The 57,123-nt window shown below is 66.5% G+C and carries 52 protein-coding genes (2 of these 52 only partly in view); 37 read left to right on the top strand and 15 right to left on the bottom strand.

What is annotated here, in order from left to right; translation table 11 throughout:
• The 7 genes from C7I36_RS09740 to C7I36_RS09710 form a co-directional block, all read left to right on the top strand.
• Positions 1-397, top strand: partial view of a hypothetical protein gene (locus C7I36_RS09740; protein WP_106453525.1) — the 3' portion only. It extends 458 nt beyond the left edge of the window; the window shows 397 of its 855 coding nt (coding positions 459-855); its start codon lies beyond the left edge, outside the window; its stop codon occupies positions 395-397.
• 59 nt (positions 398-456) lie between these two features.
• On the top strand, positions 457-1,446 hold the full coding sequence (locus C7I36_RS09735) for a 2-hydroxyacid dehydrogenase (RefSeq protein ID WP_106453524.1): 990 nt from the start codon (positions 457-459) through the stop codon (positions 1,444-1,446).
• Positions 1,447-1,456: 10 nt separating this feature from the next.
• Positions 1,457-1,864, top strand: a complete 408-nt coding sequence (locus C7I36_RS09730) for an META domain-containing protein (protein WP_106453523.1) — start codon at positions 1,457-1,459, stop codon at positions 1,862-1,864.
• 4 nt (positions 1,865-1,868) lie between these two features.
• The gene (trxC, locus tag C7I36_RS09725; RefSeq protein WP_106453522.1) at positions 1,869-2,300 is read left to right on the top strand and encodes a thioredoxin TrxC; all 432 of its coding nucleotides are present in this window, start codon (positions 1,869-1,871) and stop codon (positions 2,298-2,300) included.
• Between the two features lie 136 nt (positions 2,301-2,436).
• A complete protein-coding gene (locus C7I36_RS09720) occupies positions 2,437-3,435 on the top strand; it encodes a glutathione S-transferase family protein (protein ID WP_106453521.1) in 999 nt (332 codons plus the stop codon).
• The gene (locus C7I36_RS09715) at positions 3,432-4,277 is read left to right on the top strand and encodes a pirin family protein (RefSeq protein WP_106453520.1); all 846 of its coding nucleotides are present in this window, start codon (positions 3,432-3,434) and stop codon (positions 4,275-4,277) included. Before C7I36_RS09720 ends, C7I36_RS09715 begins: the two co-directional genes overlap by 4 nt.
• A gap of 54 nt (positions 4,278-4,331) precedes the next feature.
• Complete coding sequence (locus C7I36_RS09710; protein WP_245880087.1) at positions 4,332-4,742, top strand: CoA-binding protein; 411 nt, start codon at positions 4,332-4,334, stop codon at positions 4,740-4,742.
• Between the two features lie 138 nt (positions 4,743-4,880).
• On the opposite strand, the gene C7I36_RS09705 is transcribed toward C7I36_RS09710, so the two are convergent.
• From C7I36_RS09705 to C7I36_RS09685, 5 genes are all read right to left on the bottom strand, one after another.
• Positions 4,881-5,885 (bottom strand): ArsA family ATPase, encoded by a 1,005-nt coding sequence (locus C7I36_RS09705; RefSeq protein ID WP_106453518.1) that lies wholly within the window; start codon positions 5,883-5,885, stop codon positions 4,881-4,883.
• Positions 5,886-6,180: 295 nt separating this feature from the next.
• A complete protein-coding gene (locus C7I36_RS09700) occupies positions 6,181-6,453 on the bottom strand; it encodes a cory-CC-star protein (protein ID WP_106453517.1) in 273 nt (90 codons plus the stop codon).
• The gene (locus tag C7I36_RS09695; RefSeq protein WP_106453516.1) at positions 6,450-8,123 is read right to left on the bottom strand and encodes a carbon starvation CstA family protein; all 1,674 of its coding nucleotides are present in this window, start codon (positions 8,121-8,123) and stop codon (positions 6,450-6,452) included. The genes C7I36_RS09700 and C7I36_RS09695 overlap by 4 nt, the downstream gene beginning before the upstream one ends.
• A 281-nt stretch (positions 8,124-8,404) precedes the next feature.
• Positions 8,405-10,246 (bottom strand): putative bifunctional diguanylate cyclase/phosphodiesterase, encoded by a 1,842-nt coding sequence (locus C7I36_RS09690; RefSeq protein WP_106453515.1) that lies wholly within the window; start codon positions 10,244-10,246, stop codon positions 8,405-8,407.
• Between the two features lie 156 nt (positions 10,247-10,402).
• A complete protein-coding gene (locus tag C7I36_RS09685; RefSeq protein ID WP_106453514.1) occupies positions 10,403-10,648 on the bottom strand; it encodes a DUF2960 family protein in 246 nt (81 codons plus the stop codon).
• A 107-nt stretch (positions 10,649-10,755) separates the two neighbouring features.
• Here C7I36_RS09685 and C7I36_RS09680 point away from each other — a divergent pair, with 107 nt between their 5' ends.
• The 20 genes from C7I36_RS09680 (at position 10,756) to C7I36_RS09585 (ending at position 35,815) form a co-directional block, all read left to right on the top strand.
• Entirely contained in the window at positions 10,756-12,711 is a 1,956-nt protein-coding gene (locus C7I36_RS09680) for a sensor histidine kinase (RefSeq protein WP_106453513.1), read from the top strand.
• Complete coding sequence (locus C7I36_RS09675) at positions 12,708-14,063, top strand: sigma-54-dependent transcriptional regulator (RefSeq protein ID WP_106453512.1); 1,356 nt, start codon at positions 12,708-12,710, stop codon at positions 14,061-14,063. The genes C7I36_RS09680 and C7I36_RS09675 overlap by 4 nt, the downstream gene beginning before the upstream one ends.
• Before the next feature lie 89 nt (positions 14,064-14,152).
• Positions 14,153-14,578 carry an OsmC family protein gene (locus C7I36_RS09670; protein ID WP_106453511.1) on the top strand — a complete coding sequence of 142 codons (426 nt, stop codon included), beginning with the start codon at positions 14,153-14,155 and terminating at the stop codon, positions 14,576-14,578.
• A 402-nt stretch (positions 14,579-14,980) separates the two neighbouring features.
• The gene (locus tag C7I36_RS09665; RefSeq protein ID WP_106453510.1) at positions 14,981-17,188 is read left to right on the top strand and encodes a TRAP transporter permease; all 2,208 of its coding nucleotides are present in this window, start codon (positions 14,981-14,983) and stop codon (positions 17,186-17,188) included.
• A gap of 10 nt (positions 17,189-17,198) precedes the next feature.
• Complete coding sequence (locus tag C7I36_RS09660; RefSeq protein ID WP_106453509.1) at positions 17,199-17,648, top strand: universal stress protein; 450 nt, start codon at positions 17,199-17,201, stop codon at positions 17,646-17,648.
• Positions 17,649-17,710: 62 nt separating this feature from the next.
• Entirely contained in the window at positions 17,711-18,712 is a 1,002-nt protein-coding gene (locus C7I36_RS09655; protein ID WP_245880086.1) for a TAXI family TRAP transporter solute-binding subunit, read from the top strand.
• A gap of 158 nt (positions 18,713-18,870) precedes the next feature.
• Positions 18,871-20,730: an ATP-binding protein gene (locus C7I36_RS09650; RefSeq protein ID WP_106453508.1), complete on the top strand. Its 1,860-nt coding sequence runs from the start codon at positions 18,871-18,873 to the stop codon at positions 20,728-20,730.
• 1 nt (position 20,731) lies between these two features.
• Positions 20,732-22,069 carry a sigma-54-dependent transcriptional regulator gene (locus C7I36_RS09645; protein WP_106453507.1) on the top strand — a complete coding sequence of 446 codons (1,338 nt, stop codon included), beginning with the start codon at positions 20,732-20,734 and terminating at the stop codon, positions 22,067-22,069.
• 171 nt (positions 22,070-22,240) lie between these two features.
• The gene (glpQ, locus tag C7I36_RS09640; protein WP_106453506.1) at positions 22,241-23,311 is read left to right on the top strand and encodes a glycerophosphodiester phosphodiesterase; all 1,071 of its coding nucleotides are present in this window, start codon (positions 22,241-22,243) and stop codon (positions 23,309-23,311) included.
• A 479-nt stretch (positions 23,312-23,790) separates the two neighbouring features.
• Positions 23,791-24,828 carry a phosphate/phosphite/phosphonate ABC transporter substrate-binding protein gene (gene phnD, locus C7I36_RS09635; protein ID WP_106453505.1) on the top strand — a complete coding sequence of 346 codons (1,038 nt, stop codon included), beginning with the start codon at positions 23,791-23,793 and terminating at the stop codon, positions 24,826-24,828.
• Between the two features lie 307 nt (positions 24,829-25,135).
• A complete protein-coding gene (phnC, locus tag C7I36_RS09630; protein WP_106453504.1) occupies positions 25,136-25,897 on the top strand; it encodes a phosphonate ABC transporter ATP-binding protein in 762 nt (253 codons plus the stop codon).
• Complete coding sequence (phnE, locus tag C7I36_RS09625) at positions 25,885-26,667, top strand: phosphonate ABC transporter, permease protein PhnE (RefSeq protein ID WP_106453503.1); 783 nt, start codon at positions 25,885-25,887, stop codon at positions 26,665-26,667. The genes phnC and phnE (C7I36_RS09625) overlap by 13 nt, the downstream gene beginning before the upstream one ends.
• Before the next feature lie 32 nt (positions 26,668-26,699).
• Positions 26,700-27,497, top strand: a complete 798-nt coding sequence (phnE, locus tag C7I36_RS09620; RefSeq protein WP_106453502.1) for a phosphonate ABC transporter, permease protein PhnE — start codon at positions 26,700-26,702, stop codon at positions 27,495-27,497.
• The gene (locus C7I36_RS09615) at positions 27,497-28,087 is read left to right on the top strand and encodes a histidine phosphatase family protein (RefSeq protein WP_106453501.1); all 591 of its coding nucleotides are present in this window, start codon (positions 27,497-27,499) and stop codon (positions 28,085-28,087) included. Before phnE (C7I36_RS09620) ends, C7I36_RS09615 begins: the two co-directional genes overlap by 1 nt.
• Before the next feature lie 59 nt (positions 28,088-28,146).
• Entirely contained in the window at positions 28,147-28,710 is a 564-nt protein-coding gene (locus C7I36_RS09610; RefSeq protein WP_106453500.1) for a TetR/AcrR family transcriptional regulator, read from the top strand.
• A 102-nt stretch (positions 28,711-28,812) separates the two neighbouring features.
• Positions 28,813-29,505, top strand: coding sequence for an MliC family protein (locus tag C7I36_RS09605; RefSeq protein ID WP_106453499.1), 693 nt, complete (start codon positions 28,813-28,815; stop codon positions 29,503-29,505).
• Positions 29,506-29,615: 110 nt separating this feature from the next.
• Entirely contained in the window at positions 29,616-30,974 is a 1,359-nt protein-coding gene (locus C7I36_RS09600; protein ID WP_106453498.1) for a hypothetical protein, read from the top strand.
• 60 nt (positions 30,975-31,034) lie between these two features.
• Positions 31,035-32,726 (top strand): transporter substrate-binding domain-containing protein, encoded by a 1,692-nt coding sequence (locus C7I36_RS09595; protein ID WP_106453497.1) that lies wholly within the window; start codon positions 31,035-31,037, stop codon positions 32,724-32,726.
• On the top strand, positions 32,713-34,122 hold the full coding sequence (locus tag C7I36_RS09590) for a sigma-54-dependent transcriptional regulator (protein WP_219899633.1): 1,410 nt from the start codon (positions 32,713-32,715) through the stop codon (positions 34,120-34,122). Before C7I36_RS09595 ends, C7I36_RS09590 begins: the two co-directional genes overlap by 14 nt.
• A 346-nt stretch (positions 34,123-34,468) precedes the next feature.
• Entirely contained in the window at positions 34,469-35,815 is a 1,347-nt protein-coding gene (locus C7I36_RS09585) for a dicarboxylate/amino acid:cation symporter (RefSeq protein ID WP_106453496.1), read from the top strand.
• A gap of 163 nt (positions 35,816-35,978) precedes the next feature.
• Here the strand turns inward: C7I36_RS09585 and C7I36_RS09580 are convergent, their stop codons facing one another.
• The 5 genes from C7I36_RS09580 to C7I36_RS09560 form a co-directional block, all read right to left on the bottom strand.
• Positions 35,979-37,628 carry an electron transfer flavoprotein-ubiquinone oxidoreductase gene (locus tag C7I36_RS09580; protein WP_106453495.1) on the bottom strand — a complete coding sequence of 550 codons (1,650 nt, stop codon included), beginning with the start codon at positions 37,626-37,628 and terminating at the stop codon, positions 35,979-35,981.
• 235 nt (positions 37,629-37,863) lie between these two features.
• Positions 37,864-38,793 (bottom strand): electron transfer flavoprotein subunit alpha/FixB family protein, encoded by a 930-nt coding sequence (locus C7I36_RS09575; protein ID WP_106453494.1) that lies wholly within the window; start codon positions 38,791-38,793, stop codon positions 37,864-37,866.
• The gene (locus C7I36_RS09570; protein ID WP_106453493.1) at positions 38,793-39,542 is read right to left on the bottom strand and encodes an electron transfer flavoprotein subunit beta/FixA family protein; all 750 of its coding nucleotides are present in this window, start codon (positions 39,540-39,542) and stop codon (positions 38,793-38,795) included. The genes C7I36_RS09575 and C7I36_RS09570 overlap by 1 nt, the downstream gene beginning before the upstream one ends.
• A gap of 60 nt (positions 39,543-39,602) precedes the next feature.
• Positions 39,603-40,811, bottom strand: coding sequence for a CaiB/BaiF CoA transferase family protein (locus C7I36_RS09565; protein ID WP_106453492.1), 1,209 nt, complete (start codon positions 40,809-40,811; stop codon positions 39,603-39,605).
• 21 nt (positions 40,812-40,832) lie between these two features.
• On the bottom strand, positions 40,833-42,008 hold the full coding sequence (locus C7I36_RS09560) for an acyl-CoA dehydrogenase (protein ID WP_106453491.1): 1,176 nt from the start codon (positions 42,006-42,008) through the stop codon (positions 40,833-40,835).
• A gap of 106 nt (positions 42,009-42,114) precedes the next feature.
• Here C7I36_RS09560 and C7I36_RS09555 point away from each other — a divergent pair, with 106 nt between their 5' ends.
• The 4 genes from C7I36_RS09555 (at position 42,115) to C7I36_RS09540 (ending at position 46,810) form a co-directional block, all read left to right on the top strand.
• Positions 42,115-43,020, top strand: a complete 906-nt coding sequence (locus C7I36_RS09555; RefSeq protein ID WP_106453552.1) for a LysR family transcriptional regulator — start codon at positions 42,115-42,117, stop codon at positions 43,018-43,020.
• 111 nt (positions 43,021-43,131) lie between these two features.
• Entirely contained in the window at positions 43,132-44,064 is a 933-nt protein-coding gene (locus C7I36_RS09550; protein ID WP_106453490.1) for a pirin family protein, read from the top strand.
• Between the two features lie 63 nt (positions 44,065-44,127).
• Positions 44,128-44,385, top strand: coding sequence for a hypothetical protein (locus C7I36_RS09545; protein WP_106453489.1), 258 nt, complete (start codon positions 44,128-44,130; stop codon positions 44,383-44,385).
• Between the two features lie 193 nt (positions 44,386-44,578).
• Positions 44,579-46,810 (top strand): NADP-dependent isocitrate dehydrogenase, encoded by a 2,232-nt coding sequence (locus tag C7I36_RS09540; protein ID WP_106453488.1) that lies wholly within the window; start codon positions 44,579-44,581, stop codon positions 46,808-46,810.
• 66 nt (positions 46,811-46,876) lie between these two features.
• Here C7I36_RS09540 and C7I36_RS09535 read toward each other — a convergent pair whose 3' ends face one another.
• From C7I36_RS09535 to C7I36_RS09520, 4 genes are read right to left on the bottom strand one after another with little or no spacing between them, the layout of a single operon-like run.
• Entirely contained in the window at positions 46,877-47,713 is an 837-nt protein-coding gene (locus C7I36_RS09535; RefSeq protein WP_106453487.1) for an ABC transporter ATP-binding protein, read from the bottom strand.
• A complete protein-coding gene (locus tag C7I36_RS09530) occupies positions 47,710-48,774 on the bottom strand; it encodes a FecCD family ABC transporter permease (protein ID WP_106453486.1) in 1,065 nt (354 codons plus the stop codon). The genes C7I36_RS09535 and C7I36_RS09530 overlap by 4 nt, the downstream gene beginning before the upstream one ends.
• Before the next feature lie 8 nt (positions 48,775-48,782).
• Positions 48,783-49,787, bottom strand: a complete 1,005-nt coding sequence (locus C7I36_RS09525) for a FecCD family ABC transporter permease (RefSeq protein WP_106453485.1) — start codon at positions 49,785-49,787, stop codon at positions 48,783-48,785.
• A complete protein-coding gene (locus tag C7I36_RS09520) occupies positions 49,787-50,728 on the bottom strand; it encodes an ABC transporter substrate-binding protein (protein ID WP_106453484.1) in 942 nt (313 codons plus the stop codon). The genes C7I36_RS09525 and C7I36_RS09520 overlap by 1 nt, the downstream gene beginning before the upstream one ends.
• A gap of 309 nt (positions 50,729-51,037) precedes the next feature.
• Here C7I36_RS09520 and C7I36_RS09515 point away from each other — a divergent pair, with 309 nt between their 5' ends.
• The 4 genes from C7I36_RS09515 to C7I36_RS09500 all read left to right on the top strand — a co-directional run bounded on the left by C7I36_RS09515 (position 51,038) and on the right by C7I36_RS09500 (position 54,074).
• Positions 51,038-51,892: an ABC transporter substrate-binding protein gene (locus C7I36_RS09515; RefSeq protein ID WP_106453483.1), complete on the top strand. Its 855-nt coding sequence runs from the start codon at positions 51,038-51,040 to the stop codon at positions 51,890-51,892.
• 140 nt (positions 51,893-52,032) lie between these two features.
• Entirely contained in the window at positions 52,033-52,395 is a 363-nt protein-coding gene (locus C7I36_RS09510; RefSeq protein ID WP_106453482.1) for a cupin domain-containing protein, read from the top strand.
• A 27-nt stretch (positions 52,396-52,422) separates the two neighbouring features.
• A complete protein-coding gene (locus tag C7I36_RS09505) occupies positions 52,423-53,688 on the top strand; it encodes a diguanylate cyclase domain-containing protein (protein WP_106453481.1) in 1,266 nt (421 codons plus the stop codon).
• A 122-nt stretch (positions 53,689-53,810) separates the two neighbouring features.
• Positions 53,811-54,074, top strand: coding sequence for a hypothetical protein (locus C7I36_RS09500; RefSeq protein ID WP_106453480.1), 264 nt, complete (start codon positions 53,811-53,813; stop codon positions 54,072-54,074).
• An 11-nt stretch (positions 54,075-54,085) separates the two neighbouring features.
• Here C7I36_RS09500 and C7I36_RS09495 read toward each other — a convergent pair whose 3' ends face one another.
• Positions 54,086-55,030: a LysR substrate-binding domain-containing protein gene (locus C7I36_RS09495; RefSeq protein WP_106453479.1), complete on the bottom strand. Its 945-nt coding sequence runs from the start codon at positions 55,028-55,030 to the stop codon at positions 54,086-54,088.
• Between the two features lie 109 nt (positions 55,031-55,139).
• On the opposite strand from C7I36_RS09495, the gene C7I36_RS09490 reads away from it, so the two are divergent.
• Complete coding sequence (locus C7I36_RS09490) at positions 55,140-56,669, top strand: UxaA family hydrolase (protein WP_106453478.1); 1,530 nt, start codon at positions 55,140-55,142, stop codon at positions 56,667-56,669.
• Between the two features lie 20 nt (positions 56,670-56,689).
• Positions 56,690-57,123 carry the 5' portion of an NAD-dependent succinate-semialdehyde dehydrogenase gene (locus C7I36_RS09485; protein WP_106453477.1) on the top strand. 1,042 nt of this gene lie beyond the right edge of the window, so only the first 434 of its 1,476 coding nucleotides appear in the window; the start codon lies at positions 56,690-56,692; its stop codon lies beyond the right edge, outside the window.

Genomic DNA, 57,123 nt, shown 5'->3' with positions numbered 1-57,123 from the left:
CCGCCGCGCCTCCATCCTTGACATGCTCAACCGCAACCAGCACGTGGACTACTATCCGCGCAGCCCGGTGGAAGCCTTTGGCGAGCTGGCCGCCCGGAGCCGGGACTACCCGCAACTGATGGTGGAGCCCCGGCTGTTGCTGCACTACCCCTTCGCCGTCTATTTCTTCGTCAGCCCCGAGGCCCCCAGGCTGGCCGAGGCGCTCACGCGGGGGCTGGAGCAGGCCTATGCCGATGGCAGCTTCCTGGCCCTGTTCGAAGGCCACCCGCTGATCCGCGACAGCCTGCGGCAATTACAGGCGGAGCGGCGCTTGCGCCTGGAGCTGGCCAACCCGGATCTGACCGAGGCGAGCCGCCGCTTGCCGGACCATTACTGGCACCCGGGGACCCGCCCTTGAAAAAACGGCGGCGACCGCACAGTATCCCTGTATCAACCCGCAGCGAGGAGTACGATCCGGTGAAGATCGCCTTTTTCAGCAGCCAACCCTATATGCGGCAGCCCTTCGCCGAGCAGAACGCCGGCTATGGTTTCGACATCACCTGGTTCGATGTCCGGCTCGAGGCCCAGACCGCCGCCCTGGGCCGGGGCTTTGACGCCGTCTGCGTGTTCGTCAACGACAAGGTCGACGCCGAGGTCATCCGGGTGCTGGCCGCCGGCGGGGTGCGCTTTATCGCCCTGCGCTGCGCCGGTTACAACAACGTGGATCTGGATGCCGCCCGGGCGGCGGGCATGACGGTAGTGCGGGTGCCCGCCTACTCCCCCGAGGCAGTGGCCGAGCATACGGTGGGGCTGATGCTCACCCTCAACCGCCATATCCACAAGGCCTATCAGCGCACCCGGGATGCCAACTTCTCCCTCAACGGCCTGGTCGGCTTCAACATGCACGGCAAAACCGCCGGCGTGATCGGCACCGGCAAGATAGGGGTGGCGACCCTGCGCATCCTCAGGGGGCTGGGCATGGAGCTGCTGGCCCACGATCCGCACGAAAACCCGGAGGCCCTGGCCCTGGGCACCCGCTATGTGCCCCTGGCCGAGCTGTTCGCCCGGGCCGACGTGATCAGCCTGCATTGCCCCCTGTTCCGGGAAAACCACCACCTGCTCAACCGCGACAGCTTCGCCCGCATGAAGGACGGGGTGATGATCATCAACACCAGCCGGGGAGGTCTGCTCAACGCCGACGACGCCATCGAGGCCATCAACAGCGGCCGGATTGGCGCCCTCGGCCTGGACGTCTATGAAGAAGAGGAAAACCTGTTCTTCACCGACAAGTCCAGCGAGATCATCCGCGACAACACCTTCCACCTGCTGTCCGCCTACCCCAACGTCATCATGACCGGGCACCAGGCCTTCCTCACCCGGGAAGCCCTGGCCGCCATCGCCCACACCACTCTCGACAACCTGCTGCGGCTGTCACGCCGGCAGCCCTGCGACAACCAAATCAACTAAGGAGCACCCCATGAAATCCGCGATTGCCGCCACCACCGCCCTGTTGCTGACCGCCTGCGCCGGCGGCCTGGCCACCACCGAATCCGAACTGCAGCACCAGCGCTGGGCCCTGGCCAGCATCAACGGCGAGCCGGTCGATGCCGGCATCGGCTCAGAACTGATCATCGGCGAGCACATGGCGGTCAGCGGCCTGGCCGGCTGCAACCGCTTCTTCGGCAGCGCCCGACTCGAACGGGAGCGGCTCAGGGCCGATCCCCTGGCCAGCACCAAGATGGCCTGCCCTCCCGACATCCAGCAGATAGAAGCCGCCGTGCTGGCCACCCTCGGCGGCGGCGCCGCCGTCGAACATCAGCAGGGCAGGCTCACCCTGACCGGCAGCGACTACGTCCTGGACTACCGGCTGGCCGACGAGGACTGATGCCATGAGCGAGTACTACCTGATCTGTCCGGCCTGCGGGGCCAAGAACCGGGTGCCGGCAACCCGGCTGCAACAGGAGCCCCAGTGCGGCAAATGCAAGACCGCCCTGCTGCCGGCCGGCCCGCTTACCCTCGATGGCCCCCGGCTCGAGCGCCTGCTGGCCCACGAGACCCTGCCCCTGGTGGTGGACTTCTGGGCGCCCTGGTGCGGCCCCTGCAAAATGATGGCGCCGGTGTTCGAGGCCGCCGCCGGCGAGCTGCAGGGCCGGCTGCGCCTGGCCAAGCTGGACACCGAAGCCCATCCCCAGGCGGCGGCCCGCTTCGGCATCCGCTCCATCCCCACCCTGATCGTCTTCTCCGGCGGCCAGGAACTGGCCCGCCAGTCCGGCGCCCTGCCCGCCGGACAGTTGCGCCAGTGGCTTGGCCGGTTTTACTGAGCGCGCCGGCGCGGCCTGCCAGAGGCGGCAGGCCGCATATTCAAATTTCCTGAACAACTGGCTCTAATATCCCCGCTGGCGATACCCGCCCAGTGCGCCACAATGGCCCTGTTATCCCCATTACAGGAGTCAGCACATGGGCAAGCTGGTAGAAGGCGTCTGGCACGACGTCTGGTACGACACCAAGGCCACCCGCGGCCGTTTCGAGCGCAGCGAGAGTCAGTTTCGCCACTGGATTACCCCGACCGGCGAAGCCGGCCCCAGTGGCCAGGCGGGCTTTCGCGCCGAGGCGGGCCGTTATCACCTCTATGTATCCCTGGCCTGTCCCTGGGCCCACCGCACCCTGATCCTGCGCCGCCTGAAGGGGCTGGAGGAGAGGATCTCGGTGTCGGTGGTGCACCCGGTAATGCGGGAACACGGCTGGACCTTCGCCACCGATTTCGAGGGCGCCACCGGCGACGATCTTTATGGCCTCGACTTCCTGTATCAGCTCTATCTCAAGGCAGACGCCCGTTACTCCGGCCGGGTCACGGTGCCGGTGCTGTGGGACAAGCAGCGGCAGACCATCGTCAGCAACGAATCCGCCGACATCATCCGCATGCTGAACGGCGCCTTCGACGGCCTCGGCGCCAAACCCGGCGACTACTACCCGCCAGCGCTGCGCCAGGATATCGACGAGCTCAATACCTGGGTCTACGACCAGATTAACAACGGCGTCTACAAGGCCGGTTTCGCCACCGGCCAGGATGCCTACGACGAGGCGGTCACAACCCTGTTCGAGGGGCTGGAACGGCTTGAGCGGCGGCTGTCCGACCGGCGTTACCTGCTGGGCGATCGGCTGACCGAGGCGGACATCCGGCTGTGGACCACCCTGGTCCGCTTCGACGCCGTCTATCACACCCATTTCAAGTGCGATCGGCGTAAAATTGCCGAATATCCGACGCTCTACGGCTACCTGCGCGACCTGTACCAGACCGACGGCATCGCCGCCACCACCGATCTGCAACACATCCGCCACCACTATTTCCGCAGCCATCCGACCATCAACCCCCACGGCGTAGTATCGACAGGGCCGCAACAGGACTGGACCCGGCCCCACGACCGCGCCTCACTGAGCCAGGAGAACCAGGTATGAGCAGCAGAACACCGATCCAACACTATCCGGCCCAGGAAACCCGCGATGGTGCCGGCGTGCGCCTCAAGCGCGCCCTGGGCCAGGGACCCGACCAGCGGATGGATCCCTACCTGATGATGGACAACTTCTCCTCGATGGATGCCGCCGACTACATCGCCGGCTTTCCCGACCACCCGCACCGGGGTTTCGAGACCATCACCTACATGCTCGACGGCCACATGCTGCACCGGGATCATATGGGCAACGAGGGACACCTGGGCCCGGGCGACGTGCAGTGGATGACCGCCGGTCGGGGCGTTATCCACTCGGAGATGCCCAGGCAGGAAGCGGGCCGGATGCGCGGCTTCCAGATTTGGCTCAACCTGCCCGCCGCCCTCAAGATGCAGCCGGCCCGCTATCGGGACATCCCCGCGGCCAGTCTGCCCAGGGCGGCCCTGGACGCCGGCGGCGAACTCATCCTGCTGGCGGGCGAGCTGGAGCTGGCCGGACAACCGCTGTCGGGTCCCATCCACAGCCCCCATACCCAGCCGCTGATTGCCGATATCCGCCTGGCTCCCAACACCCAGCTGGCACTGCCCCTGGCCGCCGAACTCAGCGCCCTGGTGTACCCCTTCGAGGGGGAGGTGCGGCTAGCCGGCCAGACAATGGCGGCGGAGCACACCGTACTGCTGGGCGAAGGCGACGAGCTGATGCTGGAGGCGGGCGAACAGGGCGCCCGTGTACTGCTGCTGGCGGGCCGGCCGCTGGCGGAGCCGGTGGTGCAGTACGGTCCCTTCGTGATGAATTCGGTGGCCGAAATTGAGCAGGCGATAATGGATTATCGGGCGGGCAAGCTGGTATAAAGGGGCTTTTATTCCACTAGGTATGTACCCATGGACGCGCTTGAGCAAGATCGCTTGAAACGTATTCTATCCAACACCCGCAGCATCGCCCTGGTCGGCGCCTCCAACCGCCCGGATCGCGCCAGCTACCAGGTGATGGAGTACCTGCTGCAACAGGGCTACCGGGTGTTCCCGGTCAATCCCCAGCTGGCGGGCGCCATCATCCTCGGCCAGACCTGCGTGGCCGACCTGGAGGACCTGGACCAGCCGGTGCAACTGGTCAACGTGTTCCGCCGGGGCGAGTTCGCCGCCGATATCGCCCTCGACGCCATCGAACACGAAGCCCTGTGCCTTTGGCTACAGGAGGGGATCCGCAGCGGCCAGGCCGCTGAATCCGCCGCCGAGGCCGAGCTGGAATACGTGGAAGATCGTTGTATCAAGACAGTACACCAGCAATTGCTGGGCCAGGCCCGCCTCGATAACTGATCCCGATAATGCCGCCGCGACGGGATTGCGCACGCCCCATCGCCACGCCCCCATCTCCGGGGGCTGTGCCGCGCCATCCTTGCCGTGGAGGGCCTGATTGGCGGAACTCTGTCGCCGCCGGTAGGAGTCAACGGTGAGTTAAAGCCCGGCCCGCTCCAGGCGGGCCGCCATCTCGCCCAGCCCCGCCAGCCCCTGAATATCGGTGGGCTGCAGGAACAGCGGATAACGGGGCAAATCGGCGAACAGGCGCGCGATCTCCGCCAGGTGGGTCTGTTCCAACTCGCGCCGCCGGGCCAGGAAGTCGCCGTCCGCATCGTCCGGCAATATGCGGTTGACCACCAGCCCGGCCAGGGGCAGCTTTTCCGCCTTGAGCGCCGCCACCGCCCGCCCGGTTTCCAGTATCGGCAGCTTCTCCGGAGTCAGCACGAACAGCAGCGCGCTCTGCTCCACATCCGTCAGCACCCGGCGGGTACGCTGGAACAGCCGCTGGCGGGCCAGCAGGGTCTCGGTGATGGCCTTGCTCCTGTCGTCCAGGCCGGCGGTTTCGTGCTCGCGCGGATCGTCAAACGGGCTGTCGATATCCCGCCCCGCCTTCGGCGTCAGGTGCCCCAGCACCTCCCCCAGCTTTTCCGAGCGCTGGTTGCTGCGCAGCAAGCCCTGGGTCCAGGCGGCCATGGCCTCGGGCAGGCTGAGCAGGCGCAGGGTATGGCCGGTGGGGGCGGTATCGAACACGATGAGATCGTGGCTCTGCATGCCCTCTTCGATGACCCGGGCGATGCGCTCCAGCAGCGCCGCCTCCTGGGCGCCGGGGGACTGGCGGGTCAGCCGGATCTGGCGCTCCACCTCGCCGTACATCTCGGGCCGGGTAAAGCGCTTGAGCTGGGTCAGCACCTTGTGCAGGTGCTGCTCTACCTCCCGGTCCGGATCCAGCTCCAGGCCGTCCAGGTTGGGCGCCAGCCGGGTGATATTGTCGCCTATCTCCCGGCCGAAGGCGTCGGCCAGGCTGTGGGCCGGATCGGTGGATACCAGCAGGCAGCGCTTGCCCCTGCCGGCGGCCAGCAGCGCCAGGGCGGACGACACCGTGGTCTTGCCCACGCCGCCCTTGCCGCCCACCAGCAGCACTCTTTTATCGGTTAATGGCATAGTGTTCTCCGGGAAATCCAGGCTGTGTTGCACGCGACTTGGCTGTTATGTCCAAGCAGGCAACACCCATGGTATAGGGAGGACAATGGGAGCCGCTCCGCCGACCGTGACATGCCAGGGATGGCATGTCCGAGCCCCCAGGGGGCGAGCTTGCTCGCCGTGACGAGCTGTTTCGGTCTGACCGAGCATCCAGTGAATGCTCGCAGCAGGCCGAAACGGCGAGTATCACGTCCTATGGCGTGTCGGCGGAACGGCTCCCCTTGGCCGAAGACCTCGACGTCGGCAGCTTGCTCCCTCAGCAACAGCGAAAATGATCGAGCGGGGAATGTTCCATCCCCATCCGCTTATGCCAGTCGTGAAAACGCTCCAGCAGCAGGGGCTGGAGCTCCAGGGTGTAATAGGAGGCCGGGTTCGGCACTCCCATCATTTCCGAAAACACCAGCAGCATAAAGAGGTCGTCCTCCTCCCGCTTGGCCCGGGCGATGGCCGCCCGGTAGGGCGCATTGTAAACCTCTTCCGCGAACTGGCTGGCCCGGGCAACCCAGGCCAGCATCCGTTTTATCTTCACGCCTGGCCCCCGGCCTTGGCCGTGCGCAGCTTGCCCAGGGTGGAGGCGCACTCCAGCGCCACCAGAATGGCCGCCACCAGCACCACCAGATCCAGCCCGAACAGGAACCAGTTGCCCTGATCGTAAAAGCCCTTGAGCTGGATCAGCAGCGCCAGCACCGTCATCACCAGCACGAACACCAGCGGCAGCAGGGTGTAGTACACCGGCCGCCCGAGCCGGGCCAGCATCACGGTGATCACCAGCAGGGTCAGGCCGGCCAGCAGCTGGTTGGTGGTGCCGAACAGGGGCCAGATCAACAGGCCGCCGGAGCCGTCGCCACCGGCGCCGAACGCCAGGACCAGGCAGGATCCCACCGCCAGCAGGGTGGCGGGCGCCGCCTTCTGCATCCAGCCGATGTTATAAATGCTGCCCCATTCCTGGAAGATATAGCGCTGCAGGCGCAGGCCGGTGTCCATGGTGGTGCCGGCAAACAGCACCGCCATCACCGTGAGGATGGTCTGGGACAGCTCGATGTTGAAGCCCAGGCCATTGCTCAGGATATTGGCCCCGCCCTGCACGAAGGCGCCGACCCCGCCCTTGCCGAAGCCGTCGTACACCGCCTGCCAGTCGGCCAGGGTGGCGAAACCGGCGGTGGCGGCAATGATGGCGGCCAGTGCCAGGGAGCCCTCGCCGATGGCACCGAAGTAGCCCACAAAGCGCAGATCGGTTTCCTTGTCGAGCTGCTTGGAGGTGGTGCCGGACGACACCAGTCCATGGAAGCCGGAGATGGCGCCGCAGGCGATGGTCACGAACAGCAGCGGCAGCAGCGAGGGCGTGCCTTCCGGTACATCGCTGTTGAAGGCCGGGGCCACCACGTCCGGGGCGGAAATCAGCACGGCGCCGTACAGCAGGCCCAGGCCCACGAACAGCTGCAGGCCGTTGATGTAGTCCCGGGGCTGCAGCAGCATCCATACCGGCAGCAGCGAGGCGATGGCAGCATAGACAAACAGCAGGATGATCCACTGGGCCTTGTCGGTCAGGCCGAGGAAGACCTCGGGCAGCGCCAGGGGCATGGAAGGCCCGACCCAGATCAGGGCGTAAAGGGCGATTACCCCGACCACAGAGACGGTCAGCAGCCCCATCATCTTGCGGTAGATCAGCTGGCCGATGATCAGCGCCACCAGGATGGCGCCCCACACCGGTATCACCGAGGTCTGGAACTGGGTCAGCAGGCCGGCGATCACCACAGCAAACACGGCGTTGACCATCAGCAGCACCAGGAAGATGACGATCATGAAGATACTGCGGGCCCGGGCGCCGACCACGTCGCCGGTGAGCGCGCCCACCGACTTGGCCTTGTTGCGGTTACTAGCCCAAATGGCACCGGCATCGTGCACCCCGGCGAAGAAAATGGTGCCGAGCGTCACCCACAAAAAGGCCGGCACCCAGCCCCAGATCACCGCGATGGCGGGGCCGACGATGGGCGCCGCCCCGGCCACCGAGGTGAAGTGGTGGCCCCAGAGCACAAACTTGTTGGTGGGGACATAGTCCACCCCGTCCTCGAACTCATGGGCCGGTGTGCGAAAGTTGGGATCGAGCCGGAAAATCTTTTCGGCGATGAATTTCGAATACAAAAAGTAGCCGAGTGCCATCGCACCCAGCCCTACCACCATTAAAAATATGGCATTCATTGCACCACTCCCCTGTGAACGAAAGGGGCGCCCGGTCACCCCGGCACCCGGCTTCCGGTGGCGACCGGAATTCAGTTGGAACCTATAGCAAAGGAAAAATATCCATTAAAATCAAGAGATAATGGATTTAGCAGACAAAAATGAGAGCGCACTCGCAAAGCGGAACTCGTCATTTCATGGCTAGAAATGACAGCTTTTCATCACAAAAAGATGAATAAAAATAAAAAGGCCGTATGAAATTTCAATGACGAGCCAAAGCTACCGACGATTGCACTGCCGGCTCAGGCGGGCCGGGTATCCAGCCAGTTGCGCAGTTCGTCCAGCGCCATGGGCCTGGCGTAGCGAAAGCCCTGCAGGTAATCGCAGCCCTGCTGCTGCAGCCAGGCTTCCTGCTCCCGCTGTTCCACCCCCTCGGCGATCACCTGCAGGCCCAACCCCCGGGCCAGGCCGAGGATGGACAGGGTGATGGCACAGTCGTCGGCATCGTTGGGCAGCTCACGGGTGAAGGATCTGTCTATCTTGAGCCGGGAAAACGGCAGGCTCTTGAGCCGCAGCAGCGAGGAATAGCCGGTGCCGAAATCGTCGATGGACAGCTTGATACCCATACCCACCAGTTCCGACAGGGTGGCGCGCAGGGTGCTGGAATCGCCCTTGATCACGTCCTCGATCACCTCGAGTTCGAGCTGGCCGCCGTCGACCCGGTAACGCTGCAGCAGCGTCCATATCCGGTCCGCCAGCGCCGGATTCATGATCGAATCGGCCGACAGGTTGACCGCCACCGGCGGCAGCGCGCGCCCGGCCAGCCGCTCCTGCTCCATGTCCCGGCACACCCGCTCCAGGACCCGCTGATCGAGTTCGGCCATCAGCCCCGCCTCGTAGGCCAGGGGCAGGAATTCCGCCGGCGACATAAAGCCCAGGCTGTCGTGCTGCCAGCGCACCAGCGCCTCCAGGCCCACCACCTGCCGGCCGTCGCCGGCCATGATCGGCTGGTAGACCACAGTCAGCCGGTCCTGCTCTATCGCCGCCTGCAATTGTCCCTCCAGCAGGAAGCGGGCCTTGGCACCCGCCGACAGATCCTTGTTGAAGTACTGGGCCTGGCGGCGGCCGCTGGCCTTGGCCTGGTACATGGCCGCCTCGCTGTTGCGGATCAGGGTGGCGGTGTCGTCGCCGTCGTAGGGATAAAACGAAATGCCGATGCTGGCCGATACCTGGATTCTCTGCTCGCCGGCCATGATCGGATGGTTGATGGTATCGAGGATGGTGTCCACGGCTCCGTGCATGGTGCCCTGATCCTCGGGAAAGCGGTATACCAGGGCGAACTCATCGCCCCCGACCCGCGCCACCAGTTCCTTGCCGGGCAGCAGCATGCCGCGCAGCCGCGCCGCCACCTCGCTGACCACCTGGTTGCCGATGTGCATGCCCATGCCGTGGTTTATGCTGTTGAGCTTGTCGATGTCTATCCACAACAGGGCAAAGGGGTCTGCCTGCCGCCCGCGGGACTGTTCGATCAGGGTATTGACCCGGTTGCGCAGGGAGCGCTGGTTGAGCAGGCCGGTGAAATCGTCGTGGTGGGTAACATAGTCCAGTTCCTTGCGGCTGTTGAGCCAGGCCTCGTGGGTATTGAGCAGGCTGACGGTATCGGCCACGGCGGTGACAAAGGCGATCTCCGCCAGGCTCCAGTCCCGGGGCTGGCCGTGTTCCAGGCAAAAGGCGCCGCTGAAACGGTTGCCGTCGAAGATGGGGGCGTCCAGCATGGCGGCCACCTCGCCACCGCCATAACCCGGCTGCAGGAAGCTGCGGGTGCGCCGGTCGGCGCCCACCGAGCCCGCATCGACAATGGCCGCCGACTGCATGGCCTCGAAATATTCCGGGTGCTGTTGCCGGCTGATGCTGCAGGCGCCCTGCTCGACTCCCCGCCGGCGGCAATACAGCAGTTCCCGGCGCAGTTCGTCGGCGCTCAGGCCCACGGTCCAGACGCTGACCCTGTCCACGCCCAGCAGCTCGCTGCACAGGGACGCCAGGGAGGCCAGCTTTTCGGCCCGCCGGTAGTTGATGAAGGCCTGGCTGTGGATCAGCCCCGTGAGGGCGCCATGATAGGAGAAAAAGGTCTGAGTCGGGTCCACAGATAGTCCATTAACTGTATGAGACCCGTTTATAATGGCAAAGCCATATGAAACTGTCTATCGGCTTGGCAGCGTGCGCGACAATCCCCGCCCGCATCAATATCTGCTAATAAAGCATTGTTTTATATTGGCATTTTCATGTTGTTCGGCGCAACTTCAGTCGTCGCGGACAATGCTGATCTGGCTGAAGCCGAGCTTGCGGAAGTATTCCTCGCGAAACTCCTTCATGGTTTTGCGATCGTTGCGGCTGATATTGGCCAGCTGTGTTTCCAGCCGGCGGAATTCCCCCAAGTCCAGCCCTTCCGCCTCGGCGATGGCGTCATAGAGGCTGTGGTGGCGGTCGTTGGCGTAGCCGATTTCCCGGGACTGCTTGCGGTAGTGATAGCGAATGCGAAAGGCCATGTCGGCTCCGTCAGGCAAAAACGCCATTGTCGCCCCAATGCCGGGCCCGACTCAAGCGCCCGCGCCGGGCATTCCAATCGCCGGCCGCAAGGCGCATAATCCGCCCCATGAGCAAGGATTCTCTCCCCACCCCCTCCATCCCCCAGCGCGGCCCCCTGCTGCTGCTGTTATTGCTCGGCATGGCGCTGCTGGCCTTTGTGCTGGCCACCAAGGCCCGCGAGCTGGGCCTGGAGCAGACCCGGTTGCGCGCCGACGCCAACCTCAGTCGCTACATCATCAACCTGCAGCACCAGCTCGACCGGCACAAGGATCTGCCCCGGTTGCTGGCCAGCCAGCGCCAGTTGATCCGTCTGCTGCAATCGCCCCGGGATCCGGCGCTGGTCGAGGACGCCAACCGCTACCTGGCCTGGGTCAACCACACCATGGGCGCCACCGACAGCTACCTGATCGCCGCCAACGGCATCACCCTGGCGGCCAGCAACTGGGACCAGCCCAGGCCCTTCATCGGCAACGACTACAGCTTCAGGCCCTACTTCCAGCAGGCGATGGAGGGCGGCATAGGCCGCTATTTCGCCCTCGGCAACACCTCAAAGGTCAGGGGTTACTTCTTTTCCCACCCGGTGACCGTCAACGGCCAGATCATCGGCGTCACCGTGGTCAAGGTGGATTTGGAAGACATAGAGGAAGGCTGGAACGACCCCCTGCAGGACATACTGGTGATGGATGAGGACGGCGTCATCTTTATTTCCACCCGGCGCCACTGGCGTTTTCGCATCCTGTCGCACCGGCAGGGAGATCCGCGCCGGGCCGCCGCCCGCCGCCATTACGGCAACCACGCCCGGCCGGCGACGGCGGGCTCCCAGTCGGCCCCCATGCCCAGTGCCGCACCGAGCGGCGCCGATCTGGCCCGTATCCGCGCCAGCCAGCGCTACGGCGATGCTCCCCTGCTGCCGCTGGACGTCATCCGCCGCCAGGATACCCCCAGGGGTGACCTGCTGCTGACCCTGATCGACCAGACGCCCGGGACCGACGGCCTGGATCCGCAACAAACCGGTCATTACCTTCTGCTCAGCCGGCTGGTGCCCGAGGCGGGCATGCGGGTCGCCGTGCTGGCCAGCCTGCGACCGCTGGAAGCCGCCGTCTTCCGCACCCTGGCCATAGGGTTGACCCTCTACCTGGCCTGCGCCGGCCTGGTGCTGTTCCTGCTGGCCCGCCACCGGCTCAAAAAACGCTACGAAGCCGAGCTGCAGCAGGCCCACGAAAAGCTGGAACAGCGGGTACGCCAGCGCACCCGGGAGCTGACCGACACCAACCTGCGACTGCAGCAGGAGATAGAACAGCACCACCAGACCCAGAACCAGCTGATCCAGACCGCCAAGCTGGCGGTGCTGGGCCAGCTCTCCGCCGGCATCAACCACGAACTGAGCCAGCCGCTCACCGCCCTGCGCCACTTCGCCGACAACGGCCGCAAACTGCTGGAACGGGGCCGCCACGAGGCGGTGGCCACCAATTTGCAGGAAATCGGCGCCCTCGCCGGACGCATGGCCGCCATACTGCAGCCGCTCAAGGAATTCGCCCGCCAGGGCGGGGACAACCGCCGGCAGACGGATCTGCGCCGGCTGCGCCAGGGGGTCATGGTGATCATGGGCAGCCAACTGGAGCAACAGCATGCCCGCATCGACTGGCCCAAGGACATGGACGGCATCCGGGTCCAGGGCGACCTGGGCCGGCTGGAGCAGGTGCTGGTCAACCTGATCAGCAATGCCCTGCAGGCCATGGCCGGCCAGCCCGAGCCGCGGATAGACATCGGCCTCGGGGTTGGCGCCACCCGGGTGCAGCTCACCCTGCGCGATTACGGCCCCGGCCTGCCGGATGCGGTGCTCGAACACATTTTCGAGCCTTTCTATACCACCAAGTCCACCGGCCTCGGCCTCGGCCTGTCCATCTCCCACCGCATCGCCCAGAGCCTGGACGGCGAACTGGCCGCCCGCAATCACCCCGCCGGCGGCGCCCTTTTCACCCTGACCCTGAACCGGGCCGAACCTTCACCGGAGCCGACATGACCAGCCGCCCCATCCTACTGATTGACGACGACGCCCATATCCGCCTGTCCGCCGGCCAGACCCTGGAGCTGGAGGATTACCAGGTCACCGCCCTGGACCGGGCCGACAAGGCCCTGCCTCTGCTCGACCGCCGGTTCGCCGGCATCGTCATTACCGACATCAACATGCCGGGCATGACCGGGCTGGAACTGTTGCGGCAGGTGCGCCAGGTGGACGAGGAAATCCCGGTGATCCTGGTGACCGGGTTCGGCGACATCTCCATGGCGGTGGGCGCCATCCGCAACGGCGCCTACGACTTTATCGAAAAGCCCTTCTCCGCCGACCTGCTGCTGGACGTGGTCCACCGGGCCCTGGAAAAGCGCGCCCTGACCCTGGAAAACCGCCAGTTGCGCCAGGAACTGCAGGCCCAGAGCGCCCCCGGACCGCGCATTATCGGCAATACCCCGGCGGTCCAGCAGTTGCGCCGGCTGGTGCAGGCGGTGGCGGAAACCCCCGCCGACGTGCTGCTGATGGGCGAAACCGGCACCGGCAAGGATCTGCTGGCCCGCTATATCCACGAGCACAGCCCGCGCCGGGAGCGCAACTTTGTGGCCATCAACTGCGGCGGCATGCCCGAGAGCCTGATCGAGTCGGAACTGTTCGGCCACGAAAAGGGCGCCTTCACCGATGCCAAGGAAAAACGCATCGGCAAGTTCGAGCATGCCCACGGCGGCACCCTTTTTCTCGACGAAATCGAAAGCATGCCCATGAGCCTGCAGGTCAAGCTGCTGCGGGTACTGGAGGAAAGGGCAATAGAGCGGCTCGGCTCCAATACCCTGATCCCGCTGGATCTGCGCATCATCGCCGCCACCAAGGCGGACCTGCGCGCCCGGGCGGAGGCCGGGGAATTCCGGGAGGATCTTTATTACCGGCTCAATGTGGTGCGCATCGACATCCCGCCCCTGCGCGCCCGGGCCCAGGACATTCCCATGCTGTTCCAGCATTTCGCCCTGCTCGCCTCCACCCTCTACGAGCGGGAAATCCCGCCCCTCTCGGCGGAGCGCGTCCACCGCCTGATGAGCCACGACTGGCCGGGCAACGTGCGCGAGCTGCGCAACCTGGCGGAGCGCTATGTCTTGCTGGGCGAGGCCTGCACCTTCGATTTCGACGACAGGCCCATCCCCGAGCGGGAGCCCGCCGCGCCGGGACTGGCGGCGCGGGTCGACCAGTTCGAGAAAACCCTGATCCAGGCCGAACTGGCCCGCCACGGCGGCTCCATCAAGGACACCCTGGCAAGCCTCAAGCTGCCGCGCAAGACCCTGTACGACAAGATGAAAAAACACGGCCTGGACAAGAACGACTACAAAGGTTGATCCCGATCAGCCCGCCGGCGCCGAAGGCGGTTGCTTTTTGGCGGGGCCGGCCTGAATATAAGACAAATCTTAAATACAGGAGCATTGCCATGAGCGACAAGATTTACCGGGTCGAAACCGAAATGGGCAGCGGCTGGAAGGTCAGCGCCCAGGTGGGCAATCACCACCTGGTGCTGGACCAGCCCGGTGCCGGCGACGCCGGCCCCAATCCGCTGGACGCCTTTCTGTTCGCCCTCGGCGGCTGTGTCTCCACCATCGCCAAAATGGTGGCCCGGGAGCAGGGCATCACGCTCAGGGGGATCCGGGTCGAGGTGGAAGGCGTACTCAACCCGGCCGGCCTGGCCGGCAAGCCGAGCGAGGATCCGGTCGGCTTCAAGCAAATCACCCTCGCCGCCGACATCGACGCCGACCTCGACGACGAACAGAAACTCGCTTTCCTCAACCTGGTCTGTGCCCGCTGCCCGGTACACGACAACATCAGCCGCGCCAGCCTGATCCGCCAGCACAGTCGCTGAACGGCCGCCATGGGTGGATTTCCACCCATGGCTCCGCCCGTCCGGTTGCAACACCCCGCCACGGCGGGGTTTTTCCTTTGTTGTCAACGGCAAACCCCTGTGCCCTTGGCTATGCTGATGCCAGTGCGGGGGGATTTCCCCCCACCTCAACCGGCCAAAATGGCGGATTTCCACCCATTCTGGTCCATGTCCGGGCATGGGATATCCCCTCCTGTTGGCCCGGGGTTTCAGGAATGTAAGGAATCGCGGCCTTTTTGGAGCATGAATTCAAAGTTGGTCTCTTTTTTGCAAATAACCTGTTAAGCAAAACGCCAGTCTGATTACCGCAAGGTTGCCAAGTGGTAAACGGCAGGCAGGGAAAGCCAACCGGCCCCGGGCCGGATGCAGAAAAAGAGGTTCAAGATGTCAAACGAAGAACAGCAGCTCGACAGCCTCAGCCCCGAGGAGCGTAAAAAGCTCAAGGAGCTGATGGAAAAGGACGCCAAGACCGAGCGCAAGCTCACCGGGCCCTGGGCCTGGCTGGTGGCCGGCCTGGCCGCCGCCATGGTCGTCATCTACTTCTACGGGGCCGGGGTCGCCGCCCTCAGCACCGAATACCACCTGGGCGTCTATGTGCTGATCACCTTTATCCTGGTGTTCCTGCTCTATCCCGCCGGCAGCCGCACCGCCCACGGTGGCTTGTCGCTCATTTCGGCGGCCCTGCTGTCGGTGCTGGTCAGTTGCTTTTTCATCTACGACTCGCCCACCGCCTTTTACCAGCAGATCACCCTGTTCAAGGAAACCTGGGAATATGACGGCCTGGCCCTGGCGCTGGAACAGGACCTCGGCCAGCTGCACTACACCCTGTGGCTGACCCTGCCCTTCGCCGCCCTGCTGCTGCCGCTGGATCAGTGGCTGAGCCGGCGCAACCACAACAGCCCCACCGCCAGCGATGTGATACTGGCGCTGATGGTAGCCGGCACCGTCGTCTACTGGATCACCCAGTTCGAGGCGCTCAATTACCGGGCCGGGGCCGAGAACGAGGTGGACATGCTGGTCAGCATCGTCGGCCTGTTGCTGTCATTGGAGATCTGCCGCCGGGTGCTGGGCTGGTCCATCACCCTGATCGGGGTGGGCATGATCGCCTTCGCCCTGTTCGGCCCCTACCTGCCGGAGCTGTTCGCCCACCGGGGCTTCCGCTTCGAGCGCCTGGCCACCGCCCTGTTCCTGACCACCAACGGGGTATTCGGGGTCATGGCCAGCGTGCTGGCCACCTACGTCATCCTGTTCATCTTCTTCGGCGCCTTCCTGCAGAAATCCGGCGCCGGCAAGTTCTTTATCGAGCTGCCCCTGGCCCTGGCCGGCCGCTCCACCGGCGGCCCGGCCAAGGTGGCGGTGATCTCCTCCGCCCTGTTCGGTTCGGTGTCCGGCTCCGCCATCGCCAATACCGTGTCTTCCGGCGCCTTCACCATCCCCATGATGAAGCGGGCCGGCTTCAAGCCCCACGTGGCCGGCGCCATCGAGCCCGCCGCCTCCATCGGCGGCATGTTCCTGCCCCCCATCATGGGCGCGGGCGGCTTCCTGATGGCCGAACTCACCGGCACCCCCTACTCCACCATCATGCTGCTGTCCGTCGGGCCCGCGCTGCTCTATTTCCTGGCGGTGTACTGCATGGTGCACTTCGAGGCCAAAAAGCACGGCCTGGTCGGCATCCAGGGCGAGGAAATCCCGCACTGGAAGACGGTGTTCAAGGCCGGCTGGTACTACGCCCTGCCCCTGGTGATCATCACTGTGCTGCTGCTCACCGGCCGCTCCGCCGGCAACTCCGCCTTCTGGGCCACCCTGTCGTGCATCGCGGTAAGCTGGGTCAACAAGGACACCCGCATGGGGCCGAAGGAGATCTGGGACGCCATCCAGGTAGGCGCGCGCAATACCCTGATCGTGGGCGCCACCATTGGGGTTATCGGCGTGATTGTGGGCACCATTTCCCTGACCGGCATGGGCCTCAAGTTCTCGGATCTCATCATCTCCATGGCCGGCGACAGCCTGTTCCTGGCGCTGGTGCTGGTGGCCATCGCCTCCCTGGTGCTGGGCATGGGCGTGCCGGTGACCGCCGCCTACCTGATCGTCGCCGTGCTGGCGGTGCCGGCCCTGGGCGAGTTCGGGGTTTCGGCCATCGCCGCCCACATGATTGTCTACTGGCTGTCCCAGGACTCCAACATCACCCCGCCGGTGTGCGTGGCCGCCTACGCGGGTGCGGCCATCGCCGGCTCGGATCCCTGGAAAACCGGCTGGACCTCGTTCAAGTTCGCCAAGATGCTGTATGTGATGCCGCTGCTGTTCGCCTATGTGCCGGCCATGCTGCTCGACGGCACCACCCTGGAGATCATTACCGCCTTCGTCTCCGCCACCCTGGGCACCATCGCCTTCGGCGCCTTCTCCATGGGCTTCCTGCGCCGCCGGACCCGGCTCTACGAGTGGCTGCTGCTGGGCGTGGGCACCCTGCTGCTGTACTGGCCGACCTTCCTTTCCGACATCGGCGGCCTGGCCCTGGTCGGCCTGGTGTGGTGGCTGCAGCGCGAAGGTTCGGCCGCCCCCCTGAACAAGGTCAACCATTCCAATGCCAGCTGAGGACGACACCATGGCCGAGATCAAGCTCATCGTTTACGCCACCGATTTTTCCGAAGGGGCCGCCAGGGCGGCCGCCCTGGCCCATACCCTGGCCAGGGCCCACGGCGCCCGGCTGCACCTGCTGCACGTCATTACCGAACTGGGCGACAAGCACAGGCGCAGCATCCCCGCCAGCGTGATGGAGGCCTTTGTGCAGGAAGTGAAAAATCAGGCCATCAAGGACATGCACGACTTCGCCGGCCGCTTTTTCGCCGACCTGGCGGACAAACTGGACAGCGACGTCGTGATAGGCTCCGGCGCCGAGGAAATCCTGGCCCAGGCCGAGCGGCTGGGCGCCGATCTCATCCTGATGGGCACCCATGGCCGGCGCGGGGTGGAGAAGCTGCTGGTGGGTTCCACCACCGAGCGGGTGATCCGCAAGTCCGCCATCCCGGTGCTGACCGTACCCGAGCGCGGCTGACCGCCCGCTCATCCTTCTCGAGGGAAGACTGCGAGAAAAACCATAACAAAGAGGAAACTACCATGATGTTGAAGCAACGGTTCAAACCATCCAAGGCGCTGGCCTCCGTAACCCTGGTCGCGGTGGCGGCCTTCGGCCTGAGCGCCACCGCCCAGGCCCAGACCGAACGCCTGGCCTTTTCCGGTGGCCCCGACGGCGGCACCTTCCAGTATTTCTCCAACGGTATCTCCACCCGGCTGTCGCGCACCATGGAAGGGGTGGAGGTCTCCAACATGGCGTCCGCCGGCTCGGTGGAAAACCTGCGCCGGGTCAATTCCCGTGACGCCGACTTCGGCATCGTCTATTCCGGCGACATGTACCTGGGCCTGCAGGGCCAGTTGACCAACGACACCCGCAAGTACCGCAACGCCCAGGCCATTTCCTACCTCTATGGCGCCCCGGCCCACCTGATTGTGCTGGACGGCTCCGGCATTACCGACGTAGCCCAGCTCGAGGGCAAGAACGTGGCCGTGGGCCCGGCGGGTTCCGGTGCCGCCGCCTCCGCCCAGCGCTTCTTCGAAGGGGTGGGCCTGTGGGACAAGATCAATCCCCAGTACATCGGCTACAACCAGGGCGCCTCCGCCCTGGGCGATCGCCAGATCGACGCCCTCTGGGTGTTCGCCGGCTTCCCCAACGCCTCGGTGATCCAGGCCGCCTCCAGCAACAAGGTCCGCCTGCTGCAGGTGTATGAAGCCGCCGAGCAGGGCACCCTGTTCGACAACCACCCCTACTATGCCCAGGTCACCATTCCCGGCGGCACCTATCCGGGCGTGGACTATGACGTGGTCACAGTGCAGGATTCCGCCCTCTGGGTGGCCGGCCGCCACCTGTCCGAAGAGCAGGTCTACAACAGCCTGAAGGAAATCTACTCCGACGATGGCCTCAAGTTCATGTACTCCGTGTCCCAGGCCGCCGAAGCCATGACCATCGACTCCGGCATCATGGGCATAGTGACCCCGCTGCATGACGGCGCCAAGAAGTTCTGGACCGAGCAGGGCAAGACCCTGACCGAGGCCCAGCAATAAGGCCCGCCGCCGATGTCCACAACCCCGCGCCAAGCGGGGTTTTTTTATGCCGGCGTGAGCAAGCTCCCGCTTTGTCCACCCGGCGGTTGGTCCGACCAGAGCTCGGCGTTATAACCATTGTTTAACATCAAACGAGTACGGATCCAGGGACGAAACCAGTGCAGACATTCAGGCTGGGCATAGGCGGACGGCTGCTGCTGGCATTTTTGCTGCTGGCGGCCATCACCCTGCTGGCGGCAGGACTCTCCTGGCGCAGCAGCGGCGAGCTGGAGATCCGGCTGCAGCAGTTGCGGGAAACCAGCATAGGGGGACTCTACGCCGCCTCCCGCCTCAACGATCAGAGCCGGCAGGTGGTGGCCATGGTGCCCCTGCTGGTCAGTGCCGAGTCCGGCGCCGAGCGGGAACGGGCGCGCCGCCAGCTGGATCTGGCGCTCAACAGCATGGAAGACTGGATGCGCCACCTGCCCGACTACAACCGCTACGTCATCGAGATCACCGCCCAGATCCGCAACAGCGTCGAACTGCTGGACGCCACCGTGGTCCGCCGGGAACAGCTGGCCCGGGAAAGCCAGCAGCGGCGCCAGTTGATCTACCCGCTCTACCGCCAGCTCGCCGACCGCCTGCAGGCCCGCCAGGCCGCCGCCCCCGCACCGGCGCGGGCCGACCTGCTGCACACCATCGGCTACCTGGCCGCCCTGGCGGAAAAGGTGGCCAACGACGCCAGCTTCAACGAACTGGACGACACTTTTTTGCGGCTGGAACAGATGGCCGCCGGACTGGACGGGCTGGGCCGGGATCTGCCCGATGACGACGGCCGCGCCCTGGCCCTGCTGCGGGAACTGGTCTCCCGGGAAGGGCCCCTGTTCCGGCTGAAAAACGAGGAACTGGACCTGCGCTACCAGGAGCAGTTCCTGGTCGCCAACAGCCAGCGCCACGTGCGCCAGCTCGCCACCCAGATAGCCCACTACAGCGCCGCCGCCAACCGCCAGGTGGACGACGACATCGCCCGCTCGGCCCAGACCCTGGCCGGCACCCGCCAGGCCACCCTGCTGCTGTCCCTGCTCAGCCTGCTGCTGGTGGCCGGCATCTCCTGGCTCTATGTCAGCCGCAACGTGCTGGCGCGCATCGTCCGGCTGCAGCAGGACATGAGGGCCATCGCCAGCGGCCGGCTGGATACCCCGGTGAGCATCCGTGGCCGGGACGAGGTGGCCGACATGGCCCGGGACCTGCGCCACTTCCAGCAGACCGCCCAGGCGGCCGAACAGGCCCGCCGCCGCCTGGCCCGGGAAATCGAGGACCGGCTCGACGCCGAGCGCCAGCTGCGCCTGGCCCAGGAAGAGCTGATCCAGGCCGGCAAGCTCGCCGCCCTGGGCCAGCTCAGCGTGGCCATCACCCACGAAATCAACCAGCCGCTCAATGCCATGAGCACCCAGCTGCATTCGGTGGGCCGCTACCTGGCCCGCAACGAGCCGGACAAGGCCGGGCAGGGGCTGGTGCGGTTGCGCCAGTTGCTGGACAAGGCCGGCACCATTACCCGCCACCTGCGCAGTTTCGCCCGCAAGGCCGACAGCCGGCTGTCGCCGGTGGTCCTGGGGGCCGTGGTGGAGGCGGCGGTCGAACTGCTGCAGCCCAGGTGGCGCGGGGTCCGGCTGTGCATCGAAGGAGAGGCCGACCTCCGGGTACAGGCCGAGGCCATCCGCCTGGAGCAGGTGCTGGTCAACCTGCTCGGCAACGCCCTGGACGCCATGGAAGACACCGCCAGCCCGGCGCTGCACATCGAATGGCGCCGTCTCGGCCGGCGGGTGCAACTGACCCTTTCCGATAACGGCTGCGGCATTCCCCCCGAACGGCTGGAGCAGATTTTCGACCCCTACTACACCACCAAGGCGCCGGGCAAGGGCCTGGGGCTGGGGCTGGCCATCAGCTACAACATCATGCAGGACCTGGGCGGCCAGATCCGCCTGAGCTCCACCCCCGGCCGGGGCACCACCTTCAATCTTTGTTTCAACGGGGCATGACATGGACATACTGCTGATCGACGACGAAGCCATGGTCAGGGACAGCCTGACCGAAATGCTGGAACTCGAGGGATTCCGGGTCAGGGCCTTTGCCGACCCCCGCCGCGCCCTGGCCGAACTGCGCCCGGGCCAGGAAGCGGTGCTGCTCACCGACGTGCGCATGCCGGGGCTGGACGGCCTGGAGCTGCTGCAACGGGTACAGGCCAGGGACAGGGAGCTGCCGGTGATCCTGATGAGCGGCCACGGCGACATTCCCATGGCGATCCAGGCGATGAAGGAAGGCGCCTACGACTTCCTGGAAAAACCCCTGCAGCCCGAGGCCCTGCTGGAACGGCTGCACAGCGCCATGGACCGGCGGCGCCTGAGCCTGCAGCCGCAGTCGCTGCCCGAGGGCGAGGATCTCCTGGCCCGTACCCTGCTCGGCCAGTCGGCCCCCATGCAGCGGCTGCGGGAACAGATCCGGGTGCTGGCCGCCGCCCAGGTGGACACCCTGATCTACGGCGAGACCGGTACCGGCAAGGACGTGTCGGCCCGTGCCCTGCACGACGCCAGCCCGCGGCGGGACAAACGCTTCGTGGCCATCAACTGCGGAGCCATGCCCGAACACCTGCTGGAGAGCGAGCTGTTCGGCCATGAGGCCGGCGCCTTCACCGGCGCCCAGCGCCGCCACATCGGCAAAATTGAGGTGGCCCACGGCGGCACCCTGTTCCTGGACGAGATCGAGAGCATGCCCCTGGCGGCCCAGATCCGCCTGCTGCGGGTGCTGCAAGAGCGAACCATAGAGCGGGTCGGCGGCACCGACCCCATACCGGTGCGGATCACGGTGATCGCCGCCAGCAAGGCGGATCTGGCCGAACTCAGCGAGCAGGGCCGCTTTCGCGCCGACCTCTACTACCGGCTCAACGTGGCCTGCCTGCACCTGCCGCCGCTGCGCGAACGCAAGGAGGATCTGGCCGAGCTGTTCCGCTTCCACGCCCGGCAGGCGGCGGACAAATACCAGCGCCCCCTGCCCGATCTCCGGCCCAGCCAACTCGCCCGCCTGGAGCAACACGATTGGCCCGGCAACGTGCGCGAGCTGCGCAACGTGGCCGAGCGCTTCGTGCTGGGGGTGGCCGGCGAAGGGCTGAACCTGGACCAGCCCGAACCGACCGCCGACGGCGACGGCAACGCCGACTTCGAACAGCAGCTCGAAGGCTACGAGCGCCGGCTTATCATGGACAGCCTGCGCCGTCACCAGGGGCAGATCAACAAGGCCGCCGAGCACCTCAACCTGACCCGCAAGACCCTCTACCGCAAAATGAAGAAGTACCAGCTGGACAAATGGGACTACCGCGGCTGAGCCCCCCGGGCTTTGGGACAACCCTGTCCCAAAGCCCTCTTCGCCTATCATCACGATTTCATAACAGCATGAAATATAAAAAGAAAAAATCGTGGCATCGATTTTGCCATAGGGAGTGTGCCCAAACGGGCATTCACCCTATGGACTTTTCAACGATGAAGGACTGACATCATGACCAAACCCCTGCTGAGCGGCCTGCTGGCCACCACCCTGCTGTGCTCCCCCTGGCTGCAGGCCGAACAGATAGTCGTGGCCCACCGGGGCGCCTCCGGCTACCTGCCGGAGCACACCCTGGCGGCCAAGGCCCTGGCCTACGCCATGAAGCCCCATTACCTGGAGCAGGACCTGGTGATGACCAAGGATGATCGCCTGGTGGTACTGCACGATCACTACCTGGACCGGGTCAGCGACGTGGCCGAACGCTTCCCCGGCCGCGCCCGGGAAGACGGCCGCTACTACGCCATCGACTTCACCCTGGACGAAATCCGCCAGTTGCGGGCCACCGAGGTGTTCAACCAGGACGAAGCCGGCAAACAGAGCGCCGTCTATCCCGGGCGTTTCCCCCTGTGGCAGTCCAGCTTTCGCATTCCCACCTTCGAGGAGGAAATCGAGCTGATCCAGGGCCTGAACAAGAGCCTCGGCCACGACATCGGCATCTACCCGGAGATCAAGGCGAGCTGGCTGCACCACCAGCACGGCAAGGACATTGCCCGCGCCACCCTGGAGGTGCTCAAGCACTACGGCTACACCGGGCGGGACAGCAAGGTCTACCTGCAGACCTTCGACTACAACGAGCTCAAGCGCATCAAGGAGCAGTTGCTGCCGGAATACGGCATGGACATCAAGCTGGTGATGCTGCTGGCCCATACCGACTGGGAGGAAACCTTCGAGCAGGATGCCCAGGGCCGGTGGATCCCCTATGACTACGACTGGATGTTCGAGCCCGACGCCATGGCCACCCTGGCCCGGCACGCGGACGGCGTCGGCCCCTGGATGCCGATGGTGGTGGCCGACGGCTCCACCCCCGGCAACATCGAGCTGACCGGCCTGGCGGCCCGGGCCCAGGCCGCCGGCCTGGAGGTGCACCCCTACACCCTGCGCCTGGACGAAGGCCGGCTGCCCGCCTACGCCGAAAACTTCGAGCAGTTGCTCGACGTCTTCTACAACCAGGCCAGGGTGGACGGGGTCTTTACCGACTTCCCCGACAGGGCCGTCGCCTTTTTGGAACGGCAGGCGAAGTAAGATACCAACCCAGAGCGCCATGTAGTTTCAAAATCAGGCAGGGATGATTCTTGGGGCGCGGGCGGCCCGCCCGCATGAGGATGGCGCCGAGGTGGGCGAAGGCACAGCCCAGCCCGCAATGCCTGTTCTCCCTCGAGCCTCTTTGAACCTGTGGTGTGGCGGGCCAGCCCGAGGGTTCCCGCTGCGCGGGAAAGCAGGCGGGCCGCCTGCGCTCCACCAGTCAGGTGCCAATCTGCAAACGTCGTTTGCCACCGACAAGAGTCGCAGGGGTAAGCGGGCAGTCCACAAGGGACAACCCTGTCCCTTTTTAACAAAACCGGCGGGACAGGACTGTCCCAAAGCCAGTTATCAAACCAGATGAAAAAAGTTAACACATTGAAAATAAAAGATTAAAAATATTGGCACCCATATTGCCATAGGGAAAGGGCAACACCGGGCACCGCCCATACGGAATAATCGACAAGATAAGGACGACAACCATGACCAAAAACCTGATCACCGGCCTGCTGGCCTCCGCCCTGCTCGGCTTCGGCGTCGCCGCCCAGGCCCAGGACTGTCCCCGCGGCGTGCTCGACGACATGTACTGCGACAGCAACGGCGACATGGTGGCCGATACCCCCGCCGACCCCAAGGACTGGAAGGATCCGGGCACCCTGGTATTCACCTACACCCCGGTGGAGGATCCCGCCGTGTACCGGGATGCCTTTGCCGATTTCCAGAACTACCTGAGCGAGAAAACCGGCAAGAAGGTGATCTACTACTCGGTGCACTCCAACTCGGCCCAGGTCGAGGCCATGCGCTCCGGCCGGCTGCACATCGCCGGCTTCTCCACCGGCCCCACCGGCTACGCGGTCAACCTGGCGGGCTATGTGCCCATCGCCGTCAAGGGCACCGAAGACGCCTTCCAGGGCTACAACCTGGTGATGCTGGTGCGCGCCGACAGCGACATCCAGACCATGGAGGACATCAAGGGCAAAACGGTGGCCCACACCTCGGTGTCCTCCAACTCCGGCAACCTGGCACCCCGCGCCCTGTTCCCGCTGATCGGCCTGACCCCGGACGAAGACTACAAGGTGGTCTACTCCGGCAAGCATGACCAGTCGGTGATGGGCGTGCTGTCCGGCGACTACGACGCCGCCCCCGTGGCCTCCGACGTCTACGACCGCATGGTCGAGGCCGGACGGGTCAAGGGCGAGGATTTCCGCACCATTTACACCAGCGCCCGCTTCCCCACCTCCGCCTTCGGCTATGCCCACGACCTGCATCCGGATCTGGTGGCCAGGATCAAGGACGCCTTCGACAGCTACCGCTTCCCGGCAGAAATGCAGGAGACCTTCGGCGGCGCCGATCGCTTCTACCCCATCACCTACAAGGAAGACTGGCAGATCATCCGCGACATCGCCCACGCCACCGGCACCGCCTACACCAAGAACGGCCTGCAGCAACTGGCGGAGAAGGAAGCCGCCGACGCCGCCAAGAAACGGGCCGAAGCCCTGGCGCAACAGGCCCAGCAGTAAAGACCCGGGGCCTGTTTACGCTCTGCAGCATTCGGCCAAAGGGTGCTGCTTGGAACTCTAGTGTCGCCTGCTGACTACATCAACAGGCGACGTCGGGGTTGAAAGAGGCGACAGGGATTGCCTCCGCCGACCGTCACAGGGATGTGCTTGCAGTGTGTCGGTGGAGGTAGCCCTGTTGCCTTTCCTCTGGCCACAACCGGCAAGCCCCGTGGAGATCGTAAACGACCTCAGGAATGACCGCCTGTGACCGGACGCCTTTTCATACAGAGGCGCCCCCTTTTTCCGCTTAACCGCAAGGAAGAACGAGATGACCAGCTCCTACCTGCAGATCAAGCAGCTCAGCCATGCCTACACCCCGGGCAAGCCGATACTGCGCCAGATCGACATCGACATCACCGAACCCGGCATCATCGCCATCATAGGCCCCTCCGGCACCGGCAAAAGCACCCTGTTGCGCTGCATCAACCGGCTGATCACCCCCAGCCAGGGCCAGATCCTGTTCCGGCAGGCAGATCTGGCGGCGGTACGCGGCAAAGAGCTGCGCCGGCTGCGCCGCCATATCGGCATGGTGTTCCAGGAATACAACCTGGTGGAGCGGCTGACGGTACTGGAAAACGTGCTTACCGGCCGGCTCGGCTACATGAGCGCCTGGCAGGCATGGCGCCGCAACTTCGCCCCCGAGGATCTGGCGCGGGCCTTCGAGCTGCTGGAGCAGGTGGGCCTGGCCGACTTCGCCATGCAGCGGGCCGACAGCCTGTCCGGCGGCCAGCGCCAGCGGGTGGGCATCGCCCGGGCCCTGATGCAAAACCCCTATATCCTGCTGGCGGACGAGCCCACCTCGTCGCTCGATCCCAAGACGGCGGTGGAGATCATGGAGCTGATGGACACCCTGGCCGCCAGCCAGGGCATCCCCACCCTGGTCAATATCCACGACGTCAAGCTGGCCCAGCGCTTTGCCCGGCGCATGATCGGCATGAGCGGCGGCCAGGTGGTGTACGACGGCGCGCCCGCCGCCATCACCGACGCCCACCTCAAGCAGATTTACGGAGGTGAATCATGGCTGGTATAGACAGACAACACCCCTTCAGGCAGAGCTGGGCCCTGCGCCTCGGCTGGCTGGCCCTGGCCGCCTATGTGGTTTATGGCTTCGGTGCCATGGATCTCAACTGGGCCCGTTTCGTCGACGGCCTGGGCCACGGCGGCCGCCTGCTGGAGCGGATGTTCCCGCCCAATTTCAGCCGCTGGGAAATCCTGCTGCACGATCTGGTCGAGAGCCTGCAAATCGCCATCATTGCCAGCGTGGCCGGCATTTTCATTTCCCTGTTCGTAGGCCTGCTCGCCGCCCGCAACCTGATGCCCGCCCTGGTCACCTCGCCGGCGCGGGTGCTGATCGCCGTGTGCCGCACCTTCCACCCGGTGATCATCGCCATCCTCTTCGTCAAGGCGGTGGGCTTCGGCGCCCTGGCCGGCATCCTCACCCTGGTGGTGGCCTCGGTGGGCTTTATCGCCAAGCTGTTCGCCGAGGCCATAGAGGAGATTTCGCTCAAACAGGTGGAAGCCATCCGCGCCACCGGCGCCGGTTTCGTCAGCGTCATCCTGTTTGCGGTGCTGCCCCAGGTGTTCTCCCGCTTTATCGGCTTTTCCACCTACCAGCTCGACTCCAACCTGCGCAACTCCACCATGGTCGGCCTGGTCGGCGCCGGCGGCCTGGGCGGCACCCTGTTCGCCGCCTTCCAGCGTTTCGACTACGACTTCGTCACCGCCATCCTGATCACCATCATCGCCCTGATCCTGGTGGGCGAGGCGCTGTCCAACACGGCCCGGAGGATATTCCAGTGAGTCTCTCAACCCCCACCATGGAGCAACCGCCTATGCCCTCTTCCGAACGCCGCTGGCAGCGCTTCACCCCGTTGCAACGCCTGAGCCGCTACCTGGTCTACCTGGTGGTGGTGGCCGCCTTCCTGGTGTCGGTGCGTACCGTGGAAATCATTCCCGAGTTCCTGTTCGACGCCCCGACCCAGATGGCGGACATGTTCTCCCGTATGTGGCCGCTGGAGTGGGCCGCCTACCCGACCACCATCCACGCCGCCCTGATGGAAACCCTGCACATCGCCACCCTGGGCACCCTGCTGTGCCTGCTGCTGGCGGTGCCCCTGGCGCTGCTCAACGCCCGCAACGTAGTAGCCTCGCCCTGGCTGAACTGGCTGGCGCGCTTTTTTCTGGTCTCGTCCCGTTCGGTCAACTCCCTGGTGTGGGCCCTGCTGTTCGTGGCGGTGTTCGGCCCCGGGGTGATCGCCGGGGTGCTGGCGGTAGCGCTGCGTTCGGTGGGCTTTGTCGGAAAGCTGCTGGCCGAGGCCATCGAGGAGATCAATATGGGCTCCATCGAGGCGCTGCGCGCCACCGGCGCCTCCACCGCCAGCGTGCTGCTCAAGGGCTACTGGCCCCAGGTGATGCCGGCCTTTTTCAGCATAGTGCTGTTCCGCTGGGACATTAATGTGCGCGAGTCGGCGGTGCTGGGGCTGGTGGGCGCCGGCGGCATCGGCGTGGTACTGAGCGACGCCATGAATCTCTTTATGTGGGAACGGGTCGCCACCATACTGGTGAGCATACTGGTGGTGGTGCTGCTGGCCGAATGGCTGGTGGTGCAGGTGCGCAAGAGGTTGCTGTAATGACCCTGAACAATCGTTATCTGGTGCTGCGCCACGGCCACAGCCTGGCCAACCAGGCCCATCTGATCATCAGCGATCCGCGCCGGGGCAGCCAGGACTATGGCCTGTCGGCGGCGGGCCGGGACCAGGTGGCCAGCACCCTGGACCACTGGCCCTTGGCCCTCCCCGATCGCATCGTCTGCTCGCCCTTCCTGCGCACCCGGGAAACCGCCGCCCTGGCGGCGGCACGATTCCTGGTGCCGATGAGCGAGGACGCCGCCCTGCGCGAGCGCTTTTTCGGCGAGCTGGACGGCGGCCCGGACCTGCGTTATCCGGATGTATGGCAACAGGACGCCCTGAGCCCGGACCACCATTACGCCGGGGTCGAAAGCCTGGCCCAGGTGGCCGAACGGGGCTGGCGGCTGATCGAGCGGCTGGAGCAGGCCCACCGGGGCCAGACCCTGCTGCTGGTGAGCCACGGCGATACCCTGCAAATCCTGCTGACCCGGGCCCTGGGGCTGCCCCTGACCCGGCACCGGGAACTCAAGCCCCTGGCCACCGCCGAGGTGCGGGAGCTGCTCGTCCCCGCCCGGGCGCGGCAGGCCGGCTGAGCCCGGCGGTACGGCGGCCGGTTACCTATACTCAGGAACACCTGACCGGGGGAGCCGCCATGCCAGCCGACCATCAACGGGACGCCATTCTCGACACCGCCCTGCACCTGGCCCTGCACCAGGGCTGGCAGGATTTCAGCCTGCGGGCACTGGCCGAGGCCAGGGGCCTTTCCCTGGCCGAACTCGCCCGCCATTTCCGCTCCAAGGACGACATGGCCGAGGCCCTGTTCGACCGGGCCGACGCCGCCATGCTGGGCCTGCCCCCGGACGAGGACGAAGCCCTGGCGGAGCGGCTGCTGATCCGCCTCATGGCCTGGCTGGACTACCTGGCGCCCTACCGGCCGCTGGTGCGGGACATGCTGGCCTACAAGCTGGAGCCGGGCCACTTCCACCTGCAGGCCCACGGCATCACCCGCATCAGCCGCACCGTGCAATGGCTGATGAGCGCCGCCGACTGGCAACCCGCCGGCGTTGCCCGTCCGGTCGGCGAGGCGGCGCTCACCGCCCTCTACCTGGCCGCGGTCGCCGCCTTCCTGGTGGACGACAGCGAGCGGCTGGCGCATACCCGCAGCCTGATCCGGGGCCTGCTGTCCTGCCCCGGCCTGCCGGGAGTCAGAAGGTGACGGCCGGCCCGCCGCCGGCCATGGACAAGCCTCCCGCCCGGGGCTAAATTGTAACGGCCCGGGCCCGCCGGCCGTGCCCTTTCTGACCATACGGGAATCCCTATGCATCGCTTTCGCCTGGCGCCCCTGGCGCTGCTCTCCATCCTCGCCCTGAGCGCCTGCTCGGAAGAGCCCCCCGCCGCAACCGCATCGTCCGACGGCAAGCCGGTTGCGGACCCGGGCCCGCTGACCGTGCTGTACCGTTGCGCCCCCGAGCAGGGCGAGCCCTTCGAGTTTCTCGCCCAGTACCATCAGGATGCCCTCGGACTCTGGTTGCCCGACCGTTTCGGCCTGCCCTACCAGCAACTGCCCCAGGTGATCTCCGCCAGCGGCGCCCGCTTCGAAAACGACCAGGCCCTGGTCTGGAACAAGGGCGACACCGCCCTGCTGGAGGTCGCCGGGCGGAGTTACGGCGAATGCCGGGAGGACCGGCACGCCGGCCTGCTCGAAGCGGCCCGCCTGCGCGGCGTCACCCTGAGGGCCACCGGCAACGAGCCCGGCTGGCTGCTGGAGGCGGGCCCGGGCTCACGCCTGGGCTTCAGTTACGACTATGGCAACCACCAGCTGGAGCTGAACGATGCCCGCCCCCTGGACGAAGGCGACGGCCTGGTGGCCGGAGATGGCGAGCGGCGGCTTGAAGTCCGCATCGAGCCGGGTCCCTGCCTGGACACCATGAGCGATCAGTCCTTTCCGCTGAGGGTCGAGGTGCGGCTGGACGGCGAGCGCTACTCCGGCTGCGGCACCCGCCTCGACTGAGCCCCCCGGCCTCGCGCGGGGCCGGGGGGCTTTTCCCTGCCCGGGCAAGGCCCGCCGTTTTCGGTTAAGATATTGTCATATTTCAATTTTTAAGGGCGGACAGGGGCAGCGTGATCACCGTTGAACGCAAGGACGGCTACAGTTTGAAGATTTCCCGCATCCTGCGGGAGGCCACCGAACACCGGCTGGATTGCTATTTGTTCGTGCCCGGCGAGCTGGGCCTGAACAGCCATGTGGTGCCGGAAGACGACTTTTACCACAACGCCATCCACGTCAAGCGCACCTACTTCAGCGATCGCCAGCACCTGCCCCTGGTGCACAGCCGCCTGGCGCGCCGGGGCAAGCTCACCGCCGAGCAGTACCGGCTCAGCCTCAGCCTGTACGGCTACCAGTACGTGGTCGGGCTGGAACAGTCCTGCAGCGAGCTGCGCAACAACCGGGACGGCGTGACCCAACAGGAAGTGGAGGAGGTGGTCGCCCTGGCCCAGGAAATCCTCAAGCGGCTGCGGCGCAACGTGCCCACCGACGACACCCTGCTCAAGTACTACGCCAATATCGATAACTACCTGTCCTGGTTCACCGAACAGCGACTGTTGTCGCTGGTGGCCCACCTGCCGCGCACCGGCGACTACCGGCTGATCAAGCCCCTGCTGCTGGAAGTGTGCCGGATCGAGCGCCAGCACCGGGAGGACCAGCAATACAACGCCAGCCATGCCACCGATTCGCTGTCGCGTATCTCCAACAAGATGCGGCTGCTGCGAAGGCTGATCGAGTACCCGGTGACCCTCAAGGAAAAAACCCGGGAGCTGGGCGGCGGCGAGCAAAAACTGCTCAAGGCCGCGGTCACCGCCGTGGTGATGACCTCGGTCTCGCTGGCCGCCTTTGAGGTGCGCGAAACCCTGGGCGGCATTTCGTTGATGGTGATTTTTGCCCTGGCGCTGCTCTATGCCCTGCGGGAAATCTTCAAGGAGGACCTGCGCGCCACCCTCTGGCGCTGGCTGCGCAAGGGCAGGCCCAAGTGGCGCCGGCAATATTTCGACGTGCACAGCAACCAGCTGGTGGGCCGTCAGCTGGAATGGTTCGACTACCAGCGCGCCAGCCGCCTGGACCAGACCATACGGGCGGCGCGGCGCGCCAGCATCAGCCAGCGGGAAGAAGTGATCATGCGCTATGCCAGCCACTCGCGCATGCTGCCCACCCGCTTTCTGAGCGGTTACGAGCAGACCCGGGAAAGCCTGCAGCTGGATCTGGCGATGCTGGCCCGGCTGATGGAAAAGGGCTCGCACCATGTGTACCAGTTCAAGGACAACCAGGTCGCCCGCCAGCCGGTGGAAAAACGCTACCTGCTCAACCTGGTCACCCGCGAAGTGCAGGGCCAGAACCCGCCGGTGATCCAGCGCTGGAAGGTGGTGATGAGCCGCTCCAAGATAGTCGAAATAGAGGAAATGCCGGTCGCGAACGGGTCCTGACTCGGCCCCGGTGCCACTGGTGCTATACTGTCGCGCTCGTACCGGCGGATACCCTTATCCATGGCAGCAGCAACGCATCCTTTCTTTCGTATTGCCCGTTTGGCGCTGGGCCTGGCCTGGCTGCTCGGCAGCCCGGCCCTGGCCGAGACCATCCGGGTCGGCGGCGACTTCAACTACCCGCCCTACGAATTCATCAACGAGCAGGGCGAGCCCGACGGCTACAACACCGAACTGACCCTGGCCATCGCCGAGGTGATGGGCATGGAAGTGGACATAGTGCTGGGGTCCTGGCAGCAGGCGCGCGAACGCCTGCTCGACGGCCGGCTGGACGTGCTGCAGGGGGCCGTCTTCTCGCCGGAGCGGAGCCGGCAGTTCGCCTTTTCGCCGCCTCATGCGCTGATCAACCACTCCCTGTTCGCCCGCCGGGGCGAGGCGGCCGATGTCACCCTGGCCGAGCTGGCCGGACGGGAGGTGATAGTGCAGCGCGACAGCATCATGCACGAGCAGCTCAGCCGACTCGCGCCACAGGCCCGGCCGGTGCCGGCCGACACCCATTCCGACGCCCTGCGGCTGCTGGCCGCCGGCCGGCACGACTTCGCCCTGGTGGCCAACCTACCCGGCCTCTACCTGGGCCGGGAGCTGGCTCTGTCCAACCTGGCGCCGGTGGGTTCGCCCTTTCCGCCCCAGCGCTACGGCTACATGGTGACCAAGGGCAACGAGGCGCTGCTGGCCCGCTTCAGCGAGGGGCTGGCCATCCTCAAAAACACCGGCCGCCAGCAGGCCCTCTACGACAAGTGGCTGGGCCCGCTGGAAAGCCCGGGCCTGCCCTGGAAGAAAATCGGCCTGGCCGCCGCCCTGGTGTCCCTGCTGCTGTTGCTGGGGCTGGCCGCCATCATGATCTGGAACCGGACCCTGCGCCGGGAAGTGGACCGCCGCAGCCGGGAGCTGGAACGCCAGCAGCAGCAGTTGCTGCAGGCCGACAAAATGGCCTCCCTCGGCATACTGGTGTCGGGCATGGCCCACGAAATCAACAACCCCAGCGGCCTGCTGCTGCTCAACCTGCCGGTCTTGAAGGAAGCCTGCCGGGATGCGGAGGAGATCCTGGAAGCCCACTACCACAGCCACGGGGATTTCTACCTGGGCGGCCTGCCCTACAGCCGCATGCGCGACGAAATCCCGGCCATGCTCGACGACATGCTCACCAGCGCCGACCGCATCCGCCGCATCGTCGACGACCTGCGCGACTTCGCCCGCCAGGGTCCGGGCGAGCTCAACGAGACGGTGGATCTCAACGCCGTGGTGGCCACCGCCATCCGCCTGGTCGACACCAGCCTCCGCCAGGCCAGCCACCACGTCGAGGTGAGCTACGGCGAGGCACTGCCGCCCTTTCGCGGCAATGGCCAGCGCATCGAGCAGGTAGTGATCAACCTCCTGGTCAACGCCTGCCAGGCGCTCACCGGCCCGGAACAGGGCATACGGGTGAGCACCCGCTACCTGGCCGGCAGCCGGGAGCTGTGCCTGGACGTCCGCGACCAGGGCCAGGGCATAGCGCCGGAGCACCTGTCCCGGCTGCGGGATCCCTTTTTCACCACCAAACGCGAACAGGGCGGCATCGGCCTGGGCCTGGCAGTGTCGGCCGGCATAGTGCAGGAGCACGGCGGCCGGCTGGAATACGACTCCATTCAAGGCCAGGGCACTACCGCCACCCTGATCCTGCCCGCATTACAAGGAGAGCAGAGTGATCACCGATAATCGCTATCCCGGCTTCGGCCTGCTGCTGGTGGACGACGAAGCCCCCTTCCTGCGCAGCCTGAGCATCGCCCTGGAACGCCAGGGCATCAACCACCTCCACCGCTGCACCGACAGCCGGGAAGTCATGGCCACCCTGGCCCGGGAGTCCATCGGCCTGGTACTGCTCGACCTGACCATGCCGCACCTGTCCGGCGAGACGCTGCTGGCGCGCATCAAGGAAGAGCACCCGGACATCGGCGTCATCATCCTCAGCGGCCTGAACCAGTTGGAAACGGCGGTCAACTGCATCCGCCTCGGCGCCTACGACTACTTCGTCAAGACCATGGAGGAAGACCGGCTGATCGGCGGCATCCGCCGCGCCATCCAGGACCAGGAAATGCGCCAGGAAAACCAGGAAATGCGCCGCCGCTTCCTCACCGATACCCTGGAGCAGCCCGAAGCCTTCGCCGACATCATCACCCAGGACAAGGCCATGAGATCCGTGTTCCAGTACCTGGAGGCCATTTCGGTCAGCCGCCAGCCGGTACTGATCTGCGGCGAAAGCGGGGTCGGCAAGGAGCTGATCGCCCGGGCCATCCACCGCCTCGGCAACCCCGAAGGGCCCATGGTCAGCGTCAACGTCGCCGGGCTGGACGACAACGTCTTCGCCGACACCCTGTTCGGCCACCACAGGGGCGCCTTTACCGGTGCCGACCGGGCCCGGGCCGGCATGATAGAGCAGGCTGCCGGCGGCACCCTGTTTCTGGACGAGATCGGCGATCTCAGCCAGGCTTCCCAGGTCAAGCTGCTGCGCCTGCTGCAGGAAGGCGAGTACTATCCCCTCGGCAGCGACAGGCCCAAGCGGCTGCGGGCCCGCATCCTGGTGGCCACTCATCAGGATCTGGCCAAAAAACAGCAGGACGGCGGCTTTCGCAAGGATCTCTACTACCGGCTGCGCACCCACCAGGTGGAGATACCGCCCCTGCGCCGGCGCAAGGGCGACCTGCCACTGCTGCTGGCCCACTTCCTGGCCGAGGCCGCCGGGGAGCTGGGCAAGGCGGTGCCCACCCTGCCCCGGGAGCTGCCGGTGCTGCTGGCCAACTATTCCTTTCCCGGCAATGTGCGCGAGCTGCGCGCCCTGGTGTTCGACGCCATGAGCCGCCACCGCAGCCATATGCTGTCGATGGAGGTGTTCCGCCAGGCCCTGGGCCAGGACGGCCCGCCGGTCCAGGACGAACCGGAGCAACCCCTGTTCAGCCAGCTCGACACCCTGCCTACCCTGCAGCAGGCGGGCGAACTGCTGGTGGCCGAGGCCCTGCGCCGGTCCCGGGGCAACCAGTCCCTGGCCGCTCGCCTGCTCGGCATCTCCCAACCGGCCCTGAGCAAGCGGCTGAAAAAAAGCGGCGGGGAAGACTGACCCCGCCAAACCCCTATAACCCGGCCCGGAGCCATAACCAAACAACCATCCACAAGCTTTTGAAATAAAAGTAATAAATCAAAAACCCCGGCGACGCCATAACCCTGGTTATACCCCTAACCAGAGTGGTGACGGACCGTTTTTGTCACATTTAATTCATAAAAAACAATGCGTTAACCAAAAATCAAAAAGTTGGCATCCTGCTTGCTCATTATCCCGGCGCGGTAAACGCCGCCAGCCGCCGGACATTCCGGCTGTGACGACACCGGGAACGCCCCGTTCCCGCTCGGGGCATCAACCTTGATGCCGTTCGGCTCCTTAACATCGGATATGGAGAATCCAGCTGATGACAACCGAAAAGAAAAGACTGTCCCTCACCGGTCGCGTGCTGCTGGGCATGGGCCTCGGCATCCTGGCCGGCTTTATCTTCCGCACCCTGCTGGCCGACGTGGCCCTGGTGCACGACTACCTGGTCAACGGCGCCCTCTATGTGGGCGGCAAAATCTTTATCGCCAGCCTGAGCATGCTGGTGGTGCCCCTGATCTTCGTGTCCCTGGTGTGCGGCACCAGCTCGCTGAAGGATCTGTCCACCCTGGGCCGCCTGGGCGGCAAGACCCTGAGTTTCTACCTGGCCACCACCGCCATCGCCATTACTCTGGCGCTGCTGCTGGGCAGCCTGTTCCAGCCCGGCCAGGGCGTGGACCTGACCACCGCCAGCACCTTCGCCGCCAAGGAGGCACCGTCCCTGGGCGAGGTGTTCATCGGCATGTTCCCCACCAACCCCATCAACTCCATGGCCCAGGGCAACACCCTGCAGATCATCGTGTTCGCGGTGCTGTTCGGCATCGCCATCAGCCTGGCGGGCCAGCCGGGCGAGCGCATCGCCGCCCTGTTCAACGACTTCAATGAAGTGATCATGAAGCTGGTGACCCTGCTGATGAACATCGCCCCCTACGGCGTGTTCTGCCTGATGGCCCAGCTGTTCACCACCCTGGGGCTGGATGCCATCCTCAACCTGGCCGAGTACTTCCTAGTGGTGGCCGGCACCCTGCTGCTGCACGGCGTGGTCGTCTACGGCCTGCTGCTCAAGACCTTTACCGGCCTGAGCCCGCTCATCTTCCTGAAGAAGATGGAAGACGCCATCATGTTCGCCTTCTCCACCGCCTCCTCCAACGCCACCATACCGGTGACCATGGAAACCACCACCCGCCGCATGGGCGTGGACAACAGGGTCGCGTCCTTCACCGTGCCGCTCGGCGCCACCATCAACATGGACGGCACCGCCATCATGCAGGGGGTGGCCACCGCCTTTATCGCCCAGGCCTTCAACATCGACCTGAGCTTCAACGACTACCTGATGGTGATCCTCACCGCCACCCTGGCCTCCGTCGGCACCGCCGGCGTGCCCGGCGTGGGCCTGGTAATGCTGGCCATGGTGCTGAACCAGGTCGGCCTGCCGGTGGAAGGCATCGCCCTGATCATCGGTGTCGACCGCCTGCTCGACATGATCCGCACCGCGGTCAACATCACCGGCGACTCCGTGGTGACCTGCATCGTGGGCAAGAGCGAAGGCGCAATGGACCTGGCCCGCTTCAACGATCCCCACTCCGGCGAACAGGAAGAGGAAATCCGCTTCCCCCGCCGTAACCGAGACGGCGGCAATACCGCCGAGGCGCCGGCCAGCAAGGCCTGACAAACCTCCAGCACAACACCGGCGCCCCAGGGCGCCGGTGTTATTTTAACGGCCTCACCACCTTGGGGGCCGGCGGTCAGCCCCCGTGACGTGTGTACCGGAACGGAAGAAATACAGCCGGGCCCAGGGTTCCCGCTGCGCTCCACGACCGGTGTGGTTTGGGCTACATATTGGGATAACGGGGGCCGCCGCCCCCTTCCGGCGCCGTCCAGTGGATGTTGCCGGCCGGATCCTTGATGTCGCAGCTCTTGCAGTGCAGGCAGTTCTGGCCGTTGATCTGCAGCCGCTCGCCGGCGGGCCCGGCGACGATTTCATAAACGCCGGCGGGACAGTAGCGCTGGGCCGGCTCGGCGTACCGGGGCAGGTTGTCGCGTACCGGCAGGGCGGGATCCGCCAGTTGCAGGTGGCAGGGCTGATCCTCCCGGTGACCGACGTTGGCCAGGTGGACGGACGACAGCCTGTCGAAGGACAGCACCCCGTCCGGTCTGGGATAGTCGATTTTGCGGCTGGCATCGGCCGGCTGCAGCCCTTCGGCGTCGCCCCGGCGGCAGTGCAGGGTAAAGGGCAGCCGGCCGCCGAACAGCTTCTGCTCCGCCCAGTTGAAGGCCCCGCCCGCCCAGGGCCCCAGCCGGCGCAGCGCCGGGCCGAAATTGCGGCCCCGGTACAGTTCGTCGAACAGCCAGGAGTCCCGGTAGCGGCGCTCGAAATCGACCAGTTCCCGACCACCCTCGTCGCCCTGCGCCAGCGCCTCCCCCACCGCTTCCGCCGCCAGCAGGCCCGACTTCATCGCCGTGTGGCTGCCCTTGATACGGGCCACGTCCAGGGTGCCCGCGTCGCAGCCGATCAGCAGGGCTCCCGGCATCGTCATCTTCACCAGTGCATTGAAGCCGCCCTTGGCGATGGCCCGGGCGCCGTAGGCCACCCGCCGGCCGCCCGCCAGCTCGGCCGCCAGCAGCGGGTGGGTCTTGAGCCGCTGGAATTCCTCGAAGGGACTCAGCCAGGGATTGCGGTAGTCGAGGTCGACGATCAGGCCCACCACCGCCTGCCCGCCCTCGCCGTGGTAGAGGAAAAAGCCGCCGCCGGCCTCGCCGCCGAGCGGCCAGCCCGCGCCGTGGATCACCCGGCCGGGCCGGTATTTGGCCGGATCCAGATCCCACAGCTCCTTCAGCCCCAGGCCGTAGTGCTGGGGATCCCGGCCCCGGTCCAGGCCGAAGCGGGCGATCAGCTGCTTGCCCAGATGGCCCCGGCAGCCCTCGGCGAACAGGGTATAGCGGGCGCGCAGCTCCATGCCCGGCATAAAGCCGGGCCCGGGCTCGCCGTCCCGGCCCCGGCCCATGTCGCCGGTGACGATGCCGGCCACGGCGCCGTCCTCCCGGTAGAGCACCTCGGCGGCGGCAAAGCCGGGGTAGACTTCCACCCCCAGCGCCCGGGCCTGCTCCGCCAGCCAGCGGCAGAGGTTGCCCAGGCTGACGATATAGTGCCCGCCGTTGTGCATGGACTCGGGCACCAGGGCGACGGGCAGCCGCCGCGCCCGCTGCGCGTCGCGCAGCAGGTAGACCTCGTCTTCCGCCACCCGGGTGTGCAGCGGCGCCCCCCGCTCGCGCCAGTCCGGGAACAGCTCGTCCAGCGCCCGGCTGTCGAACAGTGCCCCCGACAGGATATGGGCGCCCACCTCGGCCCCCTTCTCCACCACGCAGACGCTGATGGCGCGGCCCTCGGCCCTGGCGTCCAGCGCCAGCCGGCAGGCCGCCGCCAGCCCCGCCGGCCCGGCCCCCACCACGACCACATCGAATTCCATAAACTCCCGTTGCATACCGCTCTCCCTGTTGTTCTGTGCCGTCTTAACAGCTGCTCATGATCTTCACGGGTTCAGAGCCCGGCGAAGACAGAGCAGGCGACATTAATGTGTTGAGGAGGACAAAGGGTGCAGCTCCGCCGGCCCTCCGCGCCAGGGAGGGCGCGGTGGAGCCTACATGGATGGATTTACGGCGTGCCGGCGGAGTTGTGCGCTTTGGCCGATGGCATCCGGCTCGTCGTGTTACAGCCCCCTACAGCAGCCGCTCCAGCTCGGGCAGGATCTCGAACAGATCGCCCACCAGGCCGTAGTCCGCCACCTGGAAGATGGGCGCCTCCTCGTCCTTGTTGATGGCGACGATCACGCCCGAGTCCTTCATGCCCGCCAGGTGCTGGATGGCGCCGGAAATGCCCACGGCGATGTACAGCCGGGGCGCCACTATCTTGCCGGTCTGGCCCACCTGCAGATCGTTGGCCACCATGCCCGCGTCCACCGCCGCGCGGGAGGCGCCGACCGCGGCCCCCAGCTTGTCGGCCAGGCGATACAACAGCTCGAAATGGTCGCGGCTCTGCAGGCCGCGCCCGCCCGCCACCACCACCCGGGCCGCGCCCAGCTCCGGCCGTTCGGACCGGCTCAGTTCCTCGCCGATCACCCGCGACAGGCCGCTGTCGGCGGGGCTGTCGATGGCCGTGATGGGGGCCTTGCCTCCCTCTGCCGCCACCGGCTCGAAGGCCGAGGCGCGCACCGTGATCACCTTGACCGCAGCGTTGGAGCGCACGGTGGCGATGGCGTTGCCCGCATAGATGGGCCTCTGATAGGTGTCGGCGTCGAGCACGGCGGTGATGTCGGACACGGGATCCACCCCCAGCAGCGCCGCCACCCGCGGCATCAGGTTCTTGCCGTTGGCGCTGGCCGGCGCCAGCAGGTGGGAGTAGTCCCCGGCCAGCCCGGCCACGAGCGGCGCCAGGTTTTCGGGCAGCGGATGCCGGTGCCAGGGCGCATCCGCCAGCAGCACCCGGGTCACGCCCGGGATCCCGGCGGCGGCCTCGGCCGCCTCCCGGCAGTCGGACCCGGCCACCAGCAGCTGGAGGTCGTCACCCAGTTGGCGGGCGGCCGCCAGGGTGTTGAGGGTCGCCTCGCCCAGCCGGCGGTGGTTGTGTTCGGCAATAACCAGAATAGCCATCAGATCACCTTTGCTTCGTGTTTGAGTTTGTCGACCAGCTCGGCCACGCTGCCCACCCGGACTCCGGCCCGGCGCGGAGCCGGCGGCTCCACCCTGAGGGTGGTCAGGCCGGATGCCGGCTCGACGCCGAGCCCCGCGGCGGCGAGCACCTCCAGGGGCTTGCTCCTGGCCTTCATGATGTTGGGCAGGGAGGCGTAGCGCGGCTGGTTGAGCCGCAGGTCGGTGGTGATCACCGCCGGCAGGGCCAGCTCCAGGGTCTGCAGGCCGCCGTCCACCTCCCGGGTCACCCGCACCTTGCCGTCGGCGAAGGCCAGGGCCGAGGCGAAGGTGCCCTGGGGCAGGCCGGCCAGGGCGGCGAGCATCTGGCCGGTCTGGTTGTTGTCGGAATCGATGGCCTGCTTGCCCAGCAGCACCAGGTCGGGCCGCTCCCGGTCGACCACCGCCTTGAGCAGCCGGGCCAGGGCCAGGGCGCCGGGCTCGGCGTCGGTTTCCACCAGCAGGGCCCGATCGGCGCCCAGCGCCAGGGCCGCGCGCAGCTGCTCCTGGGCCTGGGCCGGGCCCACCGACACCACCACCACTTCCCGGGCCAGGCCCTGCTCCTTGAGCCGCACCGCCTCTTCCACCGCGATCTCGCAGAAGGGATTCATGCTCATCTTGACGTTGGCCAGCTCCACCCCCCCGTGATCGGGCCTGACCCGGACCCTGACGTTGTAATCGACGACCCGTTTAACGGTTACCAGTACTTTCATCGCAATACCTCGGTTTCAATCCCAAAAACAGCGGCCGGCCTGACCGGCCCGCGCCATGTCTCAAATCACCGCCTCCGCCCGCAGGCGGCGGATTTCGGCCTCGTCCAGGCCGAGCCGCTCCGCCAGTACCCGGCCGGTGTCGGCCCCGAGCCGGGGCGGCGCGCGCCGGCAGGCCAGCGGGGTGGCGGACAGGCGGATGGGGTTGCCCAGCAGCCGCAGGGCCGGTGCCAGGGGGTGGTCCAGCTCCAGCACCATGCCCCGGTGGCGGAGCTGGGGATCGGCGAACACCTGGTCGACGGTGTTGATGGGGCCGCAGGGCACGCCCGCCGCCTCCAGCCGGTGCAGCCAGTCGGCCGTGGTCCGGCCGCGCAGCACGGGCGCCAGCCGGGCGATCAGTTCCTCCCGATGCGCCACCCGGGCCCGGTTGCCGGCGTAGCGTTCGTCGCTCGCCAGACCGGGGCAGGCCGCCGCCTCGCAGAAGGCGCGGAACTGGCCGTCGTTGCCCACCGCCAGCAGCAGGTGGCCGTCGGCGGTGGCGAACACCTGGTAGGGCACTATGCTCGGGTGGGCGTTGCCCATGCGCGCCGGTACCTTGCCCCCGACCAGGTAGTTGTTGGCCTGGTAGGACAGCAGGGAGGTGGCCACGTCGAGCAGCGCCAGGTCGATGTGCTGGCCCTCGCCGCTGCGCTCCCGGTGGGTCAGGGCCGCCAGTATGGCCAGGGCGGCGTAGAGGCCGGTGCACAGATCGGTGATCGCCACCCCCGTCTTCATGGGCTCGCCGTCCGCCTCGCCGGTGATGCTCATCAGGCCGCTCATGCCCTGCACCAGCAGGTCGTAGCCGGGCCGGTCGGCGTAAGGGCCGTCCTGGCCGAAGCCGGTGATGGAGCAGTAGACGAGCCGGGGGTTGAGCGCCTTCAGGGCCGGGTAGTCCAGGCCGTAGCGGGCCAGGCCGCCGCGCTTGAAGTTTTCGATGACCACGTCGGAGCCGGCCGCCAGCCGGCGCACCAGCGCCTGGCCCTCGGGCCGGGTGAGATCGATGGTGACCGACGCCTTGCCCCGGTTGGCGCTCAGGTAATAGGCGCTCTCCGGGGTGGCGGCGCCCTCTTCGTCGGCGAGAAAGGGCGGGCCCCAGCGGCGGGTGTCGTCCCCCTCTCCCGGCCGTTCCACCTTGGTCACCTCGGCGCCCAGGTCGGCCAGCAGCTGTCCGGCCAGGGGCCCCGCCAGCACCCGGCTCAGATCCAGTACCTTAAGTCCGTGCAATGCGCTCATCACGCCTCCTTGCCGCCGGCGCTAGAACGCCGCCAGTCCGGTCTGTGCCCGGCCCAGGATCAGGCCGTGAATGTCGTGGGTGCCCTCGTAGGTGTTCACCGTTTCCAGGTTGATCATGTGGCGGATCACCTGGAACTCCTCCGAGATGCCGTTGCCCCCGTGCATGTCCCGGGCCACCCGGGCGATGTCCAGTGCCTTGCCGCAGTTGTTGCGCTTGATCAGGGACACCACCTCCGGCGACCAGCTGCCTTCGTCCATCATGCGCCCCACCCGCAGGGCGGCCTGCAGCCCCAGGGCGATCTCGGTCTGCATGTTGGCAAGCTTCAGCTGCACCAGCTGGGTCGCGGCCAGGGGGCGGCCGAACTGCTTGCGGTCCAGGGTGTAGCGGCGCGATGCCTGCCAACAGAACTCGGCGGCACCCATCACCCCCCAGGCGATGCCGTAGCGGGCCTTGTTCAGGCAACTGAAGGGCCCGCCCAGGCCGCTGGCCCCGGGCAGCAGGTTGACGTCCGGCACAAAGGCGTCGTCGAGCACCAGCTCGCCGGTGATCGAGGCCCGCAGCGACTGCTTGCCCTTGATCGTGGGCGCGCTGAAGCCCTGGGTGCCGCGCTCCACGATAAAGCCCTTGATTTTGCCCTCGTGGGCGTCGGAGCGGGCCCAGACGATCGCCAGATCGGCGATGGGGCTGTTGGTGATCCACATCTTCTGGCCGCTCAGCAGGTAGCCGCCGTCCACCTTGCGGGCCCGGGTCAGCATGGATCCCGGATCCGAGCCCGCGTCCGGCTCGGTCAGCCCGAAGCAGCCGATGAGTTCGCCGCTCGCCAGCCGGGGCAGGAAGCGCTGCTTCTGCTCCTCGCTGCCGAAGGTGAAGATGGGGTGCATCACCAGGGAGGACTGCACGCTCATGGCGGAGCGGTAGCCGGAGTCGATCCGCTCCACTTCCCGGGCCACCAGGCCGTAGGCCACATGGCTGGCGCCGGCGCAGCCGTATTCCGCCGGCAGGGTGGCGCCGAGCAGGCCCATCTCTCCCATTTCCCGCAGGATCTCGGGGTCGAAGCTTTCCTCGGCGTAGCCGGCGATCACCCGGGGCGACAGCCGTTCCTCGCAGTACTGCCGGGCCGCGTCGCGGATCATCCGCTCCTCGTCGGTCAGCTGTTCATCCAGTAAAAAGGGGTCTTCCCATGTCATGGGTCGCATTGCCGTTCTCCTTGTCTGTCCCTGTTCTGCCCAGCTTGTCGCATTTATCGCCAGACGAAAAAGATATAATCGGTATACGAGAGTTAACAATTTGATCTGGGTCGCCATGGATTTGAGGCAACTGCGTTATTTCGTGACCATAGTGGAGTCGGGATCCTTCTCCCGGGCGGCGGAGCTGCTGTACGTGGCCCAGCCGGCCCTGAGCCGGCATGTGCGGGAGCTGGAGGAGGAGTTCGGCTGCGCCCTGCTGGTCCGCTCGGCCCGGGGCATCAGCCCCACCGACAGCGGCCGGCACCTGGTGCAAAGGGCCAAGGCGCTGCTGGCCGAGGCCGCCGGGCTGCGCGACGAGGTGCGCGGCATCGAGGCCTGCCCCTCCGGGCCCGTGGTGGTCGGCATTCCCACCTCCCTTGGGCCCCTGCTCAGCGTGCCCCTGGCGCTGCAGGTGCGCCAGCAGTTGCCCGAGGTACAGCTGCGGCTGACCGAAGGGCTCTCGGGCCACATGCGGGAATGGCTGCAGGACGACAAGCTGGACCTCGGCCTGCTGTTCGACTGCGAGGGGCATCCTGGCCTGGCCGCCGAGGAGGTCGCCCGGGAGCGGCTGCGGCTGGTGCTGCCGCCCGGCGACGAGCGCTTTGCCGGGCGCGACCGCCTGACCCTGGCCGAGCTGCTGGCACTGCCGCTGATCCTGCCGGGCCGCCCCCACCGCCTGCGGGAAGAGCTGGAGAGCGCCGCCCTGCTGCTGCACCGCCCGCTGCGGGTGGTGCTGGAAATGGACGCCCTGGATCAGATCAAGGCCCTGGTCGAGGCCGGCGCCGGCTACTCGGTGCTGTCCCGGCGGGTGGCCGACGCGCCCCGGCCCCTGCCCTCGCTGCCGATCACCGAGCCGGAAATAGAACGCCGTATCTTCCTGGCCCATGCCCGCCACAAGCCCCTGAGCGTGGCGGCCCGGGCGGTACGAACGCGGCTGCTGGCGCTGGTTGGCGGGATCCGGGAGTGGGGCGACGGGTATTAGCCCCGGCGACACGGCCATAATCGGTCATGGGCCCGGTCATGGGCCCGATAAGGCGCTAACCTTAGCGGAGCGGTGACAAGGCACCCTGTCCAGCCCTTTTCCGGAGGTTCCATGAGCAATACCCGATGGTCGGCGAGCTTCGGCTCTTCCCGCGACTGCCCGCGGGTGGAGGGCGAGCGCCAGATACAGCGCATAGCACCGCGCCTCGCCGAGGTGGGCGGCATTCCCGTGGCCCGGGTGCTGCCGGTGCGTGAGCGGCGGCTGATCGGCGCCTGGTGTTTTCTCGATCACGCCGGCCCCGCCGACTTCGCCCCGGGCGAGCCCGGCATGCGGGTGGGGTCCCATCCGCACATCGGCCTGCAGACCTTTACCTGGATGCTGGCAGGCGAGGTGCTGCACCGGGACAGCCTGGGCCACCGGCAGCTGATCCGCCCCGGCCAGGTCAACCTGATGACCGCCGGCCACGGCATCGCCCACACCGAGGAATCGGTGCCCGGCCAGGGCCGGCTGCACGCCGCCCAGCTGTGGATTGCCCTGCCCGAGGCCGACAAGGACACCCCGCCCCGTTTCGACCACTACCCCAGGCTGCCCGCCTGGTCCCAGGGCGGCGTCGACTTCACCCTGCTAATAGGCGACTACCTGAGCCACAAGGCCCCCACCCTCAGCTTCTCGCCCCTGCTGGGCATGGATCTGCACAGCCCCCGGGGGGCAACGCTGAGCCTCCCCCTGCGCCCGGAGTTCGAATACGGCCTGTTCGTGCTGGAAGGCCGGCTGGCGCTTGGCGCAGCAAACGTTGCGGAGAACGAGCTGGCCTACCTGGGCCTGCGCCGGGAACAGCTCACCCTGACCCTGGCCCCCGGCGCCCGGGTGCTGCTGGTGGGCGGCGAGCCGCTGGACGAGGACATCTACATCTGGTGGAACTTCGTCGGCCACAGCAGGGACGACATCGCCCAAGCCCTGGCCGACTGGAACGCGGGCGCCGAGCGCTTCGGCAAGGTGGAGGGCGACGACGGGGAGCCATTGCCCGCCCCCGAGCTGCCCTGAGAGGATTGCCCCGCCCGGCATAACGGGTAATGATGGAGCCCATTGTCCTTGTCGAGGAGCGCCATGGCCGCCTTACCTCTTCACGGCCGGAGGAGCCTCCGTCCGACCCGCCTTGCCGGCCTGGTGCTGGCCGCCCTCGCCTTCGCTCCCCGGGCGGAAGACAGGGTGGCCCTGAGCCCCTCCGAACAGGCCTATATCGCCGCCCACCCCGAGGTCAGCCTGTGCGTCGACCCGGACTGGTGGCCCTTCGAGTCCATCGACCGGCAAGGCCGCCATGTGGGCATCGCCGCCGAGCCAGTGTGCATAAAAATGTTTTTATAGTGATTAAATTCACACCAATTAGGCGAGCCAGTCGACAGAATTCGTGCTACCCCCTTAAGTCTTGTGCGCGAACGTCATACAATGCCCGCCGGAAATGCAATCCAGCGGCGCTGGCCAGCGACGGCGGCCACCACAAGTGGATGCCATGCCCAGCCGTTGATCCCCCACCCAACAAGCAGGGAAATAGCGAATAATGACAACTAAAGAATCGACCATCGTCTATACCTTGACCGACGAAGCTCCCGCACTGGCCACCTACTCCTTGTTGCCCATAGTGCGCACCTTCACCAGTGCCGCCGGCATCAAGGTCACCCTCAGCGATATCTCCCTGGCCGGTCGCGTCCTGGCCGCCTTCCCCGAGCACCTGACCGAGGCCCAGCGCGTGACCGACGGCCTGGCCGAACTGGGCCAGCTGACCCAGGACCCCCACGCCAACATCATCAAGCTGCCCAACATCAGCGCCTCCGTGCCCCAGCTGCGCGCCTGCATCAAGGAGCTGCAGTCCCAGGGTTACGCGGTGCCCGACTTCCCCGAAGCGCCCGCCAGCGACGAAGAAAAGGCGATTCGCGACACCTATTCCAAGATCCTCGGCAGCGCCGTCAACCCGGTACTGCGCCAGGGCAACTCCGACCGCCGCGCCCCGGCCGCGGTCAAGGCCTTCGCCCGCAAGTACCCCCACTCCATGGGTGCCTGGAGCAAGGCCTCCCGCTCCCACGCCGACTACATGAACGGCGGCGACTTCTTCTCCAGCGAACAGTCCGTGACCATGGACAAGGCGCAGACCGTGCGCATCGAGTTCGTGGACCAGGCCGGCAAGGTGGAAGTGAAAAAAGAACTGGCGCTGCAGGCCGGCGAAGTGCTCGACAGCATGTTCATGAGCGCCAGGGCGCTGGACGCCTTCTTCGAGCAGACCCTGCAGGACTGCAAGGAAACCGGCGTGATGTGGTCCCTGCACGTCAAGGCCACCATGATGAAGGTGTCCCACCCCATCGTGTTCGGCCACGCGGTCAAGGTGTTCTACCGCGAGGTGTTCGAAAAATACGGAAAGCTGTTCGAGGAGCTGGGCGTCAACCCCAACAACGGCATGAGCAGCGTGCTGGAAAAGATCAAGACCCTGCCCCAGTCCACCCAGGATGAAATCGAGCAGGCCATCCACGACTGCTACGAGCACCGCCCGGAAATGGCCATGGTCGACTCGGTCAAGGGCATCACCAACCTGCACGTGCCGAGCGACGTCATCGTGGACGCCTCCATGCCCGCCATGATCCGCAACTCCGGCCAGATGTGGGGCCGCGACGGCAAGCAGAAGGACACCAAGGCGGTCATGCCCGAGTCCACCTATGCCCGCATTTACCAGGAAGTGATCAACTTCTGCAAAACCAACGGTGCCTTCGATCCGCGCACCATGGGCACAGTGCCCAACGTGGGCCTGATGGCGATGAAGGCCGAGGAATACGGCTCCCACGACAAGACCTTCGAACTGGCCGCCGACGGCACCATGCGCGTGGTGGCCGAGAACGGCGAAGTGCTGATGCAGCACCAGGTGGAGAAGGGCGACATCTGGCGCGCCTGCCAGACCAAGGACGCCGCCATCCGCGACTGGGTCAAGCTGGCCGTCAACCGCGCCCGCAACTCCAATACCCCGGCCGTGTTCTGGCTGGACGCCGAGCGCGCCCACGACAATGAGCTGCGCAAGAAGGTGGAAGCCTACCTGCAGGAGCACGACCTGAGCGGGCTGGACATCCACATCATGTCCTACAACGAAGCCATCCGCTTCTCCATGGAGCGCATGAAGCGCGGCCAGGACACCATTTCCGTCACCGGCAACGTGCTGCGCGACTACCTGACCGACCTGTTCCCGATCATGGAACTGGGCACCTCCGCCAAGATGCTGTCCATCGTGCCCATGCTGGCCGGCGGCGGCATGTACGAAACCGGTGCCGGCGGCTCCGCGCCCAAGCACGTGCAGCAGCTGATGGAAGAAAACCACCTGCGCTGGGACTCCCTGGGCGAGTTCCTGGCCCTGGCGGTGTCCCTGGAAGAGCTGGGCATCAAGGAAGGCAACGCCCGTGCCAAGATCCTGGCCAAGTGCCTGGACAAGGCCACCGAGCTGCTGCTGGACAACGGCAAGTCCCCGTCCCGCCGCGCCGGCGAGCTGGACAACCGGGGCAGCCACTTCTACCTGGCCATGTACTGGGCCAATGAACTGGCCGCCCAGGCCGAGGATGCCGAACTGGCCGCCCACTTCGCGCCCCTGGCCAAGGCCCTGACCGAGCACGAGGCCAAGATAGTGGCCGAGCTGAACGCGGTACAGGGCCAGCCCGCCGGCCTGAACGGCTACTACCACGTCGATCCGGCCGCGGTGGAGAAGGTGATGCGTCCCAGCGCCACCCTCAACCAGGACCTGGCCGCCCTCAACGGCTAAGCCCGCGAGCGAAAAAAGCCCCGGCACCGCAAGGTGCCGGGGCTTTTTCATGGCCGCGCGCCGGGTTCAGGCCGTACGCCGGACCCGGCGCACATTGCTCAGCATGGGGTTGCCGTTGACCGGATCGGGGATGATGTCGCAATGCACGTCATACAGCCGGTACACCAGCTCGGGGGTGAGGATTTGCCGCGGCGCACCGCTGGCAATGACCCGGCCGTCGCGCATGGCCACCAGCTGGTCGGCATAGCGGCAGGCGCTCATCAGATCGTGCACCACCATGGCAATGGTCTTGCCGCGCCCGGCCAGGGTTCGGATCAGTTCGAAAATCTCGATCTGGTGGCCCAGATCCAGCGCCGAGGTCGGCTCGTCCAGCAGCAACAGCGGCGTGGCCTGGGCCATGGCCATGGCAATCCAGGCCCGCTGCCGCTGGCCGCCGGACAACTGATCCAGCACCCGGTGCTCCATGCCGACCAGATCCGCCGCGTCCAGCGCCTCGGCCACAATGGCCTCGTCCTCGGCGGACCACTGGCTCAGCCAGCCCTGGTGGGGCTGGCGGCCAAAACGCACCAGGTCGAGCACCGTCATCCCCTCGGGGGCGGCGGTATCCTGGGGCAGCAGGGCCAGCCGGCGGGCGATCTCCCGGCTGGGCCGGCGGTGGATGTCGGCACCGTCGAGCAGGATCTGCCCGCCCCTGGGCCGGAGCACCCGCGCCAGGGCATTGAGCAGGGTCGACTTGCCACAGCCGTTGGGGCCGACGATGGCGGTAACCTGGCCGTTGGCCAGGCTCAGATCCAGGCCATCGACGATGATCTGGCGATCGTGGCCCAGCACCAGCCGGCGGGCCTCCAGGCCGACGCCCGGGGTAACGGCGGCCAGGGAGTTGAGAGGGACAGCAGCATTCATGACCGGCTCCGGAAAGAAGGGTTCAACAACATCCACAGCAGATAGGGACTGCCGACCACGGCGGTCACTATGCCTACCGGGATTTCCATCGGCGCCAGCAGCCGCCGGCCGGCCAGGTCCGCCAGCAGCATCAGCAGGGCGCCGGCCAGGGCCGAGGCCAGCACGGGCACCCCCCGGTGGCGGCACAGCATCCGCGCGATTTCCGGCCCCAGCAGTGCCACCAGCCCGACCGGGCCGGCCACCGCCACCGCCAGCCCGGTAAGGCTGACCGACAGCAGCAGGCACAGGGCCCGCACCCGGCGCAGGCGGGCGCCCAGGCCAATGGCGACGGGGTCGGCAAACTGCAGCAACTGCAATGCGCGCACCAGCCGCAGCGCCCAGCCCAGGCCCAGCGCCAGCCCCAGGCCCAGCAACGCCGTCGCCTGGGGCGAACGGGCGTTGAGGCTGCCCACCGTCCAGGGAAAGGCGGCGTTGGCCTGATCTATCGGCACCCGGCTCAGCATCAGCTGGGTCAGGGCGCCGGCAATGGCGCCCACCCCCAGGCCGACGATAATAAAGCGATAGCCCCGGGTGCCGCTGCCGCCGGCCAGGCCGAACACCAGCACGGTAGCGGTCACGGCGCCGGCCAGGGCCATGGCCGAGGGCGCCAGGGACAGCCCCACCCCCACCACGGAGGCCACCGCAAAGGCGGTGGCGGCGTTGTCGATGCCGATGATGCCGGGCGTGGCCAGGCGGTTGCGGGCCAGGGTCTGCATCAGGCAGCCGGACAGGGCGAAGGCGGCGCCGGTGGCCATGCCCGCCAGCACCCGGTGCAGGCGCAGTTGATGCACCACCAACTGGTGCATGGCCGGCCCCTCGCCCCAGAGGGCGCGCCACACCTCGGCCGGGCCCAGGCTGACGCTGCCCAGGCCCAGGGCCAGTATGGCCACCGCCAGCAGCGCCAGCGTCAGCAGCAGGTTGACCACCAGTGCGCGCCGGGGCAGCAGCAGGCTGACACCCCGCCAGCGCAGCCGCCAGTGGTGGGGCAGGTGCAGGGCGGGAGACGGGGAAACAGGGTTCATCACATTGCTCACAAGGTCGTCAGACGCCGGCCACGCACCACCGCCAGCAGCACGGGAGCGCCGATCAGGGCGGTGAGTACACCCAGGGGCAGCTCGGTGGGAGCCGCAATCAGCCGCGACAGGGTGTCGGCGCCAATCACAATGGTGGGCCCCAGGGGCAGGCACAGCCACAGGGTGCGGCGGATATCGGGGCCGGCCAGGGCGCGGGCGATAAAAGGCACCACCAGCCCCACAAACACGATGGGGCCCGCCACGGCGGTGGCGGAACCCACCAGCAGCGCCACCACAATGACCGCCAGCAGGCGGATCCGGCCGGGCTTGTGGCCCAGCCCCCGGGCCACCCGTTCGCCGAGGGCGAGGGCCGCCAGCGGCCGCACGATCAGCAGGGTGAGCACCAGCGCCAGCAACAGGGAAGGCAGTATCCGCAGCAGATAATCGAGATCGCGCCCGGCCACGCTGCCGGTGATCCAGAAGCGGATTTCGTCGGCGGTGCGCTGGTCGAACATCAGCAACAGGGAGGTCAGCGCCAGCAACAGGCCCGACAGGGTAGCGCCGGCCAGCACCAGGCGGATGGGATCATTGCCCACGCCCTGCAGCCGGGCGGCGCTCAGCACCAGCAGGCAGCCACCGAGGGCGCCGGCCTGGGCCACGTGCACCGCCAGGGTGGCGGCGCTGGCGCCGGACAGCAGCGCCAGGGTCACCGCAAAGCTGCTGCCGGCGCTGACCCCGAGCAGGCCGGGCTCGGCCAGGGGATTGCGCGCCAGGGTCTGCATCAGGGCGCCGGCGCAGCCCAGGGCCATGCCCACCACCAGGCCGACCAGGGTGCGCGCGCCGCGCAGCTCGCCCACCACAAAACGGGCCTCGTCGGTGCCGCCCCCGGCCAGCACCGCCAGCGCCTGGGCCGGCCCCACGTCGCCGGCGCCCCACAACAGGCTGGCCAGGCACACCAGGGCCAGCAAGAGGCCGCAGGCCAGCATCAACAGCGGCAGGGAACGCCGGGCGGACAGGCTCATCAGGGCTCCAGGCGGGCGATTTCGCGTTCCAGGTCATCGAGGATGGCGTGGGCCGCCAGCGGGCCGGTGGCGCTGGTCCAGACCTGGCCATCCACCGGGATCACCCTGTTGTTGCGCACCACCGCCAGGCGGGAGAAGGCGGGCGAGCTTTCGGCCGCGGCCAGGGCCTGGCGGCCGTCGTCGTTGAGGGTGGCGAGGAACAGCCAGTCGCCGTCGGCCAGCGACAGCTTCTCCTGGCTCAGGGGCGAACTGTGGGGCCGGCCCGGCTCAACGATGCCGGCGTCCTGCACGGCAAAACCTACCGCCTTGAGCAGGCCGGGGGTAAACAGCCCGGCCGACATCATCAACGGCCCCTGGGGCATCCAGCGCACCAGCGCCGTCTTGCGCTGCTCCGGGGGCACCGCCTGCGCAAAGCGCGCCCCGAGCCCGGCGATGCGCCGGTCCAGCTCCGCCAGCTCCTGCTCCAGCCGGTCTTCCCGGTCCAGGGCGCGGGCAAACAACCGGGCTTCCTCCTTCCAGGCATCGGGCTGGAACATGTCCACATCGGGCACCACGGTCGGCGCCACCGCCGACAGCAGGCGGTACTGATCTTCCGGCAGCGAGGAAGAGGCCAGGATCAGATCCGGCTGCAGGGCGATCACCGCCTCAAGATTGGTTTCGCGCGGGCCGCCCACAATGGCCACGTCCCGGGCCTGGTCCTGCAGATAGCTGGCCACGCCGTTGCCGCCCCGGGTGATCACCGCGCCCAGGGGAGAGACGCCCACGGCGTAGCTCAGGTCGAGGGCGCCTTCGTACAGGGTGACGACCCGCGTGATGTCGCCCTCGACCTGCACCTCGCCAAACCGGGTTTCCAGGGTGCGCACATCGGCCAGCGCCGGTTGCGCGGCCAGCAGGGCGCCCAGCACCAGGGCCGCGGTTTTCAGGTAACGGACAGCAGGCATAACAAAAACTCCTGACATAGGGTGATCTCCAACGAGGGCGCCGGCGGCGCGGACGGACCGGAAGCGTCAGCCAGGACGCGCCCGGCTCACAAGGCTGCTAATGATAATGGTTTGCGTTTATTTCAAGGAGGCCGCAATGCGGAACACCCTGTTCCATTATTCGGAACAGCGGCCCCGCCTCGGCCCGCCGGCCGCCTCCGTTGCAGTTTTTGCAACGCAGCGTACCAAATACGGAAGCGGCCGGCGGGCGGCAACCATGGAATAATGAGAATGGTTATTGATAACAAACAACGAGCAAAGGAGATTTCGATGACACTGGTAAAAGCCTTGTCCGCCGCCGGCCTGGTGCTGGCCAGCCAACTGGCGCTGGCCGCCGGGCCGGCCCGCATCGCCAGCTTTGACCACGGCAGCCTGGACACCCTGGATGCCCTCGGACTGGGCGGGCAGGTGGTGGCCGTGCCCAAGCAGGCTATGCCCGCCTACCTGAGCGCCTATGCCGGCGCCGACTACACCGACGCCGGCGGCCTGCGCTCGGCCGATCTCGACGCCCTGCGCGCGGCTGGCCCTTCCCTGATCCTGATCACCGGCCGCCAGGGCGACATAAAGGAACAACTGGCCGCCATTGCCCCGGTGCGCGACGTTACCCTGCAGGGGGACGACTACTGGTCCGCCCTGAGTGCCAAGGTGCGCACCCTGGCCGGTGACCTGGGTGCCGCCGACCAGGCCGACGCCGCCCTGGCCGGGCTGGCGCAGCGGCTGGCCGAACTGAGGGACAGCGTGGACGGCCACCCCAAAGTACTGGTGGTCACCCATAACGACGGCCGTTTCTCCCTGCGCCAGGAGCCCGTGGTGACCCAGTTGCTGCAGCTGGATGCCCCGGCCCTGCCCGAGGGGGTGGAAACCGTGACCAACGGCACCCGCAGCTTTACCCCGCTGACCCCGGAACAGATGGCCCGGATGCAGCCCGCCGCCCTGCTGGTGGTGGACCGCAGCGCCGCCATCGGCAACACGCCGCTGGACCCGGCCACCCTGCGCCAGGCCCTGGACCAGGCCGGCGGCCAGGATATCCGCCTGGGCTACCTGACCCCGGCGCTCTGGTATTTGTCGGGCGCCGGCCTGCAAAGCGTGCGCCTGCAGGCGGAGGAAGCCGTGGCCGCCCTCTGATCGCCTTCCGGCGGCGGCCAGGCCGCCGGATCTCCCCGCACAACAGCGCCGCACGAATCTATCCTCGACAGCAACCTTTCCTTTATGCCGCCGGTCGTTTATGTTGCTGAAACACGCTATGCCCTCGACAAGGACGCGCTATGAGCCAGACCCTGAAGGATGTGATCGTCATGGGCCGCCACCCGGTGCCGGCAGAAACCCTGCCTCCCAATCCCCAAACCCTGATCGCCGGCCATCCGGTGCAGACCCTGGCCAACCACTACAGCAGCCCCGACGACCGCTTTCACGTGGGCACCTGGGGCAGCGAGCCCGGCCGCTGGCGCGTTAACTACACCGAGCATGAATACTGCAAGCTGCTCAAGGGCCGGGTGATACTGCACGACCACCAGGGCGGCCGGCTGGCGCTGGCGGCGGGCGACGACTTCATTATTCCCGCCGGTTTCAGCGGCGAATGGGAAACGGTGGAGTCCTGCGAAAAGATTTACGTCATCTACCAGCCCTGAGCGGCCCGGCACCAGCGAGACCCAGCCATGACCCGGTTGCCCGAGCTTACCCTTGATGTTGTGAGCGACCTGTTGCTCGATGCCATCTGCATCGTGGACACGGGGGGACACTTTTTATATATCAGCGCCGCCGGCGAACGCATTTTCGGCTATCCGGCCGGGGAAATGCTGGGCCGCAATATGTTCGAGTTTATACACCCGGGCGATCACCAGCGCACCCGCGATACCGTGGCCGACATCATGGCCGGCCGGCCCAGGCCCTATTTTGAAAACCGCTATGTACGCAAGGACGGCAGCACGGCGCACATCATGTGGTCGGCGCGCTGGTCGGCGGACCGCCAGTTTCGCATTGCCGTAGCCCGGGACATTACCGAGCGCAAGCGGACCGAAGCGCGCCAGGCCGCCCTTTACGCCATTGCCGACGCCGCCAACCTGCTGGGCGATCCGGACCAGTTGTTCGAACGCATCCGCCGGCTGGGCGCCGAGCTGTTCGGGGTGAAAGAGGTGATGGTTGCCCTGCGCCATCCGGACACGAGCGCCCTGGACATCGCCTACCGGGCCGGCACCCACACCCACGACCAACCCGCCCGCGCCCTGGCCGGGCGGCTGCTGGAACAGAACCTGGCCACCGCCACCGGCGACGGCTGGCTGGCGGCCCGGCTGGGCAGCGGGGGCGCCCTGCTGGTGCAGGCCCCGCCCGGCTCGCCCCCGTTCGGCGAGGCGGACCACGACCTGCTGCACTTTATGGCGGCGCAACTGGCCACCGCCATGGAGCGCAAGCAAATGCTGCAACAGCTGGAGCACATGGCCCGCTTCGATCCCCTTACCGACTTGCCCAACCGCGCCCTCTTCCTGGACCGGCTGCACACCGCCCTGCGCCACGCCCAGCGGGAACGGGGCCTGCTGGCGGTGCTGTACCTGGATCTCGACAAGTTCAAACAGGTAAACGACCGTCACGGCCACCACACCGGCGACCAGTTGCTGCAGCAGGTGGCCCGCCGCCTGGTGAGCTGCGTGCGGGAGGCCGACACCGTGGCCCGGCTGGGGGGCGACGAATTCGTGGTGCTGCTGGAAGACCTGCCCCGCCCCGAGGCCGCGGCGCCGGTGGCCGACAAAATACGCGCCGCCCTGAGCGCCCCCTATACACTGCCCGCCGCCACCCTGCACATCACCCCCAGCCTGGGCATGGCGCTGTTTCCCGAACACGGCCTCAGCGGCCCCGAACTGATGGCCAGGGCCGACGGCGCCATGTACCGCGCCAAACGCACAACCAAGGAGCCGCCCGGGCACTGAGGCTTGCATGCCCATCTGCGGCCGGTCTGCTGGCCGGCCATCTGGCAGCGGAACAGGGGCAGCAGGCACTGTGGCCGTTACTGGCCCTGCTGCTGTACAGCACCTTTACCCAGGTGCCACTGGTGGAGCCGCGCGCCGCCTTGGCCGACCGCCGCTTTATCGGCACAGCCGTGCTGGGCAACTTTGTATTGCTGCCGCTGATGCTGTGGGCGGGGTTGCCGCTACTGCCGGATGATCCGGCGCTGCAGCTGGGGAGTTTGCTGGCGGTGGTTGCTATCGTGTTCCAGTCCCTGATCGAACTGCAGGGTATGGTCATCTTTTTATGGTGGATACCGAACAGGTTGTTTCCTGCAAGCCTATTAGATGATAATTCCATTTTTAATTAGTATCTTACACTTCAATCCAACTGTAATCGCTCCGCTGCGGCCAGCCGCAGGCACTGGATCAACTGGGTGCTGGCCGGGGTGCGGATACGCCCGCGCAGGGTGATGATGCCGACCGGTGGCAGCTCGATCGGCAGATCGAGATCCAGGACTTTCAGAAAGCCCTCCTTTTCGAAATGGCGACCGACGTCCCGAGCCAGATAGCCGATGGCCGGCCTCTGGCGGACGAAATTCAGCGTGGCAAGAAAAGAAGCGGTTTCTATCAGATCGACCGGCGGGTTCAGGCCGTGCCGGTAGAACATCTGGTTCAGCTTGACGCGCGAGGAGGCCCAGGGCGGCGGCACCACCCAGGGCAAGGTTGCCAGGTCCGCCCAGGTCGGCTTAGGTTTAGCTGCGATGGGGTGATCGGGACAGGACACCACGCACATGGGTTCGTTGTACAGCGCCTGGGTGTCCAGATCCGGCGCCGCATAGCCGGGTTCCAGGCGGCCGACCAGCAGATCCAGCTCGCCCATGCGCAGCCGTGGCAGCAGCCGCTTCAGGTCGCCCTCCTCGATCAGCACCGTCGTCAGCGACGAGCGAGCCTTCAGCTTTTCTACCGCCAGTGTCAGCCAGACCGGCGTCGCCACCACCATGGCGCCCACGCTGACCCGGCCGGCGGCACCGCTGGCCACCGCCTCGATTTCGTCCCGGGTGCGGCTGAAGTCAGCCAGCACCGAACGGGCGAAGCGAATCACCGTTTCTCCGTAAGCGGTGGGTTCGGTGCCGCGGGTCGAGCGGCTGAACAGCTCGAGGTCGAACATGCGTTCAATCTCGGCGACCATTTTGGAGATGGCGGGTTGTGTCAGCGCCATAAATTCGGCCACCCGGCCGATATGGCGAAATTCATCAAGTGCGACGAGCAGTTGCAGGTGGCGCAGCTTGAGATTGGATCGAAGAACCCGGTCGATGTCACTCATCTTTTTACATTACTATTTTGTTATGAAGGCAGTCCATTGTTTTATTTTATCCTTATGTAGGGAGGGAGCATACTGCAAACCAGTTTCCTATTAACAAAAAGTAAACATTATGGACAAGTCCGCTACCCCGTCGTTACTACTGAGGCTTCATGCCAACGACAACGTGCTGATCGCCCGCGACCAGCTCCCGCTCGGGCAGGCGTTGCCCGAGCTGGGGCTGCGAGTCCGCGCCCAGGTGCCGCCCGGGCACAAGATCGCCGCCCGTGGTATTGCGGCCGGCGAACAGGTGAAAAAATACGATACCGTGATCGGTGTGGCGTCACGCGATATCGAGGCCGGCGAGCACGTCCACACCCATAACCTGAAATTCATCGAGTTCGACCGCGACCCGGGGTTCTGCCGGGACGTGCGCCCCATCGATTATGTGCCTGAAGCGGAACGGGCGACCTTTATGGGCATAGTGCGCCCGGACGGCCGGGTCGCGACCCGCAACTTCATCGGCATCCTGTCGTCGGTCAACTGCTCGGCGACGGTGATCAACCATATCGCCGCCCACTTCACGCCGGAGCGGCTGGCCCGTTATCCCAACGTCGATGGGGTCGTCGCCTTCGCCCAGACCAGCGGCTGCGGCATGTCGTCGCCGAGCTACCACTTCGACGTACTGCGCCGCACCCTGGCCGGCTACGCCCGCCATCCCAACCTGGCCGGGGTGCTGATCGTCGGCCTCGGCTGCGAGCGCAACCAGGTAGCCGAGCTGGTGGCATCCCAGGGGCTGGGCACCGAGGTGCAAACGCTGGTGATGCAGGACGTCGGCGGCACCCGCGAGTCGATAGCGGCGGGGATCGCCAGGATTGAGGCGATGCTGCCGGCGGCCAACCGCGTCGCACGCACGCCGGTGAGCGCCCGCCATCTCAAAATCGGCCTCGAGTGCGGTGGTTCCGATGGTTTTTCCGGGATCTCGGCAAACCCGGCGCTGGGCGCGGCGATGGATATACTGGTGCGCCATGGCGGCACCGCCATCCTGTCGGAAACGCCGGAGATCCACGGTGTCGAATTTATGCTGACCCGCCGCGCGGTGACGCCGGAAGTCGGGCAGAAGCTGCTGGACCGCCTGGCTTGGTGGGAGGAATATACCCGCGGCCACAGCGCCCAGTTCAACGGCATGGTGGGTCCGGGCAACCAGGCCGGGGGCCTGGCGAACATTGTTGAGAAATCCCTCGGCTCGGCGATGAAGGGAGGCACCACACCCCTGCAGGCCGTCTACGAGTACGCCGAGCCGATCGACCAGGCCGGCTTCGTGTTCATGGACTCGCCGGGCTACGACCCGGTGGCGGTGACCGGCCAGATAGCCAGCGGCGCCAACCTGATCTGCTTCACCACCGGCCGCGGCTCGATGTTTGGCTCCAAGCCCGCGCCCACCATCAAGCTGGCATCCAACACCCCGATGTACCGGCGCCTGAGCGAGGACATGGACATCAACTGCGGCCAGGTGATCGACGGCATTCTGGGAATCGAGGAGATGGGGCAGCAGATTTTCGAGCATATATTGCGCGTCGCCTCAGGAGAACGGACCTGTAGCGAACGGCTGGGGCTCGGCGATCACGAATTCATCCCCTGGCACCTCGGTATCGTCAGTTGAGCCCCCAAGGAGAACAGAGCATGAGTTTTAACCTGACACGCGACGATCTGATCCGTTCGCAGAATTACATTGCCGGCCGCTGGGTCGACGCCGCCGTCGGCGAGCTCTTCGAGGTCGGCAATCCGGCCGACATGAGCCTGATCACCCGAGTGCCGGACAGCACCGCCGCGGAGGCGCGGGCCGCGGTTGACGCGGCACACTCGGCGTTCGCCGAGTGGCGGACGCTGCCGGCCAGGGCCCGGGGCCAGTTGCTCAAACGATGGCACGCCCTGATCCTGGAACATCGGGAAGATCTCGGCCGGCTGGTGTCGCTGGAACAGGGCAAGCCGCTGGCCGAGGGCCGCGGAGAGGTGCTCTACGCCGCCAGCTACGTCGAATGGTTTGCCGAAGAGGCGGCCCGCATCGAGGGAGACATCATCGCGCCGGCGGTGCCGGGGCGGCGCATGATGGCGGT

Origin of the sequence: Zobellella taiwanensis (assembly GCF_003012795.1) — a bacterium.
Lineage (GTDB): Bacteria > Pseudomonadota > Gammaproteobacteria > Enterobacterales > Aeromonadaceae > Oceanimonas > Oceanimonas taiwanensis.
The sequence above is the reverse complement of the archived record's forward strand: the minus strand, read 5'-3'. Positions and strand labels throughout refer to the sequence as shown.

What these genes read in the sequence shown, in the direction of transcription:
- C7I36_RS09730 (WP_106453523.1), top strand. Translation starts at nt 1,457, where the DNA reads ATGAAATCCGCGATTGCCGCCACCACCGCCCTGTTGCTGACCGCCTGC.
- trxC (WP_106453522.1), top strand. Translation starts at nt 1,869, where the DNA reads ATGAGCGAGTACTACCTGATCTGTCCGGCCTGCGGGGCCAAGAACCGG.
- C7I36_RS09720 (WP_106453521.1), top strand. Translation starts at nt 2,437, where the DNA reads ATGGGCAAGCTGGTAGAAGGCGTCTGGCACGACGTCTGGTACGACACC.
- C7I36_RS09715 (WP_106453520.1), top strand. Translation starts at nt 3,432, where the DNA reads ATGAGCAGCAGAACACCGATCCAACACTATCCGGCCCAGGAAACCCGC.
- C7I36_RS09705 (WP_106453518.1), bottom strand. Translation starts at nt 5,885, where the DNA reads ATGCCATTAACCGATAAAAGAGTGCTGCTGGTGGGCGGCAAGGGCGGC.
- C7I36_RS09695 (WP_106453516.1), bottom strand. Translation starts at nt 8,123, where the DNA reads ATGAATGCCATATTTTTAATGGTGGTAGGGCTGGGTGCGATGGCACTC.
- C7I36_RS09685 (WP_106453514.1), bottom strand. Translation starts at nt 10,648, where the DNA reads ATGGCCTTTCGCATTCGCTATCACTACCGCAAGCAGTCCCGGGAAATC.
- C7I36_RS09680 (WP_106453513.1), top strand. Translation starts at nt 10,756, where the DNA reads ATGAGCAAGGATTCTCTCCCCACCCCCTCCATCCCCCAGCGCGGCCCC.
- C7I36_RS09675 (WP_106453512.1), top strand. Translation starts at nt 12,708, where the DNA reads ATGACCAGCCGCCCCATCCTACTGATTGACGACGACGCCCATATCCGC.
- C7I36_RS09670 (WP_106453511.1), top strand. Translation starts at nt 14,153, where the DNA reads ATGAGCGACAAGATTTACCGGGTCGAAACCGAAATGGGCAGCGGCTGG.
- C7I36_RS09665 (WP_106453510.1), top strand. Translation starts at nt 14,981, where the DNA reads ATGTCAAACGAAGAACAGCAGCTCGACAGCCTCAGCCCCGAGGAGCGT.
- C7I36_RS09660 (WP_106453509.1), top strand. Translation starts at nt 17,199, where the DNA reads ATGGCCGAGATCAAGCTCATCGTTTACGCCACCGATTTTTCCGAAGGG.
- C7I36_RS09655 (WP_245880086.1), top strand. Translation starts at nt 17,711, where the DNA reads ATGATGTTGAAGCAACGGTTCAAACCATCCAAGGCGCTGGCCTCCGTA.
- C7I36_RS09645 (WP_106453507.1), top strand. Translation starts at nt 20,732, where the DNA reads ATGGACATACTGCTGATCGACGACGAAGCCATGGTCAGGGACAGCCTG.
- glpQ (WP_106453506.1), top strand. Translation starts at nt 22,241, where the DNA reads ATGACCAAACCCCTGCTGAGCGGCCTGCTGGCCACCACCCTGCTGTGC.
- phnD (WP_106453505.1), top strand. Translation starts at nt 23,791, where the DNA reads ATGACCAAAAACCTGATCACCGGCCTGCTGGCCTCCGCCCTGCTCGGC.
- phnC (WP_106453504.1), top strand. Translation starts at nt 25,136, where the DNA reads ATGACCAGCTCCTACCTGCAGATCAAGCAGCTCAGCCATGCCTACACC.
- phnE (WP_106453503.1), top strand. Translation starts at nt 25,885, where the DNA reads ATGGCTGGTATAGACAGACAACACCCCTTCAGGCAGAGCTGGGCCCTG.
- phnE (WP_106453502.1), top strand. Translation starts at nt 26,700, where the DNA reads ATGCCCTCTTCCGAACGCCGCTGGCAGCGCTTCACCCCGTTGCAACGC.
- C7I36_RS09615 (WP_106453501.1), top strand. Translation starts at nt 27,497, where the DNA reads ATGACCCTGAACAATCGTTATCTGGTGCTGCGCCACGGCCACAGCCTG.
- C7I36_RS09610 (WP_106453500.1), top strand. Translation starts at nt 28,147, where the DNA reads ATGCCAGCCGACCATCAACGGGACGCCATTCTCGACACCGCCCTGCAC.
- C7I36_RS09605 (WP_106453499.1), top strand. Translation starts at nt 28,813, where the DNA reads ATGCATCGCTTTCGCCTGGCGCCCCTGGCGCTGCTCTCCATCCTCGCC.
- C7I36_RS09595 (WP_106453497.1), top strand. Translation starts at nt 31,035, where the DNA reads ATGGCAGCAGCAACGCATCCTTTCTTTCGTATTGCCCGTTTGGCGCTG.
- C7I36_RS09585 (WP_106453496.1), top strand. Translation starts at nt 34,469, where the DNA reads ATGACAACCGAAAAGAAAAGACTGTCCCTCACCGGTCGCGTGCTGCTG.
- C7I36_RS09580 (WP_106453495.1), bottom strand. Translation starts at nt 37,628, where the DNA reads ATGCAACGGGAGTTTATGGAATTCGATGTGGTCGTGGTGGGGGCCGGG.
- C7I36_RS09575 (WP_106453494.1), bottom strand. Translation starts at nt 38,793, where the DNA reads ATGGCTATTCTGGTTATTGCCGAACACAACCACCGCCGGCTGGGCGAG.
- C7I36_RS09570 (WP_106453493.1), bottom strand. Translation starts at nt 39,542, where the DNA reads ATGAAAGTACTGGTAACCGTTAAACGGGTCGTCGATTACAACGTCAGG.
- C7I36_RS09565 (WP_106453492.1), bottom strand. Translation starts at nt 40,811, where the DNA reads ATGAGCGCATTGCACGGACTTAAGGTACTGGATCTGAGCCGGGTGCTG.
- C7I36_RS09560 (WP_106453491.1), bottom strand. Translation starts at nt 42,008, where the DNA reads ATGCGACCCATGACATGGGAAGACCCCTTTTTACTGGATGAACAGCTG.
- C7I36_RS09555 (WP_106453552.1), top strand. Translation starts at nt 42,115, where the DNA reads ATGGATTTGAGGCAACTGCGTTATTTCGTGACCATAGTGGAGTCGGGA.
- C7I36_RS09550 (WP_106453490.1), top strand. Translation starts at nt 43,132, where the DNA reads ATGAGCAATACCCGATGGTCGGCGAGCTTCGGCTCTTCCCGCGACTGC.
- C7I36_RS09545 (WP_106453489.1), top strand. Translation starts at nt 44,128, where the DNA reads ATGGCCGCCTTACCTCTTCACGGCCGGAGGAGCCTCCGTCCGACCCGC.
- C7I36_RS09540 (WP_106453488.1), top strand. Translation starts at nt 44,579, where the DNA reads ATGACAACTAAAGAATCGACCATCGTCTATACCTTGACCGACGAAGCT.
- C7I36_RS09535 (WP_106453487.1), bottom strand. Translation starts at nt 47,713, where the DNA reads ATGAATGCTGCTGTCCCTCTCAACTCCCTGGCCGCCGTTACCCCGGGC.
- C7I36_RS09530 (WP_106453486.1), bottom strand. Translation starts at nt 48,774, where the DNA reads ATGAACCCTGTTTCCCCGTCTCCCGCCCTGCACCTGCCCCACCACTGG.
- C7I36_RS09525 (WP_106453485.1), bottom strand. Translation starts at nt 49,787, where the DNA reads ATGAGCCTGTCCGCCCGGCGTTCCCTGCCGCTGTTGATGCTGGCCTGC.
- C7I36_RS09520 (WP_106453484.1), bottom strand. Translation starts at nt 50,728, where the DNA reads ATGCCTGCTGTCCGTTACCTGAAAACCGCGGCCCTGGTGCTGGGCGCC.
- C7I36_RS09515 (WP_106453483.1), top strand. Translation starts at nt 51,038, where the DNA reads ATGACACTGGTAAAAGCCTTGTCCGCCGCCGGCCTGGTGCTGGCCAGC.
- C7I36_RS09510 (WP_106453482.1), top strand. Translation starts at nt 52,033, where the DNA reads ATGAGCCAGACCCTGAAGGATGTGATCGTCATGGGCCGCCACCCGGTG.
- C7I36_RS09505 (WP_106453481.1), top strand. Translation starts at nt 52,423, where the DNA reads ATGACCCGGTTGCCCGAGCTTACCCTTGATGTTGTGAGCGACCTGTTG.
- C7I36_RS09495 (WP_106453479.1), bottom strand. Translation starts at nt 55,030, where the DNA reads ATGAGTGACATCGACCGGGTTCTTCGATCCAATCTCAAGCTGCGCCAC.
- C7I36_RS09490 (WP_106453478.1), top strand. Translation starts at nt 55,140, where the DNA reads ATGGACAAGTCCGCTACCCCGTCGTTACTACTGAGGCTTCATGCCAAC.